At 58.4% G+C, this 56152-nt stretch carries 54 protein-coding genes (1 of these 54 cut by a window edge); 26 read left to right on the forward strand and 28 right to left on the reverse strand.

Annotated features, from left to right (window positions below; translation table 11 throughout):
* Positions 1-737: 737 nt before the first annotated feature.
* Together rimO and K5R89_RS08675 are read right to left on the reverse strand one after the other, a co-directional pair.
* Positions 738-2063 carry a 30S ribosomal protein S12 methylthiotransferase RimO gene (rimO, locus tag K5R89_RS08670; protein ID WP_004141985.1) on the reverse strand — a complete coding sequence of 442 codons (1326 nt, stop codon included), beginning with the start codon at positions 2061-2063 and terminating at the stop codon, positions 738-740.
* A 235-nt stretch (positions 2064-2298) separates the two neighbouring features.
* Positions 2299-3540, reverse strand: a complete 1242-nt coding sequence (locus tag K5R89_RS08675; protein WP_032455236.1) for an oligosaccharide MFS transporter — start codon at positions 3538-3540, stop codon at positions 2299-2301.
* A gap of 371 nt (positions 3541-3911) precedes the next feature.
* On the opposite strand from K5R89_RS08675, the gene bssR reads away from it, so the two are divergent.
* Positions 3912-4295 carry a biofilm formation regulator BssR gene (gene bssR, locus K5R89_RS08680; RefSeq protein ID WP_065881878.1) on the forward strand — a complete coding sequence of 128 codons (384 nt, stop codon included), beginning with the start codon at positions 3912-3914 and terminating at the stop codon, positions 4293-4295.
* A gap of 115 nt (positions 4296-4410) precedes the next feature.
* A complete protein-coding gene (locus K5R89_RS08685; RefSeq protein WP_101996987.1) occupies positions 4411-5520 on the forward strand; it encodes a PQQ-dependent sugar dehydrogenase in 1110 nt (369 codons plus the stop codon).
* A 2-nt stretch (positions 5521-5522) separates the two neighbouring features.
* On the opposite strand, the gene K5R89_RS08690 is transcribed toward K5R89_RS08685, so the two are convergent.
* On the reverse strand, positions 5523-6149 hold the full coding sequence (locus tag K5R89_RS08690; protein ID WP_217259076.1) for a glutathione S-transferase family protein: 627 nt from the start codon (positions 6147-6149) through the stop codon (positions 5523-5525).
* Between the two features lie 255 nt (positions 6150-6404).
* Between K5R89_RS08690 and dacC the strand changes: the two genes are divergently transcribed.
* Positions 6405-7607: a serine-type D-Ala-D-Ala carboxypeptidase gene (gene dacC, locus K5R89_RS08695; protein ID WP_004201290.1), complete on the forward strand. Its 1203-nt coding sequence runs from the start codon at positions 6405-6407 to the stop codon at positions 7605-7607.
* A gap of 53 nt (positions 7608-7660) precedes the next feature.
* Here dacC and deoR read toward each other — a convergent pair whose 3' ends face one another.
* Both deoR and ybjG read right to left on the reverse strand, forming a co-directional pair.
* Positions 7661-8419, reverse strand: coding sequence for a DNA-binding transcriptional repressor DeoR (gene deoR, locus K5R89_RS08700; protein WP_023288975.1), 759 nt, complete (start codon positions 8417-8419; stop codon positions 7661-7663).
* A gap of 102 nt (positions 8420-8521) precedes the next feature.
* Complete coding sequence (gene ybjG, locus K5R89_RS08705; RefSeq protein ID WP_124074219.1) at positions 8522-9115, reverse strand: undecaprenyl-diphosphate phosphatase; 594 nt, start codon at positions 9113-9115, stop codon at positions 8522-8524.
* A 326-nt stretch (positions 9116-9441) separates the two neighbouring features.
* Between ybjG and kdeA the strand changes: the two genes are divergently transcribed.
* Positions 9442-10674, forward strand: a complete 1233-nt coding sequence (gene kdeA, locus K5R89_RS08710) for a multidrug efflux MFS transporter KdeA (RefSeq protein ID WP_004201293.1) — start codon at positions 9442-9444, stop codon at positions 10672-10674.
* A 38-nt stretch (positions 10675-10712) separates the two neighbouring features.
* Here the strand turns inward: kdeA and K5R89_RS08715 are convergent, their stop codons facing one another.
* Both K5R89_RS08715 and K5R89_RS08720 read right to left on the reverse strand, forming a co-directional pair.
* Positions 10713-11525 carry a Cof-type HAD-IIB family hydrolase gene (locus K5R89_RS08715; RefSeq protein WP_104467258.1) on the reverse strand — a complete coding sequence of 271 codons (813 nt, stop codon included), beginning with the start codon at positions 11523-11525 and terminating at the stop codon, positions 10713-10715.
* Entirely contained in the window at positions 11525-12727 is a 1203-nt protein-coding gene (locus tag K5R89_RS08720; RefSeq protein WP_044521889.1) for an MFS transporter, read from the reverse strand. The genes K5R89_RS08715 and K5R89_RS08720 overlap by 1 nt, the downstream gene beginning before the upstream one ends.
* 82 nt (positions 12728-12809) lie before the next feature.
* Here K5R89_RS08720 and K5R89_RS08725 point away from each other — a divergent pair, with 82 nt between their 5' ends.
* On the forward strand, positions 12810-13373 hold the full coding sequence (locus tag K5R89_RS08725; protein ID WP_044521890.1) for a TetR/AcrR family transcriptional regulator: 564 nt from the start codon (positions 12810-12812) through the stop codon (positions 13371-13373).
* Positions 13374-13551: 178 nt separating this feature from the next.
* On the opposite strand, the gene K5R89_RS08730 is transcribed toward K5R89_RS08725, so the two are convergent.
* Positions 13552-15237: an aspartate:alanine antiporter gene (locus tag K5R89_RS08730; RefSeq protein WP_004179131.1), complete on the reverse strand. Its 1686-nt coding sequence runs from the start codon at positions 15235-15237 to the stop codon at positions 13552-13554.
* 267 nt (positions 15238-15504) lie between these two features.
* Between K5R89_RS08730 and ybjM the strand changes: the two genes are divergently transcribed.
* The gene (gene ybjM, locus K5R89_RS08735) at positions 15505-15888 is read left to right on the forward strand and encodes an inner membrane protein YbjM (RefSeq protein WP_002896351.1); all 384 of its coding nucleotides are present in this window, start codon (positions 15505-15507) and stop codon (positions 15886-15888) included.
* 6 nt (positions 15889-15894) lie between these two features.
* Here the strand turns inward: ybjM and K5R89_RS08740 are convergent, their stop codons facing one another.
* Positions 15895-16158 carry a GrxA family glutaredoxin gene (locus K5R89_RS08740; protein ID WP_002896352.1) on the reverse strand — a complete coding sequence of 88 codons (264 nt, stop codon included), beginning with the start codon at positions 16156-16158 and terminating at the stop codon, positions 15895-15897.
* A gap of 202 nt (positions 16159-16360) precedes the next feature.
* Here K5R89_RS08740 and K5R89_RS08745 point away from each other — a divergent pair, with 202 nt between their 5' ends.
* From K5R89_RS08745 to K5R89_RS08800, 12 genes are all read left to right on the forward strand, one after another.
* Complete coding sequence (locus K5R89_RS08745; RefSeq protein ID WP_004201326.1) at positions 16361-16648, forward strand: YbjC family protein; 288 nt, start codon at positions 16361-16363, stop codon at positions 16646-16648.
* Positions 16632-17354: a nitroreductase NfsA gene (nfsA, locus tag K5R89_RS08750; RefSeq protein WP_032455244.1), complete on the forward strand. Its 723-nt coding sequence runs from the start codon at positions 16632-16634 to the stop codon at positions 17352-17354. Before K5R89_RS08745 ends, nfsA begins: the two co-directional genes overlap by 17 nt.
* Positions 17355-17468: 114 nt before the next feature.
* A complete protein-coding gene (rimK, locus tag K5R89_RS08755; RefSeq protein ID WP_023288981.1) occupies positions 17469-18371 on the forward strand; it encodes a 30S ribosomal protein S6--L-glutamate ligase in 903 nt (300 codons plus the stop codon).
* 88 nt (positions 18372-18459) lie between these two features.
* Entirely contained in the window at positions 18460-18939 is a 480-nt protein-coding gene (locus K5R89_RS08760; protein ID WP_002896365.1) for a YbjN domain-containing protein, read from the forward strand.
* A 348-nt stretch (positions 18940-19287) separates the two neighbouring features.
* Positions 19288-20400: a spermidine/putrescine ABC transporter substrate-binding protein PotF gene (gene potF, locus K5R89_RS08765; RefSeq protein ID WP_023288982.1), complete on the forward strand. Its 1113-nt coding sequence runs from the start codon at positions 19288-19290 to the stop codon at positions 20398-20400.
* A gap of 161 nt (positions 20401-20561) precedes the next feature.
* Positions 20562-21695 (forward strand): putrescine ABC transporter ATP-binding subunit PotG, encoded by a 1134-nt coding sequence (potG, locus tag K5R89_RS08770; RefSeq protein WP_044521950.1) that lies wholly within the window; start codon positions 20562-20564, stop codon positions 21693-21695.
* A 10-nt stretch (positions 21696-21705) separates the two neighbouring features.
* The gene (gene potH, locus K5R89_RS08775; RefSeq protein ID WP_101989829.1) at positions 21706-22659 is read left to right on the forward strand and encodes a putrescine ABC transporter permease PotH; all 954 of its coding nucleotides are present in this window, start codon (positions 21706-21708) and stop codon (positions 22657-22659) included.
* Positions 22656-23501, forward strand: coding sequence for a putrescine ABC transporter permease PotI (gene potI, locus K5R89_RS08780; protein ID WP_023288984.1), 846 nt, complete (start codon positions 22656-22658; stop codon positions 23499-23501). Before potH ends, potI begins: the two co-directional genes overlap by 4 nt.
* A 57-nt stretch (positions 23502-23558) precedes the next feature.
* Positions 23559-24047 carry a YbjO family protein gene (locus K5R89_RS08785; protein ID WP_023288985.1) on the forward strand — a complete coding sequence of 163 codons (489 nt, stop codon included), beginning with the start codon at positions 23559-23561 and terminating at the stop codon, positions 24045-24047.
* A 41-nt stretch (positions 24048-24088) separates the two neighbouring features.
* Entirely contained in the window at positions 24089-25216 is a 1128-nt protein-coding gene (gene rlmC, locus K5R89_RS08790; RefSeq protein ID WP_032455246.1) for a 23S rRNA (uracil(747)-C(5))-methyltransferase RlmC, read from the forward strand.
* 78 nt (positions 25217-25294) lie between these two features.
* Entirely contained in the window at positions 25295-26011 is a 717-nt protein-coding gene (locus tag K5R89_RS08795) for a response regulator transcription factor (RefSeq protein WP_023288987.1), read from the forward strand.
* On the forward strand, positions 26008-27480 hold the full coding sequence (locus K5R89_RS08800) for an ATP-binding protein (RefSeq protein ID WP_048334568.1): 1473 nt from the start codon (positions 26008-26010) through the stop codon (positions 27478-27480). The genes K5R89_RS08795 and K5R89_RS08800 overlap by 4 nt, the downstream gene beginning before the upstream one ends.
* An 84-nt stretch (positions 27481-27564) precedes the next feature.
* Here K5R89_RS08800 and artJ read toward each other — a convergent pair whose 3' ends face one another.
* The 7 genes from artJ to yahO all read right to left on the reverse strand — a co-directional run bounded on the left by artJ (position 27565) and on the right by yahO (position 32620).
* On the reverse strand, positions 27565-28296 hold the full coding sequence (gene artJ / locus K5R89_RS08805) for an arginine ABC transporter substrate-binding protein ArtJ (RefSeq protein ID WP_048334570.1): 732 nt from the start codon (positions 28294-28296) through the stop codon (positions 27565-27567).
* 183 nt (positions 28297-28479) lie between these two features.
* A complete protein-coding gene (gene artM / locus K5R89_RS08810; RefSeq protein ID WP_004201338.1) occupies positions 28480-29148 on the reverse strand; it encodes an arginine ABC transporter permease ArtM in 669 nt (222 codons plus the stop codon).
* Entirely contained in the window at positions 29148-29864 is a 717-nt protein-coding gene (artQ, locus tag K5R89_RS08815) for an arginine ABC transporter permease ArtQ (RefSeq protein WP_023288989.1), read from the reverse strand. The genes artM and artQ overlap by 1 nt, the downstream gene beginning before the upstream one ends.
* 6 nt (positions 29865-29870) lie before the next feature.
* Positions 29871-30602, reverse strand: coding sequence for an arginine ABC transporter substrate-binding protein ArtI (gene artI, locus K5R89_RS08820; protein ID WP_002896390.1), 732 nt, complete (start codon positions 30600-30602; stop codon positions 29871-29873).
* Between the two features lie 20 nt (positions 30603-30622).
* Complete coding sequence (gene artP / locus K5R89_RS08825) at positions 30623-31351, reverse strand: arginine ABC transporter ATP-binding protein ArtP (protein WP_032428704.1); 729 nt, start codon at positions 31349-31351, stop codon at positions 30623-30625.
* 226 nt (positions 31352-31577) lie between these two features.
* Entirely contained in the window at positions 31578-32093 is a 516-nt protein-coding gene (locus K5R89_RS08830) for a lipoprotein (RefSeq protein WP_023288991.1), read from the reverse strand.
* A 254-nt stretch (positions 32094-32347) separates the two neighbouring features.
* The gene (yahO, locus tag K5R89_RS08835) at positions 32348-32620 is read right to left on the reverse strand and encodes a DUF1471 family periplasmic protein YahO (protein ID WP_023288992.1); all 273 of its coding nucleotides are present in this window, start codon (positions 32618-32620) and stop codon (positions 32348-32350) included.
* 361 nt (positions 32621-32981) lie between these two features.
* Between yahO and K5R89_RS08840 the strand changes: the two genes are divergently transcribed.
* Positions 32982-34121, forward strand: a complete 1140-nt coding sequence (locus K5R89_RS08840) for a GGDEF domain-containing protein (protein WP_101989828.1) — start codon at positions 32982-32984, stop codon at positions 34119-34121.
* A gap of 31 nt (positions 34122-34152) precedes the next feature.
* Positions 34153-34983 (forward strand): N-acetylmuramoyl-L-alanine amidase, encoded by an 831-nt coding sequence (locus K5R89_RS08845; RefSeq protein WP_048297142.1) that lies wholly within the window; start codon positions 34153-34155, stop codon positions 34981-34983.
* On the opposite strand, the gene K5R89_RS08850 is transcribed toward K5R89_RS08845, so the two are convergent.
* From K5R89_RS08850 to poxB, 4 genes are all read right to left on the reverse strand, one after another.
* Entirely contained in the window at positions 34980-35993 is a 1014-nt protein-coding gene (locus K5R89_RS08850; protein ID WP_065881864.1) for an NAD(P)-dependent oxidoreductase, read from the reverse strand. The genes K5R89_RS08845 and K5R89_RS08850 overlap by 4 nt on opposite strands.
* 87 nt (positions 35994-36080) lie before the next feature.
* Positions 36081-37523 carry an SDR family oxidoreductase gene (locus tag K5R89_RS08855; protein ID WP_101989827.1) on the reverse strand — a complete coding sequence of 481 codons (1443 nt, stop codon included), beginning with the start codon at positions 37521-37523 and terminating at the stop codon, positions 36081-36083.
* Positions 37524-37533: 10 nt separating this feature from the next.
* Positions 37534-38535, reverse strand: coding sequence for a low-specificity L-threonine aldolase (ltaE, locus tag K5R89_RS08860; RefSeq protein WP_101989826.1), 1002 nt, complete (start codon positions 38533-38535; stop codon positions 37534-37536).
* Positions 38536-38573: 38 nt separating this feature from the next.
* On the reverse strand, positions 38574-40292 hold the full coding sequence (gene poxB / locus K5R89_RS08865; protein ID WP_023288997.1) for a ubiquinone-dependent pyruvate dehydrogenase: 1719 nt from the start codon (positions 40290-40292) through the stop codon (positions 38574-38576).
* 151 nt (positions 40293-40443) lie between these two features.
* Between poxB and K5R89_RS08870 the strand changes: the two genes are divergently transcribed.
* Entirely contained in the window at positions 40444-40878 is a 435-nt protein-coding gene (locus K5R89_RS08870) for a DoxX family protein (protein ID WP_023288998.1), read from the forward strand.
* An 86-nt stretch (positions 40879-40964) separates the two neighbouring features.
* Here K5R89_RS08870 and hcr read toward each other — a convergent pair whose 3' ends face one another.
* The 4 genes from hcr to aqpZ all read right to left on the reverse strand — a co-directional run bounded on the left by hcr (position 40965) and on the right by aqpZ (position 45450).
* A complete protein-coding gene (hcr, locus tag K5R89_RS08875; protein ID WP_032455254.1) occupies positions 40965-41933 on the reverse strand; it encodes an NADH oxidoreductase in 969 nt (322 codons plus the stop codon).
* Between the two features lie 10 nt (positions 41934-41943).
* The gene (hcp, locus tag K5R89_RS08880) at positions 41944-43596 is read right to left on the reverse strand and encodes a hydroxylamine reductase (protein WP_072421965.1); all 1653 of its coding nucleotides are present in this window, start codon (positions 43594-43596) and stop codon (positions 41944-41946) included.
* A 143-nt stretch (positions 43597-43739) separates the two neighbouring features.
* Positions 43740-44639, reverse strand: coding sequence for a lysine exporter LysO family protein (locus K5R89_RS08885; RefSeq protein WP_023289001.1), 900 nt, complete (start codon positions 44637-44639; stop codon positions 43740-43742).
* 115 nt (positions 44640-44754) lie between these two features.
* Complete coding sequence (gene aqpZ, locus K5R89_RS08890) at positions 44755-45450, reverse strand: aquaporin Z (RefSeq protein ID WP_004201355.1); 696 nt, start codon at positions 45448-45450, stop codon at positions 44755-44757.
* Between the two features lie 418 nt (positions 45451-45868).
* Here aqpZ and K5R89_RS08895 point away from each other — a divergent pair, with 418 nt between their 5' ends.
* The 3 genes from K5R89_RS08895 (at position 45869) to macB (ending at position 50726) form a co-directional block, all read left to right on the forward strand.
* Entirely contained in the window at positions 45869-47527 is a 1659-nt protein-coding gene (locus K5R89_RS08895) for an ATP-dependent endonuclease (RefSeq protein ID WP_023289003.1), read from the forward strand.
* Between the two features lie 146 nt (positions 47528-47673).
* The gene (gene macA, locus K5R89_RS08900; RefSeq protein WP_004201357.1) at positions 47674-48789 is read left to right on the forward strand and encodes a macrolide transporter subunit MacA; all 1116 of its coding nucleotides are present in this window, start codon (positions 47674-47676) and stop codon (positions 48787-48789) included.
* Positions 48786-50726 (forward strand): macrolide ABC transporter ATP-binding protein/permease MacB, encoded by a 1941-nt coding sequence (macB, locus tag K5R89_RS08905; RefSeq protein ID WP_023289005.1) that lies wholly within the window; start codon positions 48786-48788, stop codon positions 50724-50726. The genes macA and macB overlap by 4 nt, the downstream gene beginning before the upstream one ends.
* Positions 50727-50802: 76 nt before the next feature.
* On the opposite strand, the gene cspD is transcribed toward macB, so the two are convergent.
* Entirely contained in the window at positions 50803-51024 is a 222-nt protein-coding gene (cspD, locus tag K5R89_RS08910; RefSeq protein ID WP_002896516.1) for a cold shock-like protein CspD, read from the reverse strand.
* 325 nt (positions 51025-51349) lie between these two features.
* Between cspD and clpS the strand changes: the two genes are divergently transcribed.
* Both clpS and clpA read left to right on the forward strand, forming a co-directional pair.
* Positions 51350-51667, forward strand: a complete 318-nt coding sequence (gene clpS, locus K5R89_RS08915) for an ATP-dependent Clp protease adapter ClpS (protein ID WP_002896520.1) — start codon at positions 51350-51352, stop codon at positions 51665-51667.
* A 30-nt stretch (positions 51668-51697) separates the two neighbouring features.
* Positions 51698-53977, forward strand: coding sequence for an ATP-dependent Clp protease ATP-binding subunit ClpA (gene clpA, locus K5R89_RS08920; protein WP_032455257.1), 2280 nt, complete (start codon positions 51698-51700; stop codon positions 53975-53977).
* 122 nt (positions 53978-54099) lie between these two features.
* On the opposite strand, the gene infA is transcribed toward clpA, so the two are convergent.
* The 3 genes from infA to cydC form a co-directional block, all read right to left on the reverse strand.
* On the reverse strand, positions 54100-54318 hold the full coding sequence (infA, locus tag K5R89_RS08925) for a translation initiation factor IF-1 (protein ID WP_001040187.1): 219 nt from the start codon (positions 54316-54318) through the stop codon (positions 54100-54102).
* Positions 54319-54671: 353 nt separating this feature from the next.
* On the reverse strand, positions 54672-55373 hold the full coding sequence (aat, locus tag K5R89_RS08930; protein ID WP_049014702.1) for a leucyl/phenylalanyl-tRNA--protein transferase: 702 nt from the start codon (positions 55371-55373) through the stop codon (positions 54672-54674).
* A gap of 39 nt (positions 55374-55412) precedes the next feature.
* Positions 55413-56152, reverse strand: partial view of a cysteine/glutathione ABC transporter ATP-binding protein/permease CydC gene (gene cydC, locus K5R89_RS08935; protein ID WP_087827868.1) — the end only. It continues 982 nt past the right edge of the window; 740 of the gene's 1722 nt are visible here — the last part of the coding sequence; the start codon falls outside the window, past its right edge — the gene reads right to left on this strand; the stop codon is at positions 55413-55415.

Below are 56152 nucleotides of genomic sequence, written 5' to 3' on the forward strand. Positions count from 1 at the left end.
GCATCCATGCGGGCTGCCCCGGCCTTCCGGGAACGTCTCAGCGATTTTGAGGCCGCCAGCACCGGCAGTTTCAGCAAGGCTGGTGAATAAATTAACGACAGGTCGTAAGAACGTAGGCCGGGTCAGGCGTAGCCGCCACCCGGCATAAAACGGCTCCGTGCCCGCTGTCATCGCCCGGTGGCGCTGCGCTTACCGGGCCTGCGAGGTATGAGCCTGTGAGAGGACCCTGTAGGCCGGGTAAGGCTCAGCCGCCACCCGGCATAAAAGTGGCTCCGTGCCCGCTGTCATCGCCCGGTGGCGCTGTGCTTACCGGCCTACGAGGTATGAGCCTGTAAGAGGACCCCGTAGGCCGGGTAAGGCGCAGCCGCCACCCGGCATAAAAGTGGCTCCGTGCCTGCTGTCATCGCCCGATGGCGCTGCGCTTACCGGGCCTACGATGTGTCAGCCTGTGAGAGGACCTTCCAGGCCGGGTAAGGCGCAGCCGCCACCCGGCAAAATAACGGCGCAACAGGGTTGCCTGGAAGGTAATCAATGCTGCGCTTGCCGGGCCTGCGAGGTATATGCCTGTGAGAGGAACCTCCAGGCCGGGTAAGGCGCAGCCGCCACCCGGCAAAATAACGGCGCAACAGGGTTGCCTGGAAGGTTATCGGCGCTGCGCTTGCCGGGCCTGGGGGGGTGAGCCTACGGGAGGCCCCCCAGGCAGGGGAATGCGATAAGCCGCTATCCGGGAAGCTGGACTAGACCCGGGTTCCCCACAGATCGTATTCGTCGGCGTGCTCGACTTTCACCCGCACCACGTCGCCCGGCTTAACGCGGGTTTCGCCGTTCAGGTAGACCGCGCCGTCGATTTCCGGGGCGTCGGCCATGCTGCGGCCAATGGCGCCTTCTTCATCCACTTCATCCACCAGCACCAGGATTTCGCGGCCCACTTTTTCCTGCAGACGCTCGGCAGAGATCTGCTGCTGCAGCTGCATAAAGCGGTTCCAGCGCTCCTCTTTCACCTCTTCCGGCACTTGGTCCGCCAGCTCATTGGCGGTGGCGCCTTCAACCGGGCTGTACTTGAAGCAGCCGACGCGGTCGAGACGCGCCTCTTTCAGGAAGTCGAGCAGCATCTGGAAATCTTCTTCCGTTTCGCCCGGGAAGCCCACGATAAAGGTGGAGCGCAGGGTCAGATCCGGGCAAATTTCACGCCACTGCTTGATGCGCGCCAGCTGACGGTCCGCGGATCCTGGACGCTTCATCAGCTTCAGGATACGCGGGCTGGCGTGCTGCAGCGGAATATCGAGGTACGGCAGAATTTTGCCTTCCGCCATCAGCGGGATCACATCGTCGACGTGCGGGTACGGGTAGACATAGTGCAGGCGCACCCAGATGCCGAGCTTCGCCAGCTCTTCGCACAGGCTGACCATGCTGGTCTTCACCGGCATACCGTTGTGGAAACCGGTGCGGTGCTTGACGTCGACGCCGTAGGCGGAGGTGTCCTGCGAAATCACCAGCAGCTCTTTCACGCCAGCGTCAGCGAGGCGTTTGGCTTCCGCCAGCACTTCGCCAATCGGACGGCTCACCAGATCGCCGCGCATGGACGGAATAATGCAGAAGGTGCAGCGATGGTTGCAGCCTTCGGAAATTTTTAAGTAGGCGTAGTGGCGCGGCGTCAGCTTAACGCCCTGTTCCGGCACCAGGCTCAGGAACGGGTTGTGCTTCGGCTTTGGCGTATAGTGGTGGACGTGCTCCAGCACCTGCTCATAGCTGTGCGGACCGGTGATCTCCAGCACCTTCGGGTGCACTTCGCGGATCTGATCCTCTTTTGCGCCGAGACAGCCGGTGACGATCACCTTGCCGTTCTCTTTCAACGCTTCGCCGATCGCTTCCAGCGATTCCTGCACAGCGCTGTCGATAAAGCCGCAGGTGTTAACGATCACCATATCGGCGTTGTCGTAGGTAGGTACGACGTCATAACCTTCGGTGCGCAGTTCGGTCAGGATACGCTCTGAGTCCACGAGATTTTTCGGGCAGCCCAGGGAGACGAAGCCGATTTTCGGCTGGTGCGTGACATTGCTCATAGCTTAAAAAGTGTTCAATTATTGGAATGGTCAGGGCAGGAATTCTACAGATCTTTGCGAAAAAGAGTATAGCTCCGTCACGGTTAATGGTGAAAAAGCGCACCCAACCCTGCCTTTCACGACCCTGCCGCTACAGCGGATCCCGCACGCCCCGGGGCAGAGGGGCGGGAAACGCTTCCGGCACGCCGTGCGCGCGGGCGGCGACTCATGCCCGGCGTTGCTGCCGGGCAGAGACTTATTGCGCCGGGGTGACGGCTCCGGAGGGGGCGACGCCGGGCTTTTTCGGCTCGCGCTTATCCTGCAGCGTGAAGACAGAGATCAGAGTAAAGAGCCCGGCGATGCCGCCGAGGATCAGATAGGTGTCGGCGAAGCCAATGGTATCGTACAGATAGCCTGCCAGCGGCGAGTAGATGGCGGTGGCGATCGAGGCGACAAACAGCACCAGTAAATAGACTGTTGAAGAGAGCTTGTGGTCGAAGTTGGCGGCGATGAATTTAAAGACCGACACCAGAATTAACGGTTTCTCCAGGGCATGCATCATTTTTACTGCGCCAATCCACACCGGGCCGAGAGGCACCGCCGAGCCAGCAATACGTACCGACATGATCAGCCCGGCAATGATCAGCGCCCATTTGGCGCCGGTCCGGTTAACAAACCACGGCATCAGGCATAAGAACAGCGTTTCGCCGCACACCTGAATGGAGGCGAGGATCCCATACCAGCGGTTGCCTTCCTCCGGCGTCGGGAACTGCAGCGAGAAGTACTGGGCAAATTGCTGATCGTAGGTGTCATAAATCTGCGTGACGAACAGGGTAAAGATCAGCAGCATCCAGAACTGGCTGTTCTTCGCCAGCTCAAGGGCATGGGAGACCTTCAGCGATTCGCTTCGCGCCACATCGGCGTCAGTTAATTCGATTTTGGTCAGCATAAAGCAGACGGCGGCGATGACGATGGCGAGGCTGGCGAGCCAGAAGGCCAGATTGGGATTGCTGTCGATATATTTACCGACGATCCAGGCCGCGGCCGCCCAGCCTAACGAGCCCCACATCCGCACCCGACCGTATTCGAACTGGTAGCGGCGGGAAATTTTATCGATATAAGAGTCGATCACCCCGCAGCCGGAGTTAAAGATGATCCCCAGATAGATGCCCCCCAGCAGCGCGCCAATCCAGAAGCTGTGCATCAGCAGCGGCGCGTAAACGTAGATAAAGAAGGGGCCTACCGGCAGGAGCAGCGCCACCAGCAGCCAGATAAGGCGTTTTTTCAGGCCGAACTTGTCGGAGATAAAGCCGAAGAAAGGCTGCATCAGCAGGGCGATAAAGGCGTTGACCGAATAGAGCAGGCCGGTTTTCGTGGCGCTGATGCCAAGATGCTGGGTGGTCCAGATGACAAAGAAAGCCATGGTCGACGACCAGGCGAACAGGTAGAGGAAATCGAAAAGACTCAACAGAAGGTAGTTTCTTTTACCGGGCGTCATGGTTCAGTTCCTTGCAAATGGGCAGAGAGATTATCAGCGAACCGCGGTCGCTGTTTTTATTAAATGTTATACGTATTACATTAATGATTTGTTATGGCATCCTGACTGGCGATCGCGCAATAGCGCCAGCAATATAATGTGATCATTGCAGCACTATTTTGGCTTTTTTATAGCGGAAAATGCGAATTGATTTCTTTATGAAATTAAATGTGATCGTATAACATTATCATTGTTATATACCTGACAAAGCGGCAAGGTTGTTACATTGTAAAGGGTGTTAAAGGCTTGGGAATAATTGACCTGGCGCATCATTTTGTACAAAAAATAACCGTATTATGGATGAGGTAAAGGACGACAGAGGAGGAACCGTGATGAGCGTTGACAGACTATACCGCCACCTTTTGCAGAAGCTCATTAACGCCAATATCGATATTGACGCCTATCTGCAGCTGCGAAAGGCCAAAGGCTACATGTCAGTCAGCGAAAATGACCATCTGCGTGAAAACTTGTTTGAGCTTTGCCGTGAAATGCGTGCCCAGGCGCCGCGCCTGCAGAATGTCATTTCACCGGAGGAGAGGGATGCCCTTCGTTTGGCCGGCGAGTCCGTCGCCGCCGCTGCAGTATGCCTGATGAGCGGACATCATGATTGTCCGCTGTACATCGCTGTTAACGTAGAGAAGCTAGAACGCTGTCTGACAGGATTGACTTCAAATATTCATAAATTGAATAAATTGTCGCCAATCCCTCATGCCTGATCGGCTGAAACCCAGGGGAAGTGGACGCTTCCCCTGTTAAAGGTTATGTAAAAATCCCCGCGCAAATTTCCCCGCTGGCTACCCTTTAGCGCAGAGCTGACGAAAGGAGAATGCCATGCGTCCGATCCCGCTGCTGTTGCTATTAAGCGCCCTGTCGCTGCCGGCCCTGAGCCAGGCCGCGGTGCGGGTGGAAGTATTGCAGAACCGGCTGGCCCATCCGTGGAGCCTGGCGTTTCTCCCCGGCGACCAGGGCATGTTGATTACTCTGCGCGGCGGCGAGCTCAAGCGCTGGCAGCCGGGTAAAGGCTTGTCGGCGCCGATAGCCGGCGTGCCGCAGGTGTGGGCCAACGGCCAGGGAGGCTTACTGGACGTGGCGCTGGCCCCGGATTTCGCGCAGTCGCGGCGGGTGTGGCTAAGCTATGCGGAGAGCGACGCCAGCGGCAAAGCGGGCACCGCGGTGGGCTACGGGCAGTTGAGCCAGGATGCCACGCAGCTGACGAACTTCACCGTGGTGTTTCGCCAGCAGCCGAAACTCTCCGTCGGCAATCATTTTGGCGGCCGGCTGGTGTTCGACGGCAAAGGGCATCTGTTTATTGGCCTCGGGGAGAACAATCAGCGTCCCACCGCTCAGGATCTCGGCAAGCTACAGGGAAAAGTGGTCCGTTTGACGGAGACCGGGGGCGTTCCGCCGGATAACCCCTTTGTTGGCCGGACCGACGTGAGGCCGGAGATCTGGGCCTACGGCATCCGCAATCCGCAGGGTATGGCGATGAATCCGTGGAGCGGGGCGCTGTGGCTGAACGAGCATGGTCCGCGCGGCGGGGATGAAATTAATATCCCACAGGCGGGAAAAAACTATGGCTGGCCGCTGGCGACGCACGGCATTAACTACAGCGGCCTGCCCATTCCGGAGGCCAGGGGCAAGACGGTGCCGGGGACCGAGCCTCCCCTGTATGTCTGGCCGGTCTCACCGGGAGTGAGCGGGATGGCCTTTTACGCGGCTCAGACCTTTCCCCAGTGGCAACATAAGCTGTTTATCGGCGCGCTGAAGGAGACATCGCTGATTGTTCTGGCGGTGGACGGCAATCAGGTCCGCGAGGAGGGGCGCCTGCTGGAGGCGCGCGGGAAACGGATCCGCGACGTCCGCGTGGGACCCGACGGCTATCTGTATGTGTTAACCGACGAGTCTAACGGCGAGCTATTGCGGCTGAGTCCGGAGAGTTAATTTCAGGTGACCGGGATCTGCACCACTTCGCGCCAGGCCGGACGCTGGCTAATCTGCTGATACCAGCGCTGCAGATGGGGACGCGGTTGCCAGCTGTCGAGGATCGACAGCAGGTTGTAGACGAAGGGGGCGACGGCAATATCGCCAAGGCCGAACTGCTCGCCGGAGAGCCACGGCGTTTTCGCCAGCTCGTCATCCAGCATGGCGAACAGCGCTTCGCAGGCGCTGATCCCCGCGGCGATGGCCGCCGGGTCGCGTTGCTCCGGCGGCGTCCTCACCATACCCATTAATACCGGGCGATGGGCGGGAGAGAGCGTGCCGTTGGACCAGTCCATCCACTTATCGCCTTGCGCGCGCTGCGCCGGTGCGGCCAGCCACAGACGGTCAGCGCCATACTGGGCGGCAAGGTAGCGAATAATCGTATTTGATTCCCACAACACCACCCCGGTGGCGTCGTCCTTTAACAGCGGCACCAGCCCGTTGGGGTTCATCGCCAGATATTCCGGGTCACGATTGAGACCAAACTCCAGCCCGGCGAGGATCTGCTCATACGGCAGATCCAGCTCCTCCAGCACCCAGCGCACTTTCTTCACGTTGGTCGAGTTATTACGTCCCCACAGTGTAATCATTTTCGCTCCTGAGTTTGTTTCACTGCCGTTGCAGCGCGATCGGCGATCATGTTGGGATAAAGTTAATATTTAGGCAATCACGATCAAAAAAATTGTTCTGATTAAAGCACAGCGGCATGTTATTGCGTAAACTTTAAAAACTTTACCAACTCGCTGTTTCTTTAAGGTCATTTGTACGCTTTACTCACCGGTTGCTGCGGCGCGGTCAGAGTGGCGCAGCATATTTTGTTTGGAAAGGATACTTGGGTGGCTCTTATGATGCATGACGCTTTTTCCCTTCGCGGCCTCGCGGCAGGTTGCGCGCTGTTATTTCTTGTCGCACCTGCGGTGCAGGCTGCAGAACAACTCCCCGACGCCCCTTCGATTGACGCTCGCGCCTGGATCCTGATGGACTACGCCAGCGGGAAGGTGCTGAGCGAAGGCAATGCCGATGAAAAACTCGACCCGGCCAGTCTGACGAAGATCATGACCAGCTACGTGGTGGGGCAGGCGATAAAAGCGGGAAAAATTAAACTGACCGATATGGTGACCGTCGGGCGCGATGCCTGGGCGACCGGCAACCCGGCGCTGCGCGGCTCATCGGTGATGTTCCTCAAGCCCGGCATGCAGGTTTCAGTAGAAGATCTGAACAAAGGGGTCATCATTCAGTCCGGTAACGACGCCAGCATTGCCATTGCGGACTACGTGGCGGGCAGCCAGGACGCTTTCGTCAGCCTGATGAACGGCTACGCCAAAAAAATGGGGCTGACCAACACCACCTTTATGACCGTCCACGGCCTCGATGCGCCGGGGCAGTTCAGTACCGCCCGCGATATGGCGTTACTGACCAAAGCGATGATCCACGACGTACCGGAAGAGTACGCGGTACATAAAGAGAAAGAGTTTACCTTTAATAAAATTCGCCAGCCAAACCGTAACCGCCTGCTGTGGAGCACCAACCTCAACGCCGATGGCGTGAAAACCGGGACCACCGCCGGGGCCGGCTATAACCTGGTTTCTTCGGCCACTCAGGGCGATATGCGTCTGATTGCCGTGGTGCTGGGGACCAAAACCGACCGCATTCGCTTTAACGAGTCGGAAAAACTGCTGACCTGGGGCTTCCGCTTCTATGAAACCGTGACGCCGATTAAACCGGATGCCACCTTCGTCACCCAGCGCGTGTGGTTTGGCGACAGCAGCGAAGCGAAACTGGGGGCCGGCGAAGCGGGCTCTATCACCCTGCCGAAGGGCCAGCTGAAAAACCTGAAAGCCAGCTACACCTTAAACCAGCCGCAGCTTACCGCGCCGCTGGAGAAGGGGCAGGTGGTCGGGACTATCGACTTTAAGCTGAATGATAAAACCATCGAGCAGCGCCCGCTGATCGTCATGGAGCCGGTGAAAGAGGGCGGCTTCTTCAGCCGGATGATCGACTTCGTACTGATGAAACTGCACGGCTGGTTCGGCAGCTGGTTCTCCTGATGCCATGACCGCGCCCGGCGGGGCGCGGTCAGTTACGCTTCAATAGTGACGCTTCAATACAGCAGGGAGATCTGCTGTGCCTTCGCCAGCGCCACCAGCTCATCATCCGGGCAGATATCGCTGGCGATCACGTCAAACTTCGCTAACGCCCCCATGCGCGCCGGACGCACTTTGCCAAACTTGCTGTGGTCGACCACCAACACGTGGTAGCGCGCGTGTCGCATCGCCCAGTGTTTGACCGGCAGCTCCTCCAGGTTATAGCAGGTCGCCCCCTGTTCGCAGTCAATGCCCGCCGCCGAGTAAAAGGCGATGTCAGGGCTCAGATGGCTGAGGGTATCCTCAAGGCTCAGCGGCATAAAAATCGCGTTGCTGGCATGAAATTCTCCACCACACAGGACCGCGCGGCACTGGGGCTTTTCCTGCAGGGCCAGAAAGGTGTTCAGGGAGTAGCAGACGCCGGTGAAGGGCAGGGCATCGTCAATGGCGTCGATGATCCACGGGGTGGTGGTCCCGCAGTCGAAGAAGGCCATCTGATGGGGCTCCAGCAGCGCAGCCGCATGGCGGGCGGCGCGGCGTTTCTCCTCGACCAGCCGGGTCTTTTGGTCGCTGAGCAGGTAATGGGTGGCGCTGCGCGGCTCCAGCACAATGTATCCGCCGAGCAGCACGACCGGACCGCTGTGGCCGTTGAGGTCGCGACGAATGGTCATTTCCGACACCCCAAGCAGGGAGGCCGCTTCTTTCAGATGCAGCTTATCGCTGCGCTTGAGTGCCTGAATGAGTTGACTGATGCGTTCGTCACGGCGAGTTTCCATATTCCCTCTGCGCTAAAATCGCCCTGCGGAGGCAGGGCGTTAGCGGGATTTTACCTGTCGCTTGCGGGTTAGTCACGCGGTGGCCGCCGCGACGGTCGGCGTTTAGCCGCGCACCCAGCCTTTGCGGATCGGCAGGGAGAAGCAGAGGCGATAGAGGCGCTGCAGCTGACGGTACAGCGCCGGGCCGACAGTATGCCAGATTAGCGCCGCGCCAAGGCAGCCGCACATCCCGGCCAACAGGCCGCCAACCATGTCCAGCGGCCAGTGGACGCCGAGATAGACGCGGGACCAGGCGATGGCGGCGGCAAGGGCCATCAGCAGGGCGCCGGACCACAGGCGATGCCAGAACAGGAAGGCCAGGGCAAAGGTAAAGCTGACGGTGCCATGGTCGCTGGGGAAGGAGTCGTCCGCCGCATGGTGCAGGAAGTTATAGCCCACGCCGGCGACAAATGGCCGATCGTGCGGATAGAGGTGGCCGATCGCCCATGAGACGGTCAGGCTGATCGTCAGCGCCAGCATCAGCTTAAAAACCAACTGCCGCTGGGCAGGCCCCCACAGCCACAAGGTCACCACCAGCAGGGGCACGATCAGAATCAAATCTTTAGCGATGAAAATCGCCACCTCAATGGCCCACTGCGGCGAGGCCGGGGTCGCGTTGAGCAGGGCGAACAGCGCGTAGTTAATATTTTCCAGCATAGACTTCCAGGCTCGTTGGTCCGATAGCAAATAAGCCGCCTACCCTAAATAAAAGCGGTGCGGAGATAAAGCAGCATTGTCTTAAAGATCAGGTTGTTATGAAATGTCACCTCCTGAGGCGCGGCGCTAACCCCCTGAAAAGGGTCAGTATATCCTTTGTCACATTGCTGAAACATAAACGGAATATATACGCAGAGTGAATTGCAAAGAAGAAGCCTGACGGTGGCGCGCAACTCGCAATATTGTGCGGTGTCACCCACAATTCACTATCTCCGCGCCGGGAGTTTCATTACACTTTGCGCGATTTTTGATAGATAAGAGATTTCATGCAAAATTATTCGCTTTCAGGCCGCCGCCTCGGAAGGCAGGCGCTGCTGTTCCCGCTATGTCTGGTGCTGTACGAGTTTTCCACCTATATCGGCAACGATATGATCCAGCCGGGTATGCTGGCCGTGGTTCAGGAATTCCAGGTGGGCAACGAGTGGGTACCCACCTCGATGACCGCCTATCTGGCCGGCGGCATGTTTTTACAGTGGCTGCTGGGGCCGCTGTCGGACCGTATTGGCCGCCGTCCGGTGATGTTGACCGGGGTGGTGTGGTTTATCGTCACCTGCCTGGCGACGCTGCTGGCGCAGACCATTGAGCAGTTCACCCTGCTGCGCTTCCTGCAGGGGATCAGCCTGTGCTTTATCGGCGCGGTCGGCTACGCGGCGATCCAGGAGTCCTTTGAGGAGGCGGTGTGTATTAAAATCACTGCCCTGATGGCCAACGTGGCGCTGATTGCTCCGCTGCTGGGGCCGCTGGTGGGCGCCGCCTGGGTGCATATCCTGCCGTGGGAGATGATGTTCGTGCTGTTCGCCGTGCTGGCGGCCATCTCGTTTGTCGGCCTGCAGCGGGCGATGCCGGAGACCGCGACGCGGCTGGGTGAAAAGCTGTCGGTCAAAGAGCTGGGCCGCGATTATCGCCTGGTGCTGAAAAACCTGCGCTTCGTCGCCGGCGCGCTGGCCACCGGCTTTGTCAGCCTGCCGCTGCTGGCGTGGATTGCCCAGTCGCCGGTCATTATTATCAGCGGCGAACAAGCCACCAGCTATGAGTATGGCATGCTGCAGGTGCCGATTTTCGGCGCGCTGATTGCCGGCAACCTGGTGCTGGCGCGCCTGACTTCGCGCCGTACCGTGCGCTCGCTGATTATCATGGGCGGCTGGCCGATCGTGTTTGGCCTGCTCCTCTCCGCGGCGGCGACGGTGGTCTCTTCCCACGCCTATCTGTGGATGACCGCCGGCCTGAGCTTCTACGCCTTCGGGATTGGCCTGGCGAACGCCGGCCTGGTGCGCTTAACCCTGTTCGCCAGCGAGATGAGCAAAGGCACGGTTTCGGCGGCGATGGGAATGCTGCAGATGCTGATCTTCACCGTCGGCATAGAGCTCAGCAAACATGCTTACGAGCTGGGCGGCAATGGGCTGTTCAGCCTGTTTAACCTGCTGGGCGGGGTGCTGTGGCTGGGGCTGATGATCTACTTCCTGAAAGATAAAAGCGTCGGCAATTCGCAGCAGGGGTAACCGGTTTTCAACCCGGATGCGCTTGCATCCGGGTCTTATCAGGCGAACGGCGCTTCGCGATCCAACACCTTATCGATAATCTGCAGAACCCCCTCTTCGTTGTTGTGCGGCGCATGATAGCGGGCGACGGCTTTGACGTCTTCCCGGGCGTTGGCCATGGCGAAGCCAAACCCGGCGTGCTGCAGCATTTCGATATCGTTGCCGCTGTCGCCGAACGCCACCACCTCATGATCCTCGATGCCCCAGCGCTGCTGCAAAATACGCAGGCCGTTGGCTTTGTGCACCCCCGGGATAATTAAGTCGATGCTGCCGTAGCCGGTGGCCACTGCGGTCACCATGTCCCCCAGCGCCGCGTGCAGCTTCGGCTGAATTTCCGGGATCAGGCGGTCCGGCACGTTGAGACCAAATTTGAGGATGGTGTCATCGAGATGGTTAAAATCATCCACCAGTTCAAGGCGGTGATAATACTTCGCCGCCACCGTCTTCAGCGCGTCGTTGTAGCGGTTGAGGGTGTAGGCGCTGCGCTTCCCGCAGGCGATGATTTCGATATTCGGCAGCGTCTGCAGATGATCGACCACGGCGTTGAAATGGTGAACCGGCAGCTGGCAGTTGAAGACATCTTCATTGCCGCTCACTACCCAGCCGCCGTTTTCCGCCACGAAGGCGATCTGGTGGGCGATCTCCGGAAAGAAGGAGATCAGCTGGTAGTACTGGTTGCCGCTGGCGACCACGAAGCGAATGTTCTGCTCGCGCATTCGTTGATACTGGGCGAGGAAGCGCGGCCGGTTGTAGGTTTTGGCATCGCTTAAAAAGGTGCCGTCCATATCCACCGCAATCAGTTTGATGCTCATTAGCTGTTCTCCATAACGGGTTCAGACTGTGGCTTAGCCACCGCGCGGGCGACCAGCGCCGCCACCATCACCAGGCCCAGCACCACCAGCATCGCGCTGCGCAGGCCGAAGTGCTCGCCGAGGAAGCCCAACAGCGGCGGCCCGACGAGGAAAGCAAGATACCCGGTAATCGCCACCACGCTGACGCGCTTAGGGGCATCCGGACCGGTATCGCTGGCGGCGGAAATAGTCAGCGGGAAGCCGAGCGAGGCGCCGATGCCCCACAGCAGCACCGAGATGCCCGCCACCCAGGGGTTATCGACGAAGATAATCAGGCCGATACCCAGAGCGCCCATCACCGCGCTGCCGCGAACCACCGTCACCCGGCTGTAGCGATCGATAAACCAGCCGCCGGTAAAGCGGCCCAGCGTCATGCCGAGGGTGAAGCCGGCATAGATCAGCGAGCCGGAGGTGGGGCTAAAGCCGTGGCCGTCCACCATCAGCAGCGGCAGCCAGTCATTGGCCGAGCCTTCGGCAAAGGCCATCGCCAGGACGATGACCCCGATAAGCAGCAACTGCGCGTCGCGCCATACCGGCAGACCTTTCGCCTCGCCGTGGGCGGCTTCGGCGGCATTTTTACCGGTACCCTCCGGAATGGCGCGGATGGCAATGGCGATGGGCAGAATGGCCACCAGCGCGGCCGCCAGAATATGCGGAGCGGCGGGCAGGCCGAACCCGGTCACCGCCATGCCCACCCCGGCGCCGAACAGGGTGCCAAAGCTGTAGAAGCCGTGCATCATCGGCAGCACCGTTTTATTCATCTCCCGCTCAACCGCCGCGCCCTCGACGTTAATGGCGACCTCTGCTGAGCCAAAGCTGGCGCCAAAGATGGCCAGACCGAAGGCGAACAGCGGGGCGGAGGTGACCCACAGCGCCAGGCTGAGCACCAGCATGCCGAGTACGGCGAAGGACATGGTGGTGCGGATGACCTTGCGGGTGCCAAAGCGCTTCACCAGCCACGCCGAGCAGAGAATACCGCTCATCGATCCCACCGACAGGCCAAACAGCACGACGCCCATCTCTGCGGTAGAAAGCGCCAGCAGATCGCGGATCGCCGGCGTGCGGGTGGCCCAGGAGGCCATTAATAAGCCGGGGATGAAAAAGAACATAAACAGCGCCCACAGTCGAAGCTGGAGCGCTCTGCGCGAAGATTGCGTCGTCATCCGTAAACGCCTTAAAGGAGAAGAGTGAAGACAACAGTAGCAAGCATGTGTACATTTGTACATAAACCGGAAGAGGAAAATCATGGCCCGTAGACCGAACGATCCGCAGCGCCGCGAGCGCATCCTGCAGGCGACGCTGGACACCATCGCGGCGCACGGCGTCCATGCGGTGACGCACCGTAAAATCGCCACCTGCGCGAATGTGCCGCTGGGGTCGCTGACCTACTATTTCAGCGGCATCGAGGCGCTGATCGCGGAGGCGTTCAATCTGTTTACCGCCGAGATGTCGGCGCAGTATCAGCAAAGCTTCGCCGGGGTAACGAACCGGCAACAAGCCTGCGATGCCATCGCGGAGCTGATCTTCAGCGCCCAGGTGACCACGGCGCGCAATATGGAGCTGATGTACCAGCTGTACGCGTTCTGCAGCAGCCAGCCAGCGCTGAAGGCGGTGATGCAGAACTGGATGCGGCGCAGCCAGCAGACGCTGGAGCAGTGGTTTGCCCCCGACACCGCCCGCGGCCTTGACGCCTTTATCGAAGGGATGACCCTGCACTTTGTCACCGACCGCGCGCCGCTGTCGAAGGCGGCGATCCGCATGATGGTCGGGCAGCTGGCAGGGGAGAGGGCGCAGGAAGAGGGGCGCTGAGGCGGCGTTTCAGCCGGAATGGCTAAACGCAGGCAACAAAAAACCCATCAACCTTGAACCGAAGTGGCGGGGTTGATGGGCTCCACAAAATGGGGACATCAAAGAAAAGCAGTGGCATTACTTATGACTGATGCCCTGAGAAAAAGTTCTGCCTGTGGCGGCTTTTTTCGCAAAAAATTTATTGTAGCCCTGGCCAGATGATCACGATGAGCGTCCCGGCGAGGGTGAGCAGCACGTTGGCGATGGCGTAGGTGCCCGCATAGCCGAGCGCCGGGATGTTGCTGCGCGCGGTATCGCTGATGATCTCCATCGCCGGGGCGCAGGTGCGGGCCCCCATCATGGCGCCGAACAGCATCGCCCGGTTCATGCGCAGCACGTAGGCGCCGAACAGGAAGCAGATCACCACCGGCACCAGGCTGACGATAAGCCCGGCCGCCAGCATCTGGCCGCCGACGGCGCCCAGCCCGTTATTGATCCCGGCCCCGGCGCTGAGCCCGACCCCGGCCATAAACACCATCAGACCAAACTCTTTCACCATGTTCAGCGCCCCCTGCGGGATATAGCCAAAGGTTGGGTGGTTGGCGCGCAGGAAGCCAAGCATGATGCCGGCGAACAGCAGGCCGGCGGCGTTGCCGATGCCGAAGCTGAAGGAGCTGAACTGGAAGGTGATCATGCCGATCATCAGGCCGACGATAAAGAAGGCGCAGAAGGCGAGGAGATCGGTCACCTGGCTGTGAATGGAGATAAAGCCGATGCGGTCGGCTACGGTCTTCACGCGGCGGGCGTCGCCGCTGACCTGCAGCACGTCGCCTTTGTTCAGCACCACGTTGTCGTCGATAGGCATCTCGATCTGGCTGCGAATGACCCGGTTCAGGAAGCAGCCGTGATCGGTAAGCTTGAGCTGCGCCAGGCGGCGGCCGACGGCGTTGTGGTTTTTGACCACAATCTCTTCGGTGACGATGCGCATGTCGAGCAGGTCGCGGTCGAAAACCTCTTTACCGTTGCGGAAGCTCGGGTCGAGGCGGGCGTGCGCGTCCGGGTAGCCCACCAGCGCAATATCGTCGCCCATCTGCAGCACCGCGTCGCCGTCCGGGTTGGCCAGAATGCCGTTGCGGCGGATGCGTTCGATATAGCAGCCGGTCTGGCGATAAATGCCCAGCTCGCGCAGATTTTTGCCATCCGCCCATGCCACCAGCTCCGGGCCGACGCGATAGGCGCGGATCACCGGCAGGTAGACTTTACGTTTGGAATCGGTATCGAGGCCGCGCTCGCGGGCGATTTGCTGGGCGCTGGTCTGCAGATCCTGATGCTGCAGCTTGGGCATATAGCGGGCGCCGACGATCAGGCTCACCAGACCAACCAGGTAGGTCAGGGCATAGCCGAGGCTCAGGTGGTCAAGCGACTGCGCCAGCTGATCGCTGGGCAGGCCGAAATGGCGCAGGGTGTCCCCCGCGCCCACCAGCACCGGGGTGGAGGTCATCGCCCCCGCCAGCATACCGGCGGTGAGCCCGATATCCCAGCCGAACACTTTACCCAGCACCATGGCGATCAGCATCGCGCTGCCGACCATCACCAGGGCCAGCATCAGATAGTTTTTCCCGTCGCGGAAAAAAATCGAAAAAAAGTTAGGACCGGCTTCCACGCCGACGCAAAAAATAAACAACATAAAGCCGAGATTAAGGGCATCGGTGTTAATCGCGAAATGCTGCTGACCTAATAATAGAGAAACGACTAAAACGCCAATGGAATTACCAAGTTGTACTGAGCCGAGACGCAGTTTTCCCAGGCATAGTCCTAATGCAAGTACAACGAATAATAACAGGATGTAATTCCCGTTTAACAAATCTGCGACGTTTATATTCACGAAAGCCAACTTCTCGTTTACTAGTAAGTTGTTGAAGGAAATGGTTATTTGGTCTAAGGTTGCTCAGGCGTTCGCGTTGTCGCGAACCTATTCTGGCACCCTGTTATAACCAGCAAAAATATACCCGCTAGTTTAATCCTTCCTGGATGCGGCGGCTAGTGACAATCGTTTTTAGGCTGGTAGGGGAGTTATTGGCATGGATTGCCGAAATGCTTTATCTGACTGGGCGACGTGGACGTGAGTTAGAGGCAACATCAGGAGGATACGGTGAAATCTGAGCGTAGTTGGGCCGGCATTATCTGTGGCTTCGTTCTGTTCATTGTGGTGTGCTTATCGTTGTTGTTACATATGAAAGGGGCCTTTCGCGCCAGCGGCAACCCGGAGCTGGGCCTGCTCTTCTTTTTGCTGCCAGGGGCGGCGGCGAGCTGTCTCTCTCCCGGACGGCGGGTGCTGCGTCCTTTGCTCGGCGCGATACTGGCGGCGCCGGTCTGTATGGTGACGATGCGGCTGTTTTTCGTCACGCACCGGACGTTCTGGCAGGAGATGGCGTGGGTACTGAGCGCGGTGTTCTGGTGTGCGCTCGGGGCGTTGTGCTTTTTGTTTATCTGCGCCTGGCTTGATACCTGGCGCAGTCATTCATCGAGTAAATAAATTTACTCAGGCAAACAGGCCAAGGTTCTCTTTCGCCCAGGCTTCGAAATCGGTGCAACCGCCGATGTGTTTCTGGTCGACGAAAATCTGCGGTACGGTTTCAACCGGTTTGCCGACGGTTTTTTCCAGATCAGCTTTGCTGATGCCTTCGGCGTGAATATCCACGTAACGGTAGTTAAAGTCATCACGCTCGTTGGTCAGTTTTTCTGCCAGCTCTTTGGCGCGAACGCAGTAAGGGCAGCCTGGACGACCAAAAATAACGGTAAACATTGCTTCTCTCCTTAAACCTCAGCCGGATGGCGAATGGCGCTTATGATGCCTGCATTGGCCGGTGAGGGAAAGAAGGTTCTGCCTTTTGCTTCGATGGTTTACGGCTATGTTTGATAAATGTCGTACTATCAAAACCCGTATACTGACCCGGCGGCGCGGTGGCATTGGCTGGCGCGCCGCGTTTATCAACCGGAGAGGCGTGATGCGAAAATTTGCCCCGTTGCCAAAAAGCATACTGCTGGTTGAGATCCTCGGGATGGGGCTGTTAACCCTCGCCTGGCTCTCGCTTAACCAGTATGTCCAGCTGCCTGCGCCCATTGCCAGCCCGACCGCGGCGCTGGTGATGCTCTTTGCCGGGATCGTGCTGATGATCCCCGCCGCCATCGTCGTGATGTGGCGGATGGCGCAGATCGTGGCCCCGCAGTTAACCCACTCTCCTGAGCCTGAATCCTTGTCTGACAGAGAAAAACGAAATGACGCCGACCATTGAGCTGCTGCGCAGCCACCGTTCTATCCGCCACTTCACCGATGCGCCCGTGAGCGACGAACAGCGCGCGGCGATTATCGCCAGCGCGCAAGCGGCATCTACCTCGAGTTTTTTACAGTGCACCTCCATCATCCGTATTACCGACCCGGCCCTGCGTGAACGTCTGGTCCCGCTGACCGGCGGCCAGCAGCACGTCGCCCAGGCGGCGGAGTTTTGGGTCTTCTGCGCCGACTTTAACCGCCACCTGCAGATCTGCCCGCAGGCGGAGCTGGGGCTGGCGGAACAGCTGCTGATCGGCGTTGTCGATACGGCGCTGCTGGCGCAAAACGCGCTGACCGCCGCCGAGTCCCTCGGGCTGGGTGGCGTCTATATCGGCGGCTTGCGCAACAGCATCGAGGCGGTGACCGAGCTGCTGGAGCTGCCGCAGCACGTCCTGCCGCTGTTCGGTCTTTGCCTTGGCTGGCCGGCGGATAACCCGGACATCAAGCCGCGGATGCCGGCCGCCATGCTGGTGCATGAGAACCGCTATCAGCCGCTGGATAACGCGCTGCTGGCGGAGTATGACGAACAGCTGGCGCACTATTATCTGTCGCGCGGCAGCAACGCCCGCCGCGATACCTGGAGCGATCATATCCGTCGCACTATCGTGAAAGAGAGTCGTCCGTTTATTCTCGACTATCTGCATAAGCAGGGGTGGGCAACGCGCTGATTACGTGTACACTGCTGCTCCGGCCAGGCGGTATCCGACGCTGGCGGCAGGAAAGGTGGAAGTGTGTTCGATAGCTGAGGCCCGCCAGTGCGGGTCTTTTTGCAGAGGTGCAGGATGAAAATTGCCATATTATCCCGGGATGGAACGCTTTATTCATGTCGACGCCTGCGCGAAGCGGCGCAACAGCGCGGGCATCAGGTCGAGATCCTCGATCCGCTTTCCTGTTATATGAACGTCAGCCCGGTGGCCTCTTCGATCCACTATAAAGGGCGCCAGCTGCCGCACTTTGATGCGGTGATCCCGCGCATTGGCTCGGCGATTACCTACTATGGCACCGCGGCCCTGCGTCAGTTTGAGCTCCTGGGAAGCTATCCGCTGAACGAATCGGTCGCCATCACCCGCGCTCGCGATAAGCTGCGCTCGCTGCAGCTGCTGGCGCGCCAGGGCATCGATCTGCCGCTGACCGGCATCGCTCATTCCCCCGATGACACCAGCGATCTGATCGCCATGGTCGGCGGCGCGCCGCTGGTGGTGAAGCTGGTGGAGGGCACCCAGGGGATCGGCGTGGTGCTGGCGGAGACCCGCCAGGCGGCGGAGAGCGTGATCGACGCCTTTCGCGGGCTGAACGCCCACATCCTGGTGCAGGAGTACATTGCCGAGGCGAAAGGCTGCGATATTCGCTGCCTGGTGGTCGGCAATGAGGTGGTGGCGGCGATCGAACGGCGGGCGAAAGAGGGCGATTTTCGCTCTAACCTGCACCGTGGCGGCATGGCTACGGTGGCGCAGATTAGCGATGAGGAGCGCGCCATTGCCATCAAGGCGACGCAAACCCTGGGCCTGGACGTCGCCGGTGTCGATATTTTACGCGCCACCCGCGGGCCGCTGGTGATGGAGGTGAATGCCTCGCCCGGACTGGAAGGCGTGGAAACCACCTCCGGCGTGGACATCGCCAGCAGGATGATCGCCTGGATCGAGCGCCAGGCGACACCGGAATTCTGTTTGAAAATAGGCGGCTAACCGCCGGATGCAAGACTGTCATGGTATGCGGCGCTTTTTTTGCGTAAGCTATGGCGTCGTTTTTCCACTGTAAGAGGTCACAGGCACTATGGATTCACTGGTCGTTCCAGGTCTGGATACGCTACGTCGCTGGCTGGATGAGATCGGCATCAGCTTTTTTGAGTGCGATTCCTGTCAGGCATTGCACCTGCCGCATATGCAGAATTTCGACGGTATTTTTGATGCCAAAATTGACCTGGTGGATAACGTGGTGCTCTTTTCCGCCCTGGCGGAGGTAAAGCCGTCTGCTTTACTGGCGCTGTCGGCGGATCTCTCGGCCATCAACGCCAGTTCGTTAACCGTGAAGGCGTTTATCGACATTCAGGACGATAATTTGCCCAAGCTGGTGGTCTGCCAGTCGCTGTCTATCGGCCCCGGGGTGACGATGGAGCAGTTCGCCTGGTTCTTCCGCCAAAGCGAGGAGCAGATCTCGATGGTGATCCTCGAAGCCGGCGCCAATCAGCTGCTGTACAAAGGCGAAGAAGAAGAGCCGGCAGCAGAAAACGTGCAATACCATTTTCTTCACTAAACCTGCCTAAAATTAGCGCAGCCACTACCGCAGCGGCTGCGTATTACCCGCTTTTATTCTGCATTTAACCTTTCTTTAAAGCATTATTCACCGCCATTCAGGCCGTTTTGGCTTATCACGTAGACCGTTATTGCATAAAAATTTGATAAAAGGCGTTTTTTTACCTGGGCTATAGCCTCTTATTCTGGCTACAGTTATTCTGGCGATGCTTCCAGTTGCGAGCAACCACTCCGGGAGAGATCCGCTCTCCTTTTCTCAGGCAATGAAAAAATATGCATGATTTTTGCATGCGTAGAAATGCGTATATTTGAGCCCGTAAGTTAACGGGCGTTGAGAAGGAAAAGAGATATGACCGCCTTTGGTAAAAAATGGTTAACAGGTCTGGTTACGGGTGCGCTGATGGCCGTCTCTGCCGGTTCGCTCGCCGCCGAACAAAAAACCCTGCATGTCTATAACTGGTCTGATTATATTGCGCCGGACACCGTGGCCAATTTCGAAAAAGAGACCGGGATTAAAGTCGTGTATGACGTTTTTGATTCCAATGAAGTGCTGGAAGGTAAATTAATGGCCGGCAGCACCGGTTTCGATCTGGTGGTGCCATCGGCCAGCTTCCTTGAGCGCCAGCTGGCGGCGGGCGTGTTCCAGCCGCTGGATAAGAGCAAGCTGCCGAACTGGAAGAATCTCGACCCCGAAGTGCTGAAGCTGGTCGCCAAGCATGACCCGGAGAATAAATACGCCATGCCTTACCTGTGGGCGACGACGGGCATTGGCTACAACGTTGATAAAGTGAAAGCCGTCCTCGGCAAAGATGCGCCGGTGGACAGCTGGGATCTGGTGCTGAAGCCGGAGAACCTTGAAAAACTGAAAAGCTGCGGCGTCTCCTTCCTCGACGCGCCGGAAGAGATTTTCGCCACCGTGCTGAACTACCTTGGCAAGGATCCGAACAGCAGCAAAGCGAATGATTACACCGGTCCGGCCACCGATCTGCTGCTGAAGCTGCGGCCGAACATTCGCTACTTCCACTCTTCGCAATATATTAACGACCTCGCCAATGGCGACATCTGCGTGGCGATCGGCTGGGCAGGGGACGTCTGGCAGGCGGCGAACCGCGCGAAAGAGGCGAAGAACGGCGTCAACGTCTCCTACTTTATTCCTAAGGAAGGCGCCCTGGCGTTCTTTGACGTCTTTGCGATGCCGGCCGACGCTAAGAATAAAGATGAGGCCTATCAGTTCCTTAACTATCTGATGCGCCCGGATGTGATCGCCAAAATCAGCGACCAGGTGTTCTACGCCAACGGCAACAAGGCCTCTACGCCGCTGGTCAGCGAGACTATCCGTAACAACCCGGCGATTTATCCGCCAGCGGATGTGTTCGCCAAACTGTTCACGCTGAAGGTGCAGGATCCGAAGATCGACCGCGTGCGCACCCGCGCGTGGACCAAAGTGAAGAGCGGTAAATAAACTCTGACGGCCCGGTAAGCGGGCCGTATCAGAACGGCACTCGCCGGGAAATGGCAGCGCGCCCGGCGAGCAGAAGCACCAGGATGGTGCACCTGCACTGTTAAGCACGAAGTATGGCACCGGACCATATGGTGATCGTTTTTTTGCCGGAGAACACCCGATTGAACGACGTAATGCCCCGCCCACAGGCGAAAGCCCCCAAAGCGCTGACCCCGCTGCTGGAAATCCGTAACTTAACCAAGTCGTTTGATGGCCAGCACGCTGTCGACGATGTCAGTCTCACTATTTATAAAGGCGAAATTTTTGCTCTGCTGGGCGCATCAGGCTGCGGGAAATCGACCCTGCTGCGCATGCTGGCGGGCTTTGAGCAACCGACCGCCGGACAGATTATGCTCGACGGCGTGGATCTGGCGCGCGTACCGCCCTATCAGCGGCCTATCAATATGATGTTCCAGTCCTACGCCCTGTTTCCCCATATGACCGTTGAGCAGAATATCGCTTTCGGTCTGAAGCAGGATCGTCTGCCTAAGGCGGAAATCACCGCCCGGGTGCAGGAGATGCTGGCTCTGGTGCACATGCAGGAGTTCGCTAAACGTAAGCCGCACCAGCTCTCTGGCGGTCAGCGCCAGCGCGTCGCGTTGGCGCGCAGCCTGGCGAAACGACCAAAGCTGCTGCTGCTCGACGAGCCGATGGGGGCGCTGGATAAAAAGCTGCGCGATCGCATGCAGCTGGAGGTGGTGGATATTCTTGAGCGCGTTGGCGTGACCTGCGTGATGGTGACTCACGATCAGGAAGAGGCCATGACCATGGCGGGCCGTATCGCCATCATGAACCGCGGCAAGTTTGTGCAGATTGGCGAACCGGAAGAGATTTACGAGCACCCGACCACCCGCTACAGCGCCGAGTTCATCGGCTCGGTGAACGTCTTTGAAGGGCTGGTGAAAGAGCGTCTGGAAGATGGCCTGGTGCTGCGCTCGCCGGGACTGGTGCATCCGCTGAAGGTCGACCCCGACGCCTCGGTGGTGGACAACGTGCCGGTGTGGGTGGCGCTGCGTCCGGAGAAGATCATGCTGTGCGATGAGCCGCCGGCGGATGGCTACAATTTTGCCGTCGGCGAGGTGATTCATATCGCCTATCTGGGGGATCTCTCCATCTACCATGTGCGCCTGCAAAGCGGGCAGATGATCAGCGCCCAGCTGCAGAATGAGCACCGCCATCGGAAAGGGACGCCCACCTGGGGTGACGAGGTGCGTTTATGCTGGGATGCGGACAGCTGCGTTGTACTGACGGTGTAAGGAGAGGGCGATGAGTACCGTTGAATCCCCGTCAGGGGCGAAAAAACCGGGCGGCTTCGTGCTGTGGGCGGCGCGCCTGCAGATGGCGCATGGCCGCAAGCTGGTGATCGCGCTGCCCTATCTGTGGCTGATCCTGTTGTTTATGCTGCCGTTCCTGATCGTGTTCAAGATAAGTCTTGCCGAGATGGCGCGGGCGATCCCTCCCTACACCGATCTGATGGAGTGGGCGGATGGTCAGCTGACGCTGACCCTTAACTTTGCCAACTTCCTGCAGCTGACCGACGATCCGCTCTATTTTGAGGCTTATCTGCAGTCGCTGCAGGTGGCGGGCATCTCGACGCTCTGCTGCCTGCTGCTGGGCTATCCGCTGGCCTGGGCGGTGGCGCACAGCAAGCCGTCGACGCGCAATATTCTGCTGTTGCTGGTGATCCTCCCGTCGTGGACGTCGTTTTTGATCCGCGTCTATGCCTGGATGGGACTGCTGAAAAGCAACGGGGTGTTGAATAACTTCCTGCTGTGGCTAGGGGTTATCGATCAGCCGCTGGAGATCCTGCACACCAACCTGGCGGTATATATCGGTATCGTCTATGCCTATCTGCCGTTTATGGTGCTGCCTATCTACACCGCGCTGACCCGCATCGACTATTCGCTGGTGGAGGCCTCGCTGGATCTCGGCGCCCGGCCGCTGAAGACCTTCTTTCAGGTGATCGTTCCGCTCACCAAAGGGGGGATTATCGCTGGCTCCATGCTGGTGTTTATCCCGGCGGTGGGGGAGTTCGTGATCCCGGAGCTGCTGGGCGGGCCGGACAGCATTATGATTGGCCGCGTGCTGTGGCAGGAGTTCTTTAACAACCGTGACTGGCCGGTGGCTTCGGCGGTGGCGATTGTCATGCTGCTGCTGCTGATCGTGCCGATCATGTGGTTCCATAAGCACCAGCAAAAACAGATGGGAGAGCAGGGATGAACGACTTGCCGGTAGTACGCTCGCCGTGGCGCATTCTGATCCTCGTGCTCGGGTTCACCTTCCTCTATGCCCCGATGCTGATGCTGGTGATCTACTCCTTCAATAGCTCAAAGCTGGTGACGGTCTGGGCCGGGTGGTCAACGCGCTGGTATAGCGAGCTGTTCCACGATGACGCGATGATGAGCGCGGTGGGGCTCAGCCTGACTATCGCCGCCTGCGCGGCGACGGCGGCGGCGATCCTTGGCACCATCGCCGCGGTGGTGATGGTGCGCTTTGGACGTTTTCGCGGCTCCAACGGCTTCGCGTTCATGATCACCGCGCCGCTGGTCATGCCGGACGTGATCACCGGGCTCTCGCTGCTGCTGCTGTTCGTGGCGCTGGGACATGCCATCGGCTGGCCGTCGGATCGCGGGATGCTGACCATCTGGCTGGCGCACGTCACCTTCTGTACCGCCTACGTGGCGGTGGTGATCTCCTCGCGCCTGCGTGAGCTGGACCACTCGATCGAAGAGGCGGCGATGGATCTGGGCGCCGCGCCGCTGAAGGTCTTCTTCGTCATCACGCTGCCGATGATTATGCCAGCGGTGATCTCCGGCTGGCTGCTGGCCTTCACGCTGTCGCTGGATGACCTGGTGATCGCCAGCTTTGTCTCCGGTCCCGGGGCCACGACCTTGCCGATGCTGGTCTTCTCCAGCGTGCGCATGGGGGTCAACCCGGAGATTAACGCCCTGGCGACGCTCATCCTCGGCGTGGTCGGCGTTGTTGGTTTTATCGCCTGGTATTTGATGGCCCGCGCAGAAAAGCAGCGAGTGCGCGATATCCAGCGTGCAAGACAAGGCTGAACCACCTAAAATCGGTACAGCAGCCTCCGGTCGGCGCCACTTTGTGGCGCCGTTTTCATGGAAGACATTACGTTGGGATTGTTTACGAAAACTCGCTCATCGCATGCCCGCCTTAACGTCCCTGCGCTGGTGCAGGTGGCGGCCTTTGCGATTATTTTGATTCGCGGTCTGGATCTGCTGATGATCCTCAATTTGTTGGGCCTGCAGGGGCTGAACGAATTCATACACCGTAGCGTCCAGACCTGGAACCTGACGCTGGTCTTCCTCGGCAGCCTGGCGCTGGTGTTTATCGAAATCTGGTGCGCCTTCTCGCTGGTGAAAGGGCGCAACTGGGCGCGCTGGGTCTATCTGCTGACGCAGATGATAGCCGCCGGCTACCTGTGGGCGGCGTCGCTGGGCTACGGGTATCCGGAGCTGTTCAGTATTCCCGGCGAATCCAAACGGGAGATCTTCCACTCGCTGGTGATGCAAAAACTGCCGGATCTGCTGGTCCTGACGCTGCTGTTTGTGCCAGCGACCTGCCGTCGGTTTTTCCGCCTGCAATAACGGTGATACAATCCCCGCCCCTGGAATTTTGAAGGTCAATTATGCATTGCGCACTCTACGACGCCGGCCGCTGCCGTTCCTGTCAATGGCTGGAACGGTCGGTTCCGCAACAGCTCGCCGATAAAATGGCCGACCTGCGCACGCTGCTGGCGGCAATCCCCGTCGCCGACTGGGGCGAGCCGGTCAGCGGGCCGGAGGCGGCTTTCCGTAACAAGGCCAAAATGGTGGTCAGCGGCAGCGTTGAGCGTCCGCTGCTGGGGATGCTGCACCGCGATGGCACCCCGGTGGACCTCACCGACTGCCCGCTCTATCCCGCCGAGTTTGCGCCGGTGTTTGCCGGCCTGAAGCCCTTTATCGCCCGCGCCGGGTTAACTCCCTACAACGTCGCGCGCAAGCGCGGGGAGCTGAAATATCTGCTGCTGACCGCCAGCCAGCAGGGGGAGATGATGCTGCGCTTTGTGCTGCGCTCAGAGGCCAAGGTGGCCCAGCTGCGCGCCGCGCTGCCCTGGCTGCAGGCACAGCTCCCGCAGCTCAAGGTGATCACGGCGAATATCCAGCCGGTGCATATGGCAATCATGGAAGGCGAACAGGAGATCTTCTTCACCGAACAGCAGGCGCTGGGCGAGGTCTTTAATGAGGTGCCGCTGTGGATCCGTCCGCAAAGCTTCTTTCAGACTAACCCGACGGTAGCCAGCCGGCTGTACGCCACCGCCCGCGACTGGGTGCGCGCGCTGCCGGTCCAGCATATGTGGGATCTGTTTTGCGGCGTCGGCGGTTTTGGCCTGCACTGCGCGACGCCGGCGATGCGCCTGACCGGGATAGAGATAGCCCCGGAAGCGATCGCCTGCGCCAGGCAGTCTGCCGCGCAGCTGGGGCTCGGCAATCTGCATTTTCAGGCGCTGGACTCCACGCGGTTCGCCACGCATGAAGCGGATATCCCGCAGCTGGTGCTGGTCAACCCGCCGCGACGCGGCATTGGCCCTGAACTGTGCGACTATTTAAGCCGCATGGCGCCGCCCTACATTATCTATTCCAGCTGTAACGCCCGCACCATGGCGACCGACATTGCCCGTCTTAGCGGCTATCGCGTCGAGCGGGTCCAGCTGTTTGATATGTTCCCTCATACCGCCCACTACGAAGTGCTGACCCTGCTGGTCCGCGAAGTTTAAACAAAATGTGAAGGCTTTGCGCCGCCGAAATCGGGTAAGCTTGACGAAGCATGTTTTGTTATTGGTGGGGGGAATCTAATGGCCAAAACCATTCTGCTGGTGGAAGATGATGAGGATATAGCCACGCTGCTGCGGCTCAATCTGCAGGATGAGGGCTATCAGATTGTGCATGAGGCCGATGGCGGCCAGGCCCTCGCCCGACTGGAAACGCGGGTCTGGGATGCGGTGATCCTCGATTTGATGCTGCCCGGCGTCGACGGCCTGGAGATCTGCCGGCGCATCCGCCAGATGACCCGCTATCTGCCGGTGATCATCATTAGCGCTCGCACCAGCGAAATGCACCGTGTGCTGGGCCTGGAGATGGGCGCCGACGACTATCTGGCGAAACCCTTTTCGTTACTGGAACTTATCGCCCGCGTTAAAGCGCTGTTTCGTCGCCAGGAGGCGATGGGGCAGAACCTGCTGATGGACGCCGGGCGCCTGTCCTGTCATGGTCTGAGCATCGATCCGTTGTCCCGCGAAGTGAGGCTGCGCGGCGAGATGGTGGACCTCACCCCGCGCGAATTCGAGCTGCTGTATTACTTTGCTCGCCATCCCGGGGAGGTGTTTTCCCGGCTGGCGCTGCTGGAGCAGGTCTGGGGATATCAGCATGAGGGCTATGAGCACACGGTCAATACTCATATCAACCGCCTGCGCAGCAAAATCGAACGTGACCCGGCCGAGCCGGACATCATTCTGACCGTCTGGGGAAAAGGCTATAAGTTCGCCCCGGTGACCCAGGAGGCCGCCCCGTGATCCGCCGCCTGAGCCTCAGCCAGCGGCTGGCGCTGGTGGTGGTCTCCCTGCTGATGCTGTGCGCGGCGGCGGTGTGCGCCGTTCAGTTACACAGCAGCGCGCAGTATGGCAACGCCATGGTGCAGCGCCTCTCCGCCGGGCTGGCTCAGCAAATTGTGGCCCGCGAACCGCTGCTGGACGCCCACGGCGAGGTCAACCGGCAAACCCTGAAGTCGCTGTTTGACCGCCTGATGACCTTTAATCCCAGCGTGGAGCTCTATCTGCTGTCGCCGGATGGCGACCTGCTGGCCGATGCGGCGCCGCCGGGCCATATCCAGCGCCAGCGGATCGACATGGCGCCGGTACAGGTTTTTCTCACCGGCAGTACGTCGCCGGTGTATGGCGACGATCCCCGCAGCCTTGACGGGCGAAAAGTCTTCAGCGCCGCCCCGCTGCGCGTCGACGGCCAGCTGCGCGGCTACCTGTATATCATTTTGCAGGGGGAGACCTTTAATCAGCTGGCGGCCGACGCCTGGCAAAAAACGCTGTGGAGCATTGTTCTGTGGACCCTGCTGCTGGTGGCCCTGTTTGGTCTGCTGGCGGGAGGCCTGGCATGGTTCTGGGTTACCCGGCCTGTCCGCCAGCTCACCGCCCAGGTGGCGGCGAACGATCGGGACAGCATCAGCGCCATCAAAACCCTGGCGGCCCGCACGCCGGAGCCACAGCCCGGTAACGAGGTAGCGGTTCTTGAGAACCGCTTTATTGACCTTGCCCGGCAGATAGCCGGTCAGTGGGATCGGCTGGCCGACAGCGACCGCCAGCGCCGCGAATTTGTGGCCAATATTTCCCACGATTTGCGCACACCGCTGACTTCGCTGCTGGGGTATCTGGAAACGCTGACCCTGAAGGACGAAAGGCTGACCGCCGAGGAGCGCAGGCAGTATCTCACCATCGCCCTGCGCCAGGGCAACAAGGTGCGCCATCTTTCACAGCAGCTGTTTGAGCTGGCGCGACTGGAGCACGGGAGCATTAAGCCGCAGCGCGAGCGTTTCGCGATGGCGGAGCTGATTTCCGACGTGGCGCAGAAGTTTGAACTCACCGCCCGCACGCGCGAGGTGAACCTGCAAATTGATGTGCCGGGGCCGTTGCCGCTGATCAACGCCGATGTGTCGATGATTGAGAGGGTGGTGACCAACCTGCTCGATAACGCGATGCGGCATACTCCCGTCGGCGGGGAGATCCGTCTGGCGGTCTGGCAGGAGAATCAACAGCTCCAGGTTGAAGTGGCAGACAACGGAACGGGCGTCGATGCCGCGCTGCGCGATGATCTGTTCCAGCGGCCGTCGGCGTTGTCTACCCAGGCGTCGCGGGAGGATCGCGGTGGGTTAGGGCTGCTGATTGTGAAACGGATGCTGGAGCTGCACGGGGGCGGGATCCGGCTGGTGGAATCGGTAAGCGGGGCGCGGTTCAGGTTCTTCGTGCCACTTTGAGAAATTGCCGGGTGGCGGCTACGCCTTACCCGGCTACGGGGACGGAGCAGGCCGGGTAAGCGCAGCGCCCCCCCGGCAAAAAAGTTACTCCGGGAACCACTGGTTGCTGATTTTCTGGTAGGTACCGTCGGCTTTAATCGCCTTCAGCGCGGCGTTCAGTTTCTCCAGCAGCGCCTTGTTATCCGGGCGCACGGCAATCCCAAGGCCGGTGCCGAAGTATTGCGGATCGGTTACTTTCGGCGTGGCTGCCCCCAGCTGCGGGTTGGTTTTCAGCCACTCGTTGACCACCGCCGTGTCGCCGAACACGCCGTCGATACGGCCATTTTTCAGGTCGATAATCGCGTTCTGGTAGCTGTCATAGGCGACGGTCTTCACCTCAGGATGTTTATCCTGCAGATATTTCTGGTGGGTGGTGCCGTTTTCCATGCCGATCCGTTTGCCTTTCAAATCATTGAACGAGTGGAACGCGTCTTTTTTGGCGATCACCAGCGCGGAGTTGGCGTAGTACGGGTCGGTGAAGGCCACCTGCTTGCTGCGTTCCGGCGTAATATCCATTCCGGAAATCACCGCGTCATACTTCTTAAACTTCAGCGCCGGGATCAGGCTGTCAAACGCGTGGTTGGTAAAGGTGCATTCTGCCTGCATTTGTTTGCACAGCGCATGGGCCAGATCGATATCAAAGCCGACAATCTGGTTATTCGCGTCCATCGATTCAAACGGCGGATAGGTCGCGGACACGCCGAAGCTGATTTTCTCCGCGGCGGCGGCGCCGAAGGTGAACGTGGTGAGCAGTGCAGCCAGAACTAACTTTTTCATCGTGGAACTCCCGTCTGTCAATCTTATGATTATTCGCCGTGTCTGCGGCATAGGGTGACAATGCCATTAAATGAATTTGTATTCAATAAAAATGATTAAATATTTTATTTGATATAAAAAAAGACGGACAGGTATTAGACTTGTCCGTCTTGTTGTTCGCTTATTATGCAAATACGCCAGGCGCTAGTTACGCCGTTCGAAAGCTAGCGCTTTGCGCTCCACCAGGCGCATCAACAGGGTCAGCAACCCGTTGACGATGAGATAAATAATCCCGGCGGCGCCGAACACCATCACGTCGTAGGTCCGTCCGTACAGCAGCTGGCCGTGACCCATCACTTCCATCAGGGTGATGGTGTAGGCCAGAGAGGTACTTTTGAACACCAGCACCACTTCGTTGGAGTAGGACGACAGCGCGCGTTTAAAGGCGTACGGCAGCAGGATCGCCAGGGTATCCTTTTTACTCATCCCCAGCGCGCTGCACGACTGCCATTGCCCGTCGGGGATCGCCCGGATGGCGCCGTAAAACAGCTGGGTGGTATAGGCGGCGCTGTTAAGCGACAGGGCGATCAGGGCGCACAGCCACGGCTCGGAGATAAGATGCCACAGCCATGGATATTCCTGCAGCGAAGGAAACTGCCCGGGGCCATAGTAGATCAGGAAGATCTGCACCAGCAGCGGCGTACCGGTAAACAGGGTGATGTAGCCGCGCACTATCCACACCAGCCCCGGCGTCTTCAGCGTCAGGATAATGGTAAAGATCAGCGACAGGATCAGCGCCACGATAATCGACGCCACGGTCAGCGTCAGGCTGGTATGCAGGCCTTTCAGCAGTTCGGGTAAGTAGTCGAGCATCAGCCTGGTCTCCGTTCGAAGCGCGTCGCACGCTGGTCAATCCGCTTAAGAATGTATTGACTCAACAGGGTGATGACGAGATAGATTGCTGCGGCAATGATATACCAGTTAAAGGGCTCCTGAGTGCGGGTGGCGATGCTTTTGGTCTGCAGCATCAGATCGTTGACGCTGATCAGGCTCACCAGCGCGGTGTCCTTCAGCAGCACCAGCCACTGGTTGCCGAGACCGGGCAGGGCATGGCGCCACATCTGCGGCATCACCAGGCGGAAGAAAATGGCCGCTTTCGACAGCCCCAGCGCCTGGCCGGACTCCCACTGACCCTGCGGAACGGCTTTCAGCGCGCCGCGCAGCGTTTGCGAGGCGTAGGCGGCATACAGCAGCGACAGGGCGATCGCCCCGCAGAGGAACGGACTGACGTCAAAGTTCTCAATCTGCATCTGCACCGGGATCTGCGTGAACCCGAGCGGGATGGTGAAACCGTCAGAGAGCGTCAGCAGCAGCTGGGACGAGCCGAAATAGATAAACAGCACCACCAGAATTTCCGGTAGGCCGCGCAGAATGGTCACAATGCCGGTTGCAAGCCAGGCTACCGGGCGCCATTTCACTGACTCCAGTACCGCGAAGAGCATCGCCAGGACGAGGCCGATGGCGAGCGCGCAAACGGCAAGGCCGACGGTCATCCCGGCGGCGCTTGCTAATGGAAAAATTTCGTTCATTCAGTCTTACTTCTGGAACCATTTGTTATAGATGGTCTGGTAAGTGCCGTCTTTCTTCACTTTTTCCAGCGCAGCGTTAAATTTCTGCTGCAGGTCGGTGTTGCCCTGACGCACGGCAATGCCCAGCCCGGTGCCGAAATAGGCTTTGTCGGTCACTTTATCGCCCACGGCCGCCAGCTTCGGATTGCTCTTCAGCCATTCGGTGACCACGGCGGTATCACCGAAGACCGCGTCAATACGACCGTTCTGCAGATCCAGCTTCGCATTCTGGTAGCTGTCGTAAGGCACGGTAGTGATTTCCGGATGTTTATCCGTGATAAATTTCTGGTGGGTGGTGCCGTTCTGTACGCCCACTTTTTTGCCCTTCAGCTGGTCAATGCTGGTGAACTTGCCCTGCTGACCGACGAACAGCGCCGAGTTGTCATAATACGGGGTGGAGAACAGGACCTGCTTTTCACGCTCAGGCGTGATGTCCATCCCGGCCATGACCGCGTCGAAACGGCGGAATTTCAGGCCCGGGATCAGGCTGTCAAAGGCCTGGTTGGTAAAGGTACAGGTGGCGTCGATCTCTTTACACAGCGCGTTAGCCAGATCCACATCGAAACCGACGATCTGGTTGTTGGCATCCACCAGCTCAAACGGAGGGTAGGAGGCCTCGGTGGCGAAACGAATGGTTTGCGCGGCGGAAGCGGAGAGGCTCATGCCTGCGAGCAGGGCGGCAATCAGTACTTTTTTCATCATCATTTCCCCGAAAAACATCAGTGTGAAAGATAGTTTTTAAACGCGTCAGTTTGCGGATGCGTGAAGCAGGAGGCATCCCCTTGCTCGACGATATGCCCATTTTCCATATACACCACCCGGCTTGCCGTCTTGCGCGCCACTTCAACTTCATGGGTGACGATAACCTGGGTGATGCCGGTTTCAGCCAGCTCGCGGATGATGCTAACGATCTGGGCGGTGATTTCCGGGTCGAGCGCCGCGGTAGGCTCATCGAACAGCAGAACCTGCGGCTCCATCATCAGCGCGCGGGCGATCGCCACACGCTGCTGCTGACCGCCGGATAAATGCAGCGGGTAACGATCGCTGTAGGGCTTCAGACGCAGGCGCTCCAGCAGCTTCTCTGCGCGAGCCAGCGCCTGATCCTTGCTTAACCCCAGTACGCGACAGGGGGCCTCGATCAGGTTCTGCTGTACCGTCAGGTGCGGCCACAGGTTGTACTGCTGAAAGACCATGCCGACGTTCTGCCGCAGTTCGCGAATCGCTTTATCGGACGGCGCTCTGGTGAAGTCGAAATGGTTACCGGCGATGGTTAATGAACCGGAACGCGGCATCTCCAGCAGGTTGAGTACGCGCAGCAGCGAGCTCTTCCCGGCACCGCTGGGGCCGAGCAGCACCAGCGTTTCCCCCTGCGGGCAATCCAGCGTGATGTCGAACAGCGCCTGGTGCGCGCCGTAGAAGCAATTAATGCCGTTTAGTTTAATACTCATCTGGGCAGTCTGATACGAATAGCTATTGAGGCCGCAAATACTACCTTTGGCAGAATAGTTATGCAATATTTATGCGTTAAAAGTTAAATCTAAACCACGTTTAGCTTTAAAGTTAGCACAAAATATTGCCTGGTGGGTGAGGGGGGAGTAAATGTCGGCATTCTCGGGGCGAATACCGACATTTTACCGGGGTTATCGTTTCAGCGACGTCGCTTCAACTCCGGAACTAACGTTTCTCCAGACTCTGTCGTAACGTCCCGGCCGGCGCGTGGCTGTTGTTGCCGAGATAGCGAACGTCATCGACGGCCCAGCACTGGCCTTCCTGGATCATCAGCACTTCGTCTTTCCAGCTCTGGGTTCCCTGCTTTAGCTCCACGCGCAGCGGAATGTTGCGCGCATCGCGATTAGGGATGGTTGAGGCGCTGGCGACGACGGCGCTGTCCGCCGGGGTGCTGCTGCTCGAGAACAGGTTAGCCTGCAGCAGTTTGCTGTTGGCCGGATCCTGACGGGCGTCATTGAGTAACTTCGCCAGGCCGTCGCTGAGATAGGGGCGCAGCGCCGCCGGATCCTGCGTACGGTTCTGGAGCTGGGTGTCGTAGAATTTTTGCGCTACGTCGTCAGGGCCGCCTTCGACACAGGGGCCGCTGCGGGTGCCATTATCTTTATAGGCCGGGGTGACGGTCGTACAGGCGCTGAGCGCCAGCGCGCAAGGGAGAAGTGCTGCAAGAAGTTTGTAGCGCATGATGATTTCCTTATAAGCGAACTACGTTTTCAGTTTCCGTTAAAGCATAGCGTATAGCGTGCGGATTGTACTTGACGCAAAGAGCTAAGACCTTGATGTGACTACGGCCTTAGGGCAGGACATCGACAGGGGAGATCGCTGTATGATATTAAGGCAGGAAAATCTGGGGGCCGTTTAAAAATAAACAGACTTTTTGGGCAAACAAGAAACATTACCCGGGCAATATGATAATGTTTCTTGAAATATAAGATTAATTACTTCTTCTTATAGATGTTAGCGGAGATGTGCAGTTTTTTATCGGTATTACCGGAAGAGAGCACGATAACGTCTGCGCCTTTCTCATCGGCCTTTTTAATCAGTTCTTCACGGGCATCGCTGGGTGCAGTCTGACCGGTAGAAGAAATGGTACCGATTTTAGTATATTGCGTATGGACCTTATCGAAGGCTTCTTTCGTTAAAATTTCTGCAGAGAAGGCGTTCGCCGTTAAAAACAATGCTGCACCTGCCACTAAAGCTGCATATTTCATATTTTTAGACTCCATTGTTTATCTTGCTATCATCATGCTCTTGTTTTATCTCACCAATGAGCGGTTTCAGATTGTACTAACACCGTTTTTTTTTCAAGTGGAATACTGCAATTTTATGACGGTTAGTTAACTCTTTTTTAAAGAAAAGATGAGGTATTTCGCATTGATAATGCTTGCTTTTTTTTGCCGGATACACATAGGGAGAGGACCAGACCCTTTTCATCTGACGTTAGCAGAAAATCAGCTTAAGGCGCCGGGGCAGAAAGGGGGGCAGCGTTGACAGACATTCCCGGAAACATGGTTTATCATAAAGCAAAGCAGGGTCTGCGCCCATGGTCATGCAGGTCACCAGGGAGATAAGATGTTAACAAATAAGCAAGAGGGCGTCCGCCAGCTGCGAACCGAGCTGTGGGCCACCAGAGATAATGTCCAGCGCCATGCGCTATCCATGAGTATGCCCTGGCTGGCCTTTGTCAATATCGCTTTTGCGTTAATGGTTTTCTTCCGCAATTTTATCTTTACTCATTTTGATAAGAAGCTGTTAACGCACCAGGCGGTTATTCCTTATGTCGAAGTCGCGCTGATCGCGGTTATTATTATTTCGGTAATTTTAGCCATTATTGCCGTCACGCCGCGCCTGGCGCAGGGGCGCTATACGTTGAGTATTATCACCGGCCTGCAGCTGGCACTCAGCCTGTGCTGGTCCCTGAGTAATTACTGTTTTATCTTTTTCTGGACACTGCCCTTCGCCTGGCCGCTGCTGGTGATATTAATGACCACCGGCCTCGCCGCGCTGTATCACCATTGGCCCGGCATTATCGCTTTTTTGCTTCCGCTATGGGGAACCGCCCTGCTGGCGGGTATACAGAACCACCCTCACACTGAGGTCCGCTTTTTGATCCTGTGGGGCATTTTTACGGCGATTTTACTCTATGGCAGGCGTATTCTTAAGCGCTGGTATGATGAGGCCTGGAAGACGCATCAGGAAAATATGCGGCTTATTCAGCGGCTGGAAAGTATTGCCAACCAGGATGCATTAACCGGGACCGCGAATCGCCGGGCGCTGAATGCCTATCTGGCGGAGATTTGGCAGCAAAAAACGCCGTTGGCGCTGATGATGATCGACGTCGATTACTTTAAGCGTTACAACGACCACTATGGCCATCAGGCTGGCGACGATTGCTTATCGACTGTCGCCCAGGTGCTTAAAATGGCGGTACGGGCAGAGGGCGATCTGGTCGCCCGCTACGGCGGCGAAGAGTTTGTCATCGCGCTGCCGGGGGTTTCCTTAGCGCGAGCCACCTCCATTGCCGAGCGCATTCAGCAGAAAATTAGCGAGGCGGCGATCCCCCATGAGGCTTCGGCGGTGGCCTCGGTGGTGACCGTCAGTATGGGGGTCGTCGCCTCCGACGGCACGGTTCCGATGGAGACGCTGATCGCCCGGGCGGACAGCGCGCTGTACCAGGCGAAAAATAAAGGACGAAATCGATGGTCTTATTAACCCGGAGACACTGCCGGGCAAGGATGAAAGAATGACACGGATTGCGCTGATCGCGCTGCTGGCGTTACTGCTAAGCGGCTGTGCCGGCGAAAAAGGGATTATCGATCGCGATGGATACCAGCTGGACACCCGCCATCCGGCGCAGGCGGCCTATCCGCGAATAAAAGTGCTGGTGATCCACTATACGGCAGACAACTTTGATACTTCTCTGGCGACCCTGACCGATAAAGAGGTCAGCTCCCACTATTTAATTCCTGAACAGCCGCCGCGCCACCATGATAAACCGCGGATCTGGCAGCTGGTGCCGGAAGAGGATCTGGCCTGGCACGCCGGTGTCAGCTACTGGCGCGGCAGCACGCGCATCAACGATACTTCCATCGGTATTGAACTGGAAAACCGCGGCTGGCAGAAGACCGCGGGAGGTAAAAGCTTTACCCCCTTTCACCCGGAACAGATCGCGGCCCTGATCCCGCTGGCGCGCGATATTATCACCCGCTACCACATCGCGCCGCAGAACGTGGTGGCCCATGCCGATATCGCCCCGCAGCGCAAAGACGATCCGGGGCCGTTGTTCCCCTGGCAACAGCTGGCGCAGCAGGGGATTGGCGCCTGGCCGGACGAGCAGCGGGTGGCTTTTTATCTGAACGGGCGGCCGCCCAGTGAGCCAGTGGACCCTGAGGTGGTGCTGGATTTGCTGGCGCGCTACGGCTATCAGGTCACGCCGGAGATGACTCCCGCGCAGAAGAAACGGGTAATTATCGCCTTCCAGATGCACTTCCGCCCCCAGCGCTGGGATGGCGTAGCGGATGCGCAAACCGAAGCGATAGCCGAGGCGCTGTTAGAGAAATATGGCCAGGGTTAGCGGTGAAGTTTACCGTGGTCGCGCAACCAGGCGGCGGTACGCACAATCCCGTCGTCCAGCGTCACCACCGGCTGATAGCCCAGCTCATCCTGCGCGCGCGTGATATCGAGCGTAAAATCAAAATTAAGTTTGGAGACGCCGTAGTGGGTAAAGGCCGGCTCTTTGGCCGTTTTATCGCCAAAACGCTCCATGCTGCGGGCGATAATATCCAGCATCGGGTAGGGAACTGAACGGATCCGGCATTTAATGCCCAGCTCATCGATCAGTTTCTGCACGATGCTGCGCAGGGTGCGCGGTTCGCCATTGCTGATATTCCACGCGCGGGCGGAGGGAAGATGATCGCAGGTCGGCTGGCTCGCCAGCCACATCGCGTGGACGGCATTTTCATAATAGGTCATATCGACCAGCGCGCTGCCGCCCCGCGGCAACAGGACGCTGCCGTAGTGCTGCATCATTTGCGCCAGCCGGGGAATAAAGACTTTATCGTGCGGCCCGAACAGGCTCTGCGGGCGCAAAATGGTAAAACGGGTGTGCGGGTTGGCCTGCGCCAGCAGGTTGATCACCTCTTCGCTGGCCGCCTTGCTGCGGGCAAACTCATTGGCGAAGCGGTGCGGGCGGAAATCTTCCTGAATATCGCGATGGTGGTGATAATCAAAATAGAGCGAGGGAGAAGAGATATGGACGAAATTGCGTACGCCCCATGCTACCGACCATTCGCCGAGGCGGCGGGTGGCGCGGACGTTAGCGAGATCGAAAGCCTGCTGCGTGCCCCAGGGCGAGGTGAAACTTGAGCAGTGCCACAGAGTATCGATACCGGCGAGCATCACTTTAGCCTGCGAAGAGACCAGCTCGGTTAAATCTGCCGGGATGAATTCCGCCCCCATTTTGCTCAGAAGCTTACCCATCGCTTCGTTGCGCCCGGTCGCTCGCACGCTGATGCCCTTGTTGCGCAGATATTCCACTGCGTTGCGGCCTAATCCGCTGGTCGCACCGGTAACCAGTACCTTCATATTACTCTACTGTCCCAGAAAAGAATTTCGTGCGCATTTTTCCGTGATTCTCCCGACTATGCAATGAGAATCATGAAAGAATAATGCTTATCCTTCGACTCTGCCTGAGATTTGTTCGGCCAACCGGGCGATGCGTTGCGCCATACCGCGGAAAATAAACAGGTGCGCCGGGATCATCAGCAGCCAGTAGACCAGGCCCGGCATACCGTGCGGGTGCCACCAGGCGCGGACGTCCAGTTCACAACGATCGCCTTTATCGTTAATGGTAAAGCTTAACCGGCCCAGTCCCGGCGCTTTCATGCCGAACAGCAAAGTGAGCTGTTTTTCTTCCTCCACGATAATCACCTTCCAGCTGTCGACCGTATCGCCGGTCTGCAGATAGTCGCGCTGCGGTCGCCCTTTGGCCAGCCGGTGGCCGACCAACAGATCCATCGCGCCGCGGGTTTTCCACAGGAGATTGCCGAAAAAATATCCCTCTTTACCGCCGATTTGGTTAACGACCTGCCACAGGGCTTTGCGGCTCGCCTGAGTGGTGATGGTGCAGCCTGCCTGTTTCGGATAATAGCCATACTCCGGTCGCCAGCGGGCGAAAGCCTGGGCGTCGTAGCCCCAGTCGCTGGAGTTTACCAGCTGCTCTTCTTCTTTCAGGGTGCGGCGAACCGCCTGATCGAAGGGGATCAGCGTTTGCGGGATCAGCGCGCGCAGCGTCCGGTCATCGGCGATCAGATCGTGCTTCAACCCCTGAATTAGCGCTTTGGCGATGGTCGGCGGCACCGAGGTGATGACATTGAGGAACCACACCGAGATCCAGCGCGTCGGCAGGGGAATCGGAATGAGCGGGCGGTGTTTGCCGCTGACGGCCATAAAGCGAATGAACTGCTGCTGATAGCTTAACACCTCCGGACCGGCGGCTTCGAAGACGCGGTGCGCGTCGGAAGGGTGATTCAGTAGCTCAACGAGGTCAACGAGCAGATTTTCCAGCGCGACAGGGGTGGTACGCGAACGCACCCAGCGCGGGGGGGTCAGCACCGGCAGGTTATAGACCATGTCGCGCATCACCTCGAAGGCGGCGGAGCCGGCGCCGACGATAATTCCGGCCCGCAGCTCGGTTACCGGCACGCCCGACTCGCGCAGGAGATCGCCGGTGACCTGACGAGCGCGCAGATGGTCGGACTGCTCCTGCGCTGGAGCCTGCAGCGAGCTGAGAAAGATAATCTGACGCACCGGCGTCTGGCGCAGGGCATCGCGAACATGCGTCGCCACCCGACGCTCATGGGCGATAAAATCGCCGCCTTCGCCCATGCCGTGTACCAGATAGTAAAGGGTATCGATACCTGTGAGCAGCGCAGGCAGAGCCTGCGGCTGATTGAGATCGACTGACCGGCAGGTGACGCCGGGCAAAGCGAGTTTTTGCAGTCGGTCGGTATGGCGCGCCGCCGCCAGCACCGGATAACCCCGTGCGCTTAATTCGCGGACTAAATGCTGACCAATATAGCCGCTGGCGCCGAGCACCAAAACCGATTGCGACACGCCTGACTCCTTAGCGTTGTAAAAAAGCCTGCCAGTGGGCGACCACTTCGCTCAACTGCTGACGATTGACATCCAGGTGAGTGACCAGACGGACGATGGGCGAGGCGTTGATCAGCACGCCGCGCGCCTGCATAAACTCGCCGAGCGCCCGGGCCTGTTCATCACCGACGCGAACGAACAGCATGTTGGTATCGTGACGGGTGACGTCGGCGCCGATGGCGCGCAGCTGATCCGCCATCCACGCGGCGTTATCATGATCCTCCTGCAGGCGCTGCACGTTATTTTTCAGCGCGTACAGCCCGGCGGCGGCCAGAATGCCCGCCTGGCGCATCCCGCCGCCGACCATTTTCCGCCAGCGAACGGCGCGGCGAATGTACGCCTCACTGCCGACCAGCAGCGAGCCAACCGGGGTGCCAAGCCCCTTTGACAGGCAGATGGTGAAGGAGTCGCAGTACTGGGCGATATCGCGCAGCTCACAGCCGTAGGCGACCACGGCGTTAAAGATGCGCGCGCCGTCGACGTGCAGCGCCAGATCGCGCTGGCGGGTAAACGCCCAGGCTTCCTGGAGATAGTCGCGCGGCAGCACCTTACCGTTATGGGTGTTTTCCAGGCTCAGCAGGCGGGTCGGGGCAAAATGGATATCGTCAGGTTTGATTTTCGCTGCGACTTTATCCAGCGGCAGCGAGCCGTCCGCCGCGGCGTCAATCGGCTGCGGCTGAATACTGCCGAGAACCGCCGCCCCGCCGGCTTCGTACAGATAGTTATGCGCCCCCTGGCCGACGATATACTCTTCGCCGCGCTGGCAGTGGCTGAGCAGGCCGACGAGGTTGGCCTGGGTGCCGGTGGGCAGAAACAGCGCCGCCTCTTTGCCGGCCAGGTCGGCGGCGTAGCGCTGAAGTTCATTGACGGTAGGGTCGTCGCCATACACATCGTCCCCGACCGGGGCGGCCATCATGGCTTCCAACATGGCGCGCCCAGGACGGGTAACGGTATCACTGCGCAGATCGATCACGGCTTTTCCTTGTTCTGGTTCAGAGTATTGCTTCTGTTTTACCTGAGCCAGTTGGTTTTCGCCAGTTCGATGACTTCATCGCCGCGCCCGCTGATGATCGCCCGCAGCATATACAGGCTAAAGCCTTTCGCCTGCTCCAGCTTGATCTGCGGCGGGATCGCCAGCTCCTCTTTGGCGACCACGACGTCGACCAGCACCGGACCGTCGGTGCGGAAGGCGGTCTGCAGCGCTTCATCCACCTCGGCGGCTTTCTCAACGCGAATACCTTTAATACCGCAGGCTTCGGCGATGCGGGCGAAGTTGGTGTCGTGCAGCTCCGTGCCGTCGGTGAGATAGCCCCCGGCCTTCATCTCCATCGCCACGAAACCCAGCACGCTGTTGTTAAAGATGATAATTTTCACCGGCAGCTTCATCTGCGCCAGCGACAGAAAATCCCCCATCAGCATGCTAAACCCGCCGTCGCCGCACATGGCCACCACCTGACGCTCCGGCGCGGTGGCTTTGGCGCCAATGGCCTGCGGCATGGCGTTGGCCATGGAGCCGTGGTTGAATGAACCCAGCAGGCGGCGTTTGCCGTTCATCTTGAGATAGCGTGCCGCCCAGACGGTCGGGGTGCCGACATCGCAGGTGAAAATGGCGTCTTCATCGGCAAAATGGCTGATCTGCTGCGCCAGATATTGCGGGTGGATCGCCTTCTCGCTGGGCTTCGCCAGATCGTCGAGTCCTTTTCGCGCGTCGCGATAGTGCTCCAGCGCCTTATCGAGGAAGCGGCGATCGGTTTTCTCTTCCAGCAGCGGCAGCAGCGCCTTTAGCGTTGATTTGATGTCGCCCACCAGCGCCATATCAACCTTACTGTGCGCGCCGATGCTGCCGGGGTTAATGTCGATCTGAATAATTTTGGCGTCGGTCGGATAGAAGGCGCGATAGGGGAACTGGGTGCCGAGCAGGATCAGGGTGTCGGCATTCATCATGGTGTGGAAGCCAGAAGAGAAGCCAATCAGCCCGGTCATGCCCACATCATACGGGTTGTCATACTCCACATGCTCTTTACCGCGCAGCGCATGGACGATGGGGGCTTTAATTTTTGCTGCGAACTCCACCAGCTCCTGGTGGGCGCCGGCGCAGCCGCTACCGCACATGAGCGCGATATTGCTGGAGTAGCGGATAAGCTGCGCCAGCTTGCGCAGCTCCTCGTCGGCCGGGGAGACCGTCGGCAACGGCGCATGATACCAGTGGCTGCTGGCGCTCTCCGGGGCGGCTTTCAGCGCCACGTCGCCGGGCAGAACCACCACCGAAACGCCGCGGTTAATCACCGCCTTACGCATCGCCACCGCCAGCACCTGCGGGATCTGCTCCGGGGTGGAGACCAGCTCGCAGTAATGGCTGCATTCGCGGAACAGCTCCTGGGGATGGGTCTCCTGGAAATAGCCGCTGCCAATCTCGCTGGAAGGGATGTGGGCGGCAATGGCCAGCACCGGGACATGGTTGCGGTGACAGTCAAACAGACCGTTGATCAGGTGCAGGTTACCCGGTCCGCAGGAACCGGCGCAGACCGCCAGTTCGCCGGTCAGTTGCGCCTCCGCGCCGGCGGCGAAAGCGGCGACCTCTTCGTGCCGGGTGGCCATCCAGTCGATGGTGCCCATGCGGTTCAGGCTATCGCTCAATCCATTGAGGGAATCGCCGGTGACGCCCCAGATACGTTTCACGCCGGCCTGTTCCAGCGTTTTGGCAATGTATGCGGCCACGGTTTGTTTCATGATCTCCATCTCCTTTTTTTGATAACGCCTTCAAGCTTAGATGAAACTGCAGCGTACGTTGCCGATTTCCCTCAATTTTTCGCTGGTTTTATTGCTGAAGTATTGGGCATACTCTGGGGTCTCACAGGGTGTAAAACAGGAAGCACATCAAATGGTTAAAGGATTGTTAAACACAGTAAACAGAACGCTGTCGCATGAAGATGCCGGTAAACTCTTGTTACGACTCGCCGTCGGCGGGTTAATGCTGTTTCACGGTTTGCACAAGCTGCTGGATGGCGTGGACGGCATTAGCGGGATGCTGGTGGCGAAGGGGTTGCCGGGGTTTATCGCCTACGGTGTGCTGGTGGGGGAAGTGGTTGCCCCCTGTTTGTTGATTGTCGGCATCCTGACGCGCCCAGCGGCGCTGGTGTTGGCTTTCACCATGGTAGTGGCGTGGCTGATGGTCGGTCTCGGCAAGACGTTTGCGCTTGATGCGGTGGGCGCGTGGGCGATTGAGAATCTGGTCTATTTCTTTGTTGGCGCGCTGGCGATTGCGCTTTTGGGCGCCGGGCGTTACTCGCTGGCCGGTCAGTCGGCCTGGCGATAGCCATGCGCCGAAAGGCGGAACAACTGCGTACGACGTAAAGCAGAAACAGAGGCCGGATAAACATAGCGTCATCCGGCCTTTTAAGGTCAGGCCAGAACCAGATCGCCCAGCGGGTGACAGGAGCAGGCCAGCACATAGCCGTCGGCGATTTCGCCGTCGGTCAGCGTCATGGTGCTGGTGACGCTATACTCCCCGGAAACGACTCTGGTTTTGCAGCAGCCGCAGACGCCGGCGCGGCAGGCGACGGTCACCGGCACCTGATTGCTCTCCAGCGCATCGAGCAGGGTGGTGCCCACCGGCGCGTAAAATTCTCGCGCCGGCTGCAGTTTGGTGAATTTCAGCCCGCTGGTGGCGGCCTCCGCCACCGGGGTGAAGAACTTCTCCTTAAAGAAGCGGGTAACACCCAGGGCGGCAACGTCCTGTTCAACTTTCTCCATATACGGCGCTGGCCCGCAGGTCATCACGGTGCGGCTGGCGATATCCGGCACGCTCTGCAGTAGTTCCGGGGTCAGACGGCCGGCGACAAAACCGTGCGTCGCGTGGTGCTCCGCCACCAGGGTAACCGGATAGTTGCGCCACTCTTCGGCAAAGATCACATCCTCCGGCGAACGAACGCTATAGATCACCTGCACGTCGGCCTGCGGACGGTACTTCGCCAGCCAGCGGCGCATCGACATGATCGGCGTGACGCCGCAGCCAGCGGCCAGCAGCAGGAACTTATCATCCGCTTTATCCTCGCAGGTGAAATCCCCCATCGCGTCGGACAGCCAGATATAGTCGCCGCGCTTTACGTCGCGGGTGAGCCACTGTGAGCCCGCGCCATCGTCAATACGGCGAACGGTCAACGTAATATATTCGCTGACGCCCGGCGTGGACGAAATAGTGTAAGCGCGCAGGGTCTCTGCCGAATGACGCACGCTGACCAGGGCGTACTGCCCGGCACGGTACGGATAATAGTCATGGCAGAGCAATGAAACGGTCCACACATCCGGCGTTTCCTGATGGATGTGATGCACCTGCATTCGCCACGGGCATTGTGAGGTTGGCATGGTCATCAGGGACTCCTTACGCGCTCAGCAGCTGCTGCATATCTTGTTCCACGGTGGTCACGGAACGCAGACCAAACTTCTCATTGAGGATATCCAGCAGATCCGGAGTGAAGAAGCCAGGCGCCGTCGGGCCGGTGACAATGTTTTTCACGCCGAGAGACAGCAGCGTCAGCAGGATGACGATCGCTTTCTGCTCGAACCAGGAGAGCACCAGCGACAGCGGCAGATCGTTGACGCCGCAGCCCAGTTTTTCCGCCAGCGTGACCGCCAGAATAATCGCCGAGTAGGCATCGTTGCACTGACCGGCATCCACCAGACGCGGCAGGCCTTCAATATCGCCGAAATCGAGTTTATTGAAGCGGTATTTACCGCAGGCCAGGGTCAGGATCAGGCAGTCGTCCGGTACGCTGGTGGCAAAATCGGTGAAATAGTTACGTTCCCCGCGGGCGCCATCGCAGCCGCCGACGAGGAAAATGTGACGCAGTTTTTCCCGGCTGACCAGATCGATCAGTGTGTCCGCCGCGCCGAGCAGGGTCTGACGGCCAAAGCCGACGGTGATCAGATGCGGGATTTCGCTGTACGGGAAGCCCGCCATCTGCTGCGCCTGGGCGATAACCGGCGCGAAGTCTTCACCTTCCAGGTGGTTCACGCCCGGCCAGCCGACGATGCTGCGGGTCCAGATACGATCGTCGTAGGCGCCGACGGTGGGGTCGATGATGCAGTTAGAGGTCATGACGATGGGGCCCGGGAAGCGGGCGAATTCCACCTGCTGGTTCTGCCAGCCGCTGCCGTAGTTCCCAATCAGGTGTTTGAATTTACGCAGCTCCGGATAGCCGTGCGCCGGCAGCATTTCCCCGTGGGTATAGACGTTAACGCCGGTGCCTTCGGTCTGCTCCAGCAGGTTATAGAGATCTTTCAGGTCATGGCCGGAGATCAGGATGCACTTGCCCTCGGTCGCTTTAACGTTGACCTGGGTTGGGGTCGGATGACCGTATTTGGTGGTCTCACCGGCGTCCAGAATGCTCATGACTTTGAAGTTCATCTGGCCGATCTCCATTGAGCACTCCAGCAGCGCGTTCATATCGGCAGGCCAGGTACCCAGCCATGCCATGATTTTATGGTACTGGGCGTAGATGTCGTTGTCGTACTGGCCGAGAACGTGCGCGTGTTCCATATAAGCCGCAGCGCCTTTCAGGCCGTACAGGCACAGCAGGCGCAGGCCGAGAATGTTGTCGCCGATGGCCGCTTTGTCTTTATTCGGGGTAAATTCCGCCGCCTGACGCTGCAGGTCGCCCAGATCGTCGCTAGCCAGTTGCAGAGCGGCCATCGGATTGTTAACCGTCGCGTGGGCATCAATGTTCAGGCACTGCGCTTTAAGCGCTTCACGCATGGCGATAGCCTGGCGCGCATAGCCAACGATACGCGGGGAGTCGAAGTTAACGTTAGTCAGCGTAGAGAAAAAAGCGCGCGGCGCAAAGCTATCGACGTCGTGGTCGATAATGCCATATTCGCGGGCCTTGAGCGCCCAGGCGGAGAGGCCTTGCAGTGACGCAATCAACAGATCCTGCAGATCGGAGGTTTCCGCTGTTTTACCGCACATCCCCTGCGCGTAAGAGCAGCCGTTGCCGGCCGGGGTACGAATGGTTTGTTCACATTGCACACAAAACATGGTCACACCTTTAAAGTTATATTTGATATACATGTTTAAGGTTATGCCCGAGCGCGTGAGGAGAAAAGGTATTTCTGATACAACTTGAAGGGAGATTGATTTAGCGCAAAATTGGCGGCAGGAAGTCTGCCGCCAGCGCCTGCTCAGGCGGCAAAAAAGGCGATCAGGATCGGGACCAGCAGGCTCAGCAGAAAACCGTGCACGATGGCGGCAGGGACGATCTCCACGCCGCCGGAACGCTGCAGCACCGGTAAGGTGAAGTCCATGGAGGTGGCGCCGCACAGCCCCAGCGCCGTGGAGCGGCTACGGCGAATCAGGCCCGGAATTAACATGATGGCCAGCAGCTCGCGGCACAGGTCGTTAAAGAAGGCGGCGCTGCCGATCACCGGGCCAAAGGATTCGGTCAGTAAAATACCGGAGAGTGAATACCAGCCGAAGCCGCTGGCCATCGCCAGACCGGTCTTTAGCGGCAAATCCAGAATAAAGGCGTTGAGGATGCCGCCGAGTAATGAACTGGCCGTGACCACCACGGCGACGATCATTCCCCGCCGGTTGAGGACTATTTGTCGCAGACTCATTCCATTATTGCGTAATTGAATACCGACGAGGAACAGGAGAAAGATCAGCGTATATTCGCTGGCTTCGGTGGCGTGTTGTAAAAAAGACAGGCCGGTCAGGCCAAGCAAGAAACCGAGCACCACCACACCGCACAGCTGGAGTGATTCCAGGGCCATGGCCAGGCGCGAGGGTAATTTCTCCTGACGATGCAGACTGCGCCAGGGCATTTTTCTTTCCAGCCACAGCAGAGCGGTAATATTACACAGTAAAATGATGACCACGCTCACCGCGGCGTAATGCAATATCGCCAGCAGATTGCTGGCCAGATTGTCGAGAAACGCCAGGCTGATACCCATAAAAAAGAGGATCACATAGACAATCCAGCTCAGCATCCGGTTAATCAGTTTTAACGCGGAGGAGTGACGAAGAGGCAGTAAATAGCCGACGACCAGCGGCAACAGAATGATGAACAGTCCCGAGAACATGAACGATGCAACCCTTGCATGATGAGAATAGCGCTCATGACACTATCCAAATAGCCGGGCCGAGTAAAGCTGTCGCCAGAAAGAAAAAGCCCGGGGACCCGGGCTTTAGAAAAGATTAATCGCGTTTTTCCAGCAGAGTGCGGTACAGCACGCCGCCGAGGATCCCGCCGACGATCGGCATGACCCAGAACAGCCACAGCTGCTGCAGCGCCCAACCGCCCTGGAAAATCGCCACCGCGGTGCTGCGCGCCGGGTTGACCGAGGTGTTGGTGACCGGAATGCTGATCAAATGGATGAGGGTCAGCGCCAGGCCGATAGCGATCGGCGCGAAGCCCGCAGGCGCGTGTTTGTCGGTAGCGCCATGGATAACCAGCAGGAAGCCGCAGGTCAGTACGATTTCAATAACGATAGCCGACAGCATAGAGAAGCCGCCCGGGGAGTGTTCGCCATAGCCGTTGGAGGCAAAACCGCTGGCGGCGGCATCAAAGCCGGCTTTACCGCTGGCCACTACGTACAGCACCGCGGCGGCAATAATTCCGCCGACCACCTGGGCGATAATATAGCCAATGACCTCTTTCGCCGGGAAACGACCGCCGGCCCACAGGCCTAAGGTCACCGCCGGGTTGAAATGACCGCCGGAAATATGGCCAACCGCATACGCCATGGTTAATACGGTTAAACCAAATGCCAGCGCCACGCCGGCAAAACCGATACCCAGCTCGGGAAATGCTGCGGCAAGGACGGCGCTACCGCAGCCGCCAAATACAAGCCAGAAGGTGCCGAAGCATTCGGCTGCTAATTTTCTGAACATAACCACCTCAATTTAAATGTTTACGCGCACGAGCGGACCGTGCCGTTCTTTATTTATCGTGATAAGGGACGACGATAAAAATAAAGCGGCGTTATTCTAGAGATAATCGCCATCCCAGAGCCAGTTAAATATATTGATATTAATTGATTTAGGGCAAGGTGAAGGGATTGCGTTTGCCAGTTTAACTATTCCTATATCCATCCAAGATTATCAATAGTGTAGAACATAACGTCTGAAATAAAACTATTTTGTTTGATGAATAATCAACAGCGGTTAATAGGCGGTAAGTGTGTAATTTTATGAATATATTTAACCTCCTGAATAGGATGCGCGAGGTGACTAAGCGGAGTGTCATCTTGCCGCCGCCCTCGCTATACTGTTGATTACTGAAGGAGAGTGGTGGTGTAGCGGAGGGGATATGCTTCTTGAGCGCGTAGAAATCGTCGGTTTTCGCGGTATCAATCGTCTGTCGTTGATGCTCGAGCAAAATAACGTCCTGATCGGGGAAAACGCGTGGGGGAAGTCCAGTCTGCTTGATGCACTGACCCTGCTTTTGTCGCCAGAGTTCGATCTTTATCACTTTGTTCGCGATGACTTTTGGTTCCCCGCGGGCGACATCCAGGGGCGCGAGCACCATTTGCATATTATTCTGACCTTCCGCGAAACGGAGCCGGGACGCCATCGGGTGCGGCGTTTCCGTCCGCTTCAGCGCTGTTGGGTGCCCTGTGATGACGGGTATCACCGGGTGTTCTACCGCCTGGAAGGCGAACTCGCCGATGACGATAGCGTGATGACCCTGCGCAGTTTTATCGATGGCGAAGGCGAAGCGCTGGCGCTGGAGGATATCGATGAGCTGGCCAGACACCTGGTGCGTTTGATGCCGGTGCTGCGCCTGCGCGACGCGCGCTTTATGCGGCGCATTCATAACGGAACGGTACCGCACTCGCCGCAGATAGAGATCACCGCCCGCCAGCTGGATTTTCTGTCCCGCGAACTGGTCAGCCACCCGCAAAATTTATCCGACGGTCAGATCCGCGAGGGGTTGTCGGCCATGGTGCAGCTGCTGGAGCATTATTTTGCCGAGCAAAGCAGCGCCCAGACGCGACATCGCCTGATGCGGCGGCGTTCCCATGATGAACAGCGTAGCTGGCGTTATCTGGATATTATCAACCGGATGATCGACAAGCCCGGCGGGCGCAGCCATCGGGTGATCCTGCTGGGGCTGTTTGCCACCCTGCTGCAGGCGAAAGGGACGGTGCGCCTCGATCGCGATGCGCGGCCGCTCTTGTTGATTGAGGACCCGGAAACCCGGCTGCATCCTATTATGCTGTCGGTGGCCTGGCATTTGCTCAATTTGCTGCCGCTGCAGCGGGTGACGACGACGAACTCCGGAGAGCTGCTGTCCCTGACGCCGGTGGAGCAGGTGTGCCGGCTGGTGCGTGAATCGGCGCGGGTGTCGGCATGGCGGTTGGGGCCCGGCGGAATGAATGCCGAAGAGAGTCGGCGCATTGCCTTTCATATCCGCTTCAATCGCGCCTCATCGCTCTTCGCCCGCTGTTGGCTGCTGGTAGAGGGGGAGACGGAAACCTGGGTTATCAACGAACTGGCCCGCCAGTGCGGCCATCATTTTGATGCTGAAGGGGTGAAAGTCATTGAATTCGCCCAGTCGGGCCTGAAGCCGTTGATCAAATTCGCCCGCCGGATGGGGATCCAGTGGCACGTGCTGGTGGACGGCGATGAGGCAGGGAAAAAATATGCCGCGACCGTACGCGGCCTGCTGAATAACGATCGCGAACTGGAGCGCGACCATCTGACCACTCTGCCGGCGCTGGATATGGAACACTTTATGTATCGTCAGGGATTTGATGACGTTTACCACCGGGTGGCGCAGATCCCTGATAATGTGCCCATGAATATGCGGCGGGTGATCACCAAGGCCATTCATCGTTCATCCAAGCCGGACCTGGCGATTGAGGTGGCAATGGAAGCCGGCCGCCGTGGGGTGGACGCAGTGCCGACGCTGCTGAAAAAAATGTTCTCGCGGGTACTGTGGCTGGCCCGCGGTCGCGCCGATTAATCTCTTCGCCGTCGGGGGGCTCGGCGGCGCAAAGCTCTCCGGCAGCTAAACAAAACGTCATTGGCGCGAAAAATGGATGTTCTGTTGCCAACGGGTTTCGATAGAATCACCGCCTGGATCGGCAGGGAAACAGCAGGAATCGGAATATGAAAGTGAAGGGAAAACGCAGGACCGTCTGGTGGCTGTTGGCGATCGTGGTGCTGGGTCTGGCTGTCTGGGGATGGCGGATCCTCAACGCGCCGCTGCCGCACTACCAGACACTGGTGGTGCGCAAAGGCGACCTCCAGCAGAGCGTGCTGGCTACCGGCAAGCTGGATGCCCTGCGAAAAGTTGACGTCGGCGCCCAGGTCAGCGGGCAGCTGAAGACGCTGCACGTGAATATCGGCGATAAGGTCAAAAAGGACCAACTGCTGGGGGTTATCGATCCTGAGCAGGCGCAAAACCAGATCAAAGAGGTGGAAGCGACGTTGATGGAGCTGCGCGCCCAGCTCAATCAGGCGCGTGCGGAGAGTAAGCTGGCGCAGGTGACCCTGGCCCGTCAGCAGCAGCTGGCGCAGCGCCAGCTGGTCTCGCGACAGGACCTCGATACCGCGGCCACCGACCTGGCGGTGAAACAGGCGCAAATCGGCACCATTGAAGCGCAAATTAAGCGCAACCAGGCGACGCTCGACACCGCGAAGACCAACCTCGACTACACGCGGATCCTGGCGCCGATGGCTGGCGAAGTGACGCAAATTACCACCCTGCAGGGACAGACGGTGATCGCTGCCCAGCAGGCGCCGAACATTCTGACCCTGGCGGACCTCAGCACCATGCTGGTTAAAGCGCAGGTCTCCGAAGCGGATGTCATCCATCTCAGACCGGGGCAAAAGGCGTGGTTTACCGTGCTGGGCGACCCGTTAACCCGCTATGAAGGCAAGCTGAAGGACATTCTGCCGACGCCGGAAAAAGTCAACGACGCCATCTTCTATTATGCCCGCTTCGAGGTCCCGAACCCGCAGGGGATCCTGCGCCTCGACATGACCGCGCAGGTGCATATTCAACTGGCCGAGGTAAAGAACGTGATCACCATCCCGCTGAGCGCCCTGGGCGATGCGGTCGGTGATAACCGCTACCACGTCCGGCTGTTGCGTACCGGCGAGGTCAAAGAGCGTGAGATTGTCATTGGCGCGCGCAATGATACCGACGTCGCGGTGGTACAGGGACTTGAAGAGGGGGATGAGGTGATCGTCGGCGAGAGCGCGAGCGGGGCGGCAAAATGACGGCCCTGCTCGAGCTGCGTGATATTCGTCGCAGCTATCCTTCCGGCGACGGCAGCGTTGAGGTCCTCAAGGGGATCACCCTCAGTATCCATGCCGGGGAGATGGTGGCGATCGTGGGCGCCTCCGGCTCGGGTAAATCAACGCTGATGAATATCCTTGGCTGCCTTGATAAACCCACCAGCGGCACCTATCGGGTGGCGGGAACCGATATTGCACAGCTGGATGGCGATGCGCTGGCCCGTCTGCGGCGGGAACACTTTGGTTTTATCTTTCAACGCTATCACCTGCTGTCGCATCTGACCGCCGCGCAGAACGTCGAAGTGCCGGCGGTGTATGCCGGCAGTGAACGGCGGGCGCGCCTGGCGCGCGCTCATGAGCTGCTGGTGCGCCTGGGGCTTGGCGATCGCGCCGACTATCAGCCGTCGCAGCTGTCCGGCGGCCAACAGCAGCGGGTCAGTATCGCCCGCGCCCTGATGAACGGTGGGGAAGTGATCCTCGCCGATGAGCCGACCGGCGCGCTGGACAGCCATTCCGGCGAAGAGGTGATGGCGATCCTGCACCAGCTGAAAGCGCAGGGGCACACGGTCATCATAGTCACTCACGATCCGCAGGTCGCCGCTCAGGCGGAGCGGATCGTCGAGATCCGCGATGGCGAAATCGTCCGCAACCCCTCCGCCAGCCGCCAGGGCGGTGGGCTGCGCGCCCGTCAGCAGGAGGAGCCCTCGGCGTGGCGTCAGTTCACCAGCGGCTTTCGCGAGGCGCTGGTCATGGCCTGGCGGGCGATGGCGGCGAATAAAATGCGCACCCTGCTGACCATGCTCGGCATTATTATTGGGATTGCCTCGGTGGTGTCGATCGTCGTGGTGGGCGATGCCGCCAAACAAATGGTGCTGGCAGATATTCGCGCGATAGGCACCAATACCATTGACGTCTACCCTGGCAAGGATTTTGGCGATGACGACCCGCGCTATCAGCAGGCGCTGAAGTATGACGACTTGCTGGCGATCCAGAAACAGCCGTGGGTGCGTTCAGCTACGCCGGCGGTGTCAAAAAGCCTGCGTCTGCGCGCCAACAATATTGACGTAGCCGCCAGCGCGGAAGGGGTGGGGCCGCAATACTTTAATGTTTACGGCATGACCTTTAGCGAGGGCAATACCTTTAATGAGCTGCAGCTCAACAGCCGGGCGCAGGTGGTGGTGCTCGACAGCAATACCCGTCGCCAGCTGTTTCCCAATAAAGCGAAAGTGGTGGGCGAGGTGATTCTGGTGGGCAATATGCCGGCCACGGTGATTGGCGTTGCGGACGAAAAGCAGTCGATGTTCGGCAGCAGTAAAATTCTCCGCGTCTGGTTGCCCTACACCACCATGGCGGGAAGGGTGATGGGCCAGTCGTGGCTGAACTCGATCACCGTTCGCGTTCATGAAGGCTATGACAGCGACACCGCTGAAAAACAGCTGCTGCGTTTGCTGGAGCTGCGGCATGGTAAAAAAGATGTATTCACCTGGAATATGGACAGCATCTTGAAAACCGCCGAAAGGACCACACATACCTTACAGCTGTTCCTCACATTGGTGGCGGTGATCGCCCTGGTGGTCGGCGGGATTGGCGTGATGAATATTATGCTGGTGTCGGTGACCGAACGGACGCGTGAGATAGGCATCCGCATGGCGGTTGGCGCCCGGGCCAGCGATGTGCTGCAGCAGTTTCTCATCGAAGCGGTGCTGGTTTGCCTGGTCGGCGGCGCGCTGGGGGTGACATTGTCGCTGATGATTGCGTTTATTCTGCAGCTGTTTCTCCCCGGCTGGGAGATCGGTTTTTCGCCGCTGGCGCTGGTGACAGCGTTTCTCTGTTCGACGTTAACCGGGGTGCTGTTTGGGTGGCTGCCGGCGCGCAATGCGGCGCGGCTCGATCCGGTGGATGCCCTGGCGCGGGAGTAGTCGGGATGAGAAATAAAAATGCCAGTCAGAAGGACTGGCATTTTATTAGCAGGATGTACACAATGAAGCAAAAGAGTTATGCAGCCGTTTCCGCTTCCACAGGGACGATCACGCTGGCGTGGTTGCCTTTTGGCCCCTGGTGAACATCAAACCGAACGGCTTGTCCGGCTTTTAGCGTTCTGTAACCATCCATCTGGATGGTGGAGTAATGGGCGAAAATGTCTTCGCCGCCGCCCTCAGGGCAGATAAAACCGAACCCTTTGGCATTGTTGAACCACTTAACAGTACCCATTTCCATACTTCGACATCCTTCGTAAATCTTTATTAGTAAGATGGAATGAACCGGTGGTGGAGTGACGAGTTGTTCAATTGCTCGCCAACTCTCGCCACTACAATTTAGAGAAATACGAAAACGCGTCAAGCGATTGAGGAGGGGGAGCGGCGAAAAATGCGTCAAAATTTGAAGCAGTTAACGCTATTGCCGGGGAATGTGACAGCCGTCGCGGATAGAAGCGATAGATGATAGTTATCTATGATCTGTTGTAGATTTGTGATGAGCATAACCTCTGGTCATCGACAGGCCTCCGCCTGTTGGCAACAGCAACCGATGATGAACACTGACGATGAGTAAGAGAGATTGGCTGGACTTCGAGCACCTGGTTGACGACGAAGTTCGTGATGCGATTAAACCGCCATCTATGTATAAAGTGATATTGGTCAATGATGACTACACTCCAATGGAGTTTGTTATTGACGTGTTACAAAAATTCTTTTCTTATGATGTTGAACGTGCAACGCAACTGATGCTCACGGTTCACTATGAAGGTAAGGCGATTTGTGGCGTGTTTACCGCGGAAGTGGCGGAGACCAAAGTCGCTATGGTGAATCAGTACGCGAGGGAGAACGAGCATCCATTGCTGTGTACGCTGGAAAAAGCCTGAATACAGGCATGAAAATTGGGGGAGGTGCCTATGCTCAATCAAGAACTGGAACTCAGTTTAAATATGGCTTTCGCCAGAGCGCGCGAGCACCGTCATGAGTTTATGACCGTCGAGCACTTGCTGCTGGCTCTGCTAAGCAACCCCTCGGCCCGTGAGGCCCTGGAAGCGTGTTCAGTGGACCTGGTGGCATTGCGTCAGGAACTTGAAGCCTTCATCGAACAAACCACACCCGTCCTGCCAGCCACGGAAGAAGAGCGCGATACCCAGCCGACGCTGAGCTTCCAGCGTGTGCTGCAGCGCGCCGTCTTCCACGTGCAATCTTCTGGCCGCAGCGAAGTGACCGGCGCCAACGTGCTGGTGGCGATTTTCAGCGAGCAGGAGTCGCAGGCCGCCTACCTGCTGCGTAAACATGAAGTGAGCCGACTCGATGTGGTGAACTTCATTTCTCATGGTACACGCAAAGACGAGCCGAGCCAGTCTTCCGATAACAGCGGAAGCCAGCCTGGCAATGAAGAGCAAGCCGGCGGGGAGGAACGTATGGAAAACTTCACCACCAACCTCAATCAGCTTGCTCGCGTCGGCGGCATTGATCCCCTGATCGGCCGTGAAAAAGAGCTGGAGCGCGCCATTCAGGTTCTGTGCCGTCGGCGTAAAAATAACCCGCTGCTGGTGGGAGAATCCGGCGTCGGTAAAACCGCCATCGCCGAAGGCCTTGCCTGGCGTATTGTGCAGGGCGATGTGCCGGAAGTCATGGCTGACTGCACCATCTACTCGCTCGATATTGGTTCTCTGCTGGCCGGGACGAAATACCGTGGCGATTTTGAAAAACGCTTTAAAGCGTTGCTCAAACAGCTGGAGCAGGATACCAACAGCATCCTGTTCATTGATGAGATCCACACCATCATCGGTGCGGGGGCGGCGTCTGGCGGTCAGGTCGATGCGGCTAACCTGATCAAACCGCTGCTTTCCAGCGGCAAGATCCGGGTGATTGGCTCCACCACTTACCAGGAATTCAGCAACATCTTTGAGAAAGATCGTGCGCTGGCCCGCCGTTTCCAGAAAATTGATATTACCGAACCGTCGGTGGAAGAGACCGTCCAGATTATCAACGGCCTGAAGCCGAAGTACGAAGCGCACCACGATGTGCGTTATACCGCCAAGGCGGTGCGTGCCGCGGTTGAGCTGGCGGTGAAATACATTAACGATCGTCATCTGCCGGATAAGGCGATTGACGTGATTGACGAGGCAGGGGCGCGGGCGCGCTTAATGCCGGTCAGCAAGCGTAAGAAAACGGTTAATGTGGCGGATATCGAGTCAGTGGTGGCGCGCATTGCGCGGATCCCTGAGAAGAGCGTCTCCCGCAGCGATCGCGATACGCTGAAAAACCTTGGCGATCGACTGAAAATGCTGGTCTTTGGTCAGGATAAGGCCATCGAGGCGCTGACGGAAGCCATCAAAATGGCGCGCGCCGGGCTGGGCCATGAGCACAAGCCGGTGGGTTCATTCCTGTTCGCCGGGCCGACCGGGGTGGGGAAAACCGAAGTGACCGTGCAGCTGGCGAAGGCGCTGGGTATTGAGCTGCTGCGTTTTGATATGTCCGAATATATGGAACGTCATACCGTCAGCCGTTTAATCGGGGCGCCTCCGGGCTACGTCGGCTTCGACCAGGGCGGGCTGCTGACCGATGCGGTGATTAAACATCCGCACGCGGTGCTGCTGCTCGATGAGATCGAAAAAGCGCATCCGGACGTGTTCAACCTGCTGCTGCAGGTGATGGATAACGGAACGCTGACCGATAACAACGGACGTAAAGCGGACTTCCGCAACGTGGTGCTGGTGATGACCACCAACGCCGGGGTGCGGGAAACCGAGCGTAAATCGATTGGCCTTATCCAGCAGGACAACAGTCCGGATGCAATGGATGAGATCAAGAAGATCTTTACGCCGGAGTTCCGTAACCGTCTCGACAACATTATCTGGTTCGATCACCTCTCCACCACGGTGATCCATCAGGTTGTCGACAAGTTTATCGTCGAGCTGCAGGTTCAGCTGGATCAGAAAGGCGTCTCCCTGGAAGTCAGCCAGGAAGCGCGCGACTGGCTGGCGGAAAAAGGCTACGACCGGGCGATGGGGGCACGTCCGATGGGACGCGTCATTCAGGACAACCTGAAAAAACCGCTGGCGAACGAGCTGCTGTTTGGCTCGCTGGTCGACGGGGGGCAGGTGACGGTCTCTCTGGACAGCGTGAAAAATACGCTGACTTACGACTTCCAGAGCGCGCCGAAGCACAAACCGGAAGCCGCCCACTAAGGCGATATCTTGCATGTAAAAACCGGCCACTGGCCGGTTTTTTTTTACTGGCTGGCGGTAGAAATGAAAAGACCGGGAATTATCCCGGCCTTCAGCATCTGACGCCTTAGTGGCGAAAACAATCAGCGACTACGGAAGACAATGCGGCCTTTGCTCAGGTCGTACGGGGTCAGCTCAACAGTCACTTTGTCGCCCGTCAGAATGCGGATGTAGTTTTTACGCATTTTACCGGAGATATGCGCGGTTACCACGTGACCGTTTTCCAGTTCTACGCGGAACATAGTGTTAGGCAACGTTTCAAGTACGGTGCCCTGCATTTCAATATTGTCTTCTTTGGCCATCTAGTCCTCTGGGGTATCACTACCGTAGTTTTGAACCGGCAAGATAATGCCGAAGTTCATCATGTAAGTAAAGTTTTACGTGTCTACCCTGACTCATTCACCTTACCGCAAGGCGCGCAGTCAGCACGCCGGCAATGGAAATATGACGGGTATGAATCGCCGAAGTAGTTTTGGCGCATTGCCCGGGACACACACGGCCATGCCGCGTGACAGGCGCAAACGTAAAGGGGAGTGACAGAACGATGGGCGTTATCTGACTCTTATTATTCCCAAACGGCGGCGGGGCAACAGGCAGAAGCTACTCTACCGCGCAATTATACCATCCTGACGCAAAATGTGCTGAAAACATTTTATTATCCGCCCGGAAATAGCACCCGTGGTACCCAAAATCGCTCGGGTAGACGGTAGCCGCGTAATACCGAGAGATAGTCCAGATAATCGCGGCGGGGAATATCCACTGCGCCTAATGACGCGGTGTGGTTGTTCAGCACCTGACAGTCAATTAATTTACCGCCGCTCTGCGCAAAGTCCTGGCAAAATACCAGCAGCGCGGTTTTAGAGGCATTTTCCGCCCGGCTGAACATCGACTCGCCGCAAAACAACGCCCCCTGCGCCACGCCGTACATTCCCCCCACCAGGGTATTTTCCTGCCAGACTTCAATGGAGTGGGCATGGCCCAGCTCATGCAGCTGGTGATAGGCGCGAACGATGCTGCTGGTTATCCAGGTGCCTTCGTCACGATCGCTGGCGCAGCCCTCAATCACCGCGCCAAAGGCATGATTGAGCGTGACGCGGTAGGGGGAGCGCTGATGAAAGCGCTTCATGCTGCGGCTGAGATGGAACTGTTCCGGCCAAAGCACTGCCCGGGGATCGGGCGACCACCAGAGGATCGGGTCGCCGGGGGAAAACCAGGGAAAAATACCACGCTGATAGGCCATCAGCAGACGCGCGGGGCTTAGATCGCCGCCGAGCGCCAGCAGGCCGTTAGGTTCACGCAGGGCGCCTTCCGGAGAAGGGAAGGCGATAGAATGCCGGGAGAGCTGAACCAGACGCATTTTAACCTCAATACGCATCAGCAAAAATTAGATAATAGCCTACAGACGCTGTTTAAACTGGAAGTACCGGCCCTGTTTAGCGAGCAGCTCCGCGTGACTACCTTGCTCAATTATCTGGCCGTTGTCCATGACTATTATCTGATTAAAACGCGCCAGGCCTCGCAGGCGGTGGGTGACCATCAGCACGGTCTTCTCGCGCATGACTTCCGCCAGCAGATGCAGGATCTGGCTTTCGGTGGCGGCATCCAGACCTTCTGTCGGTTCATCCAGCAGCATCAGCGGCGCATCGTGGAGCAGCGCGCGGGCGATGGCCAGCCGGCGCAGTTCGCCGCCGGAAAGCTGGCGTCCGCCTTCGCCCAGCCAGCCGTTGAGTCCGCCATCTTCCAGCAGTTTTTCCAGGCCTACCTTCTCAAGGGTGGCGCAGAGCAGAGTGTCATCAGCCTCAGGCGCCGCCAGCCGCAGGTTGTCGCGCAGGGTGGCGCTGAACAGATGCACGCGCTGCGGCACCACGCTCATTGACTGCCGCAGGGTGGCTTCGCTCAGCCCGGACAGCGGCTGGTCGTTGAGCAATATCTCTCCCTGCGCCGGATCCCATGCGCGGGTGAGCAACTGCAACAGCGTCGACTTTCCGCAGCCGGTTCGGCCAAGAATAGCGATATGTTCCCCGGCGGCAATCTGCAGGGAGATGTTCTCCAGGGCGGGGGAGGGCTGCTGCGGGTAGCGGAAGGTGACCTGCCTGAAGGTTAAGGCCACCTGCGCAGGCCTGCTGGCTTCGCCCT

This window comes from Klebsiella sp. TF21-TM (assembly GCF_019753495.1).
Taxonomy (GTDB): Bacteria; Pseudomonadota; Gammaproteobacteria; order Enterobacterales; family Enterobacteriaceae; genus Klebsiella; species Klebsiella quasipneumoniae.

What these genes read in the sequence shown, in the direction of transcription:
- rimO (WP_004141985.1), bottom strand. Translation starts at nt 2,063, where the DNA reads ATGAGCAATGTCACGCACCAGCCGAAAATCGGCTTCGTCTCCCTGGGC.
- K5R89_RS08675 (WP_032455236.1), bottom strand. Translation starts at nt 3,540, where the DNA reads ATGACGCCCGGTAAAAGAAACTACCTTCTGTTGAGTCTTTTCGATTTC.
- bssR (WP_065881878.1), top strand. Translation starts at nt 3,912, where the DNA reads ATGAGCGTTGACAGACTATACCGCCACCTTTTGCAGAAGCTCATTAAC.
- K5R89_RS08685 (WP_101996987.1), top strand. Translation starts at nt 4,411, where the DNA reads ATGCGTCCGATCCCGCTGCTGTTGCTATTAAGCGCCCTGTCGCTGCCG.
- K5R89_RS08690 (WP_217259076.1), bottom strand. Translation starts at nt 6,149, where the DNA reads ATGATTACACTGTGGGGACGTAATAACTCGACCAACGTGAAGAAAGTG.
- dacC (WP_004201290.1), top strand. Translation starts at nt 6,405, where the DNA reads ATGATGCATGACGCTTTTTCCCTTCGCGGCCTCGCGGCAGGTTGCGCG.
- deoR (WP_023288975.1), bottom strand. Translation starts at nt 8,419, where the DNA reads ATGGAAACTCGCCGTGACGAACGCATCAGTCAACTCATTCAGGCACTC.
- ybjG (WP_124074219.1), bottom strand. Translation starts at nt 9,115, where the DNA reads ATGCTGGAAAATATTAACTACGCGCTGTTCGCCCTGCTCAACGCGACC.
- kdeA (WP_004201293.1), top strand. Translation starts at nt 9,442, where the DNA reads ATGCAAAATTATTCGCTTTCAGGCCGCCGCCTCGGAAGGCAGGCGCTG.
- K5R89_RS08715 (WP_104467258.1), bottom strand. Translation starts at nt 11,525, where the DNA reads ATGAGCATCAAACTGATTGCGGTGGATATGGACGGCACCTTTTTAAGC.
- K5R89_RS08720 (WP_044521889.1), bottom strand. Translation starts at nt 12,727, where the DNA reads ATGACGACGCAATCTTCGCGCAGAGCGCTCCAGCTTCGACTGTGGGCG.
- K5R89_RS08725 (WP_044521890.1), top strand. Translation starts at nt 12,810, where the DNA reads ATGGCCCGTAGACCGAACGATCCGCAGCGCCGCGAGCGCATCCTGCAG.
- K5R89_RS08740 (WP_002896352.1), bottom strand. Translation starts at nt 16,158, where the DNA reads ATGTTTACCGTTATTTTTGGTCGTCCAGGCTGCCCTTACTGCGTTCGC.
- K5R89_RS08745 (WP_004201326.1), top strand. Translation starts at nt 16,361, where the DNA reads ATGCGAAAATTTGCCCCGTTGCCAAAAAGCATACTGCTGGTTGAGATC.
- nfsA (WP_032455244.1), top strand. Translation starts at nt 16,632, where the DNA reads ATGACGCCGACCATTGAGCTGCTGCGCAGCCACCGTTCTATCCGCCAC.
- rimK (WP_023288981.1), top strand. Translation starts at nt 17,469, where the DNA reads ATGAAAATTGCCATATTATCCCGGGATGGAACGCTTTATTCATGTCGA.
- K5R89_RS08760 (WP_002896365.1), top strand. Translation starts at nt 18,460, where the DNA reads ATGGATTCACTGGTCGTTCCAGGTCTGGATACGCTACGTCGCTGGCTG.
- potF (WP_023288982.1), top strand. Translation starts at nt 19,288, where the DNA reads ATGACCGCCTTTGGTAAAAAATGGTTAACAGGTCTGGTTACGGGTGCG.
- potH (WP_101989829.1), top strand. Translation starts at nt 21,706, where the DNA reads ATGAGTACCGTTGAATCCCCGTCAGGGGCGAAAAAACCGGGCGGCTTC.
- potI (WP_023288984.1), top strand. Translation starts at nt 22,656, where the DNA reads ATGAACGACTTGCCGGTAGTACGCTCGCCGTGGCGCATTCTGATCCTC.
- K5R89_RS08785 (WP_023288985.1), top strand. Translation starts at nt 23,559, where the DNA reads ATGGAAGACATTACGTTGGGATTGTTTACGAAAACTCGCTCATCGCAT.
- rlmC (WP_032455246.1), top strand. Translation starts at nt 24,089, where the DNA reads ATGCATTGCGCACTCTACGACGCCGGCCGCTGCCGTTCCTGTCAATGG.
- K5R89_RS08795 (WP_023288987.1), top strand. Translation starts at nt 25,295, where the DNA reads ATGGCCAAAACCATTCTGCTGGTGGAAGATGATGAGGATATAGCCACG.
- artJ (WP_048334570.1), bottom strand. Translation starts at nt 28,296, where the DNA reads ATGAAAAAGTTAGTTCTGGCTGCACTGCTCACCACGTTCACCTTCGGC.
- artM (WP_004201338.1), bottom strand. Translation starts at nt 29,148, where the DNA reads ATGCTCGACTACTTACCCGAACTGCTGAAAGGCCTGCATACCAGCCTG.
- artQ (WP_023288989.1), bottom strand. Translation starts at nt 29,864, where the DNA reads ATGAACGAAATTTTTCCATTAGCAAGCGCCGCCGGGATGACCGTCGGC.
- artI (WP_002896390.1), bottom strand. Translation starts at nt 30,602, where the DNA reads ATGAAAAAAGTACTGATTGCCGCCCTGCTCGCAGGCATGAGCCTCTCC.
- artP (WP_032428704.1), bottom strand. Translation starts at nt 31,351, where the DNA reads ATGAGTATTAAACTAAACGGCATTAATTGCTTCTACGGCGCGCACCAG.
- K5R89_RS08830 (WP_023288991.1), bottom strand. Translation starts at nt 32,093, where the DNA reads ATGCGCTACAAACTTCTTGCAGCACTTCTCCCTTGCGCGCTGGCGCTC.
- yahO (WP_023288992.1), bottom strand. Translation starts at nt 32,620, where the DNA reads ATGAAATATGCAGCTTTAGTGGCAGGTGCAGCATTGTTTTTAACGGCG.
- K5R89_RS08840 (WP_101989828.1), top strand. Translation starts at nt 32,982, where the DNA reads ATGTTAACAAATAAGCAAGAGGGCGTCCGCCAGCTGCGAACCGAGCTG.
- K5R89_RS08845 (WP_048297142.1), top strand. Translation starts at nt 34,153, where the DNA reads ATGACACGGATTGCGCTGATCGCGCTGCTGGCGTTACTGCTAAGCGGC.
- K5R89_RS08850 (WP_065881864.1), bottom strand. Translation starts at nt 35,993, where the DNA reads ATGAAGGTACTGGTTACCGGTGCGACCAGCGGATTAGGCCGCAACGCA.
- poxB (WP_023288997.1), bottom strand. Translation starts at nt 40,292, where the DNA reads ATGAAACAAACCGTGGCCGCATACATTGCCAAAACGCTGGAACAGGCC.
- K5R89_RS08870 (WP_023288998.1), top strand. Translation starts at nt 40,444, where the DNA reads ATGGTTAAAGGATTGTTAAACACAGTAAACAGAACGCTGTCGCATGAA.
- hcr (WP_032455254.1), bottom strand. Translation starts at nt 41,933, where the DNA reads ATGACCATGCCAACCTCACAATGCCCGTGGCGAATGCAGGTGCATCAC.
- hcp (WP_072421965.1), bottom strand. Translation starts at nt 43,596, where the DNA reads ATGTTTTGTGTGCAATGTGAACAAACCATTCGTACCCCGGCCGGCAAC.
- K5R89_RS08885 (WP_023289001.1), bottom strand. Translation starts at nt 44,639, where the DNA reads ATGTTCTCGGGACTGTTCATCATTCTGTTGCCGCTGGTCGTCGGCTAT.
- aqpZ (WP_004201355.1), bottom strand. Translation starts at nt 45,450, where the DNA reads ATGTTCAGAAAATTAGCAGCCGAATGCTTCGGCACCTTCTGGCTTGTA.
- K5R89_RS08895 (WP_023289003.1), top strand. Translation starts at nt 45,869, where the DNA reads ATGCTTCTTGAGCGCGTAGAAATCGTCGGTTTTCGCGGTATCAATCGT.
- macA (WP_004201357.1), top strand. Translation starts at nt 47,674, where the DNA reads ATGAAAGTGAAGGGAAAACGCAGGACCGTCTGGTGGCTGTTGGCGATC.
- macB (WP_023289005.1), top strand. Translation starts at nt 48,786, where the DNA reads ATGACGGCCCTGCTCGAGCTGCGTGATATTCGTCGCAGCTATCCTTCC.
- cspD (WP_002896516.1), bottom strand. Translation starts at nt 51,024, where the DNA reads ATGGAAATGGGTACTGTTAAGTGGTTCAACAATGCCAAAGGGTTCGGT.
- clpS (WP_002896520.1), top strand. Translation starts at nt 51,350, where the DNA reads ATGAGTAAGAGAGATTGGCTGGACTTCGAGCACCTGGTTGACGACGAA.
- clpA (WP_032455257.1), top strand. Translation starts at nt 51,698, where the DNA reads ATGCTCAATCAAGAACTGGAACTCAGTTTAAATATGGCTTTCGCCAGA.
- infA (WP_001040187.1), bottom strand. Translation starts at nt 54,318, where the DNA reads ATGGCCAAAGAAGACAATATTGAAATGCAGGGCACCGTACTTGAAACG.
- aat (WP_049014702.1), bottom strand. Translation starts at nt 55,373, where the DNA reads ATGCGTCTGGTTCAGCTCTCCCGGCATTCTATCGCCTTCCCTTCTCCG.